At 65.5% G+C, this 57,671-nt stretch carries 57 protein-coding genes (1 of these 57 running past the window's edge); 41 read left to right on the forward strand and 16 right to left on the reverse strand.

The window, feature by feature from the left end; translation table 11 throughout:
• The 5 genes from OEX18_09910 to OEX18_09930 form a co-directional block, all read right to left on the reverse strand.
• A partial coding sequence (locus OEX18_09910; protein ID MDH4337572.1) for an undecaprenyl-diphosphate phosphatase occupies positions 1-645 on the reverse strand: 645 nt, incomplete at its 3' end.
• A 3-nt stretch (positions 646-648) separates the two neighbouring features.
• On the reverse strand, positions 649-1,131 hold the full coding sequence (locus OEX18_09915) for a biotin/lipoyl-binding protein (protein MDH4337573.1): 483 nt from the start codon (positions 1,129-1,131) through the stop codon (positions 649-651).
• Positions 1,128-2,675 (reverse strand): acetyl-CoA carboxylase biotin carboxylase subunit, encoded by a 1,548-nt coding sequence (locus tag OEX18_09920; protein MDH4337574.1) that lies wholly within the window; start codon positions 2,673-2,675, stop codon positions 1,128-1,130. Before OEX18_09920 ends, OEX18_09915 begins: the two co-directional genes overlap by 4 nt.
• 6 nt (positions 2,676-2,681) lie before the next feature.
• On the reverse strand, positions 2,682-3,473 hold the full coding sequence (locus OEX18_09925; GenBank protein ID MDH4337575.1) for an enoyl-CoA hydratase/isomerase family protein: 792 nt from the start codon (positions 3,471-3,473) through the stop codon (positions 2,682-2,684).
• 9 nt (positions 3,474-3,482) lie between these two features.
• On the reverse strand, positions 3,483-5,069 hold the full coding sequence (locus tag OEX18_09930; GenBank protein ID MDH4337576.1) for a methylcrotonoyl-CoA carboxylase: 1,587 nt from the start codon (positions 5,067-5,069) through the stop codon (positions 3,483-3,485).
• Between the two features lie 116 nt (positions 5,070-5,185).
• On the opposite strand from OEX18_09930, the gene OEX18_09935 reads away from it, so the two are divergent.
• Positions 5,186-5,818, forward strand: coding sequence for an SDR family oxidoreductase (locus OEX18_09935; protein MDH4337577.1), 633 nt, complete (start codon positions 5,186-5,188; stop codon positions 5,816-5,818).
• Between the two features lie 10 nt (positions 5,819-5,828).
• Here the strand turns inward: OEX18_09935 and OEX18_09940 are convergent, their stop codons facing one another.
• Together OEX18_09940 and OEX18_09945 are read right to left on the reverse strand one after the other, a co-directional pair.
• On the reverse strand, positions 5,829-6,731 hold the full coding sequence (locus OEX18_09940) for a hypothetical protein (GenBank protein MDH4337578.1): 903 nt from the start codon (positions 6,729-6,731) through the stop codon (positions 5,829-5,831).
• Positions 6,728-7,108: a TfoX/Sxy family protein gene (locus OEX18_09945; GenBank protein MDH4337579.1), complete on the reverse strand. Its 381-nt coding sequence runs from the start codon at positions 7,106-7,108 to the stop codon at positions 6,728-6,730. The genes OEX18_09940 and OEX18_09945 overlap by 4 nt, the downstream gene beginning before the upstream one ends.
• Before the next feature lie 107 nt (positions 7,109-7,215).
• Here OEX18_09945 and OEX18_09950 point away from each other — a divergent pair, with 107 nt between their 5' ends.
• From OEX18_09950 to OEX18_09995, 10 genes are all read left to right on the forward strand, one after another.
• Positions 7,216-8,097 (forward strand): VOC family protein, encoded by an 882-nt coding sequence (locus OEX18_09950; GenBank protein ID MDH4337580.1) that lies wholly within the window; start codon positions 7,216-7,218, stop codon positions 8,095-8,097.
• Between the two features lie 265 nt (positions 8,098-8,362).
• Positions 8,363-9,190, forward strand: a complete 828-nt coding sequence (locus tag OEX18_09955; protein MDH4337581.1) for a hypothetical protein — start codon at positions 8,363-8,365, stop codon at positions 9,188-9,190.
• Positions 9,191-9,377: 187 nt separating this feature from the next.
• Positions 9,378-10,847: a Fe-S cluster assembly protein SufB gene (gene sufB / locus OEX18_09960; GenBank protein ID MDH4337582.1), complete on the forward strand. Its 1,470-nt coding sequence runs from the start codon at positions 9,378-9,380 to the stop codon at positions 10,845-10,847.
• Positions 10,848-10,849: 2 nt separating this feature from the next.
• Positions 10,850-11,590, forward strand: a complete 741-nt coding sequence (gene sufC / locus OEX18_09965; GenBank protein MDH4337583.1) for a Fe-S cluster assembly ATPase SufC — start codon at positions 10,850-10,852, stop codon at positions 11,588-11,590.
• Positions 11,590-12,903 carry a Fe-S cluster assembly protein SufD gene (sufD, locus tag OEX18_09970; GenBank protein MDH4337584.1) on the forward strand — a complete coding sequence of 438 codons (1,314 nt, stop codon included), beginning with the start codon at positions 11,590-11,592 and terminating at the stop codon, positions 12,901-12,903. Before sufC ends, sufD begins: the two co-directional genes overlap by 1 nt.
• A 50-nt stretch (positions 12,904-12,953) precedes the next feature.
• Positions 12,954-14,168: a cysteine desulfurase gene (locus tag OEX18_09975; GenBank protein ID MDH4337585.1), complete on the forward strand. Its 1,215-nt coding sequence runs from the start codon at positions 12,954-12,956 to the stop codon at positions 14,166-14,168.
• A gap of 16 nt (positions 14,169-14,184) precedes the next feature.
• A complete protein-coding gene (locus tag OEX18_09980; protein MDH4337586.1) occupies positions 14,185-14,640 on the forward strand; it encodes an SUF system NifU family Fe-S cluster assembly protein in 456 nt (151 codons plus the stop codon).
• 5 nt (positions 14,641-14,645) lie between these two features.
• Positions 14,646-14,951 carry a DUF59 domain-containing protein gene (locus tag OEX18_09985; GenBank protein ID MDH4337587.1) on the forward strand — a complete coding sequence of 102 codons (306 nt, stop codon included), beginning with the start codon at positions 14,646-14,648 and terminating at the stop codon, positions 14,949-14,951.
• 18 nt (positions 14,952-14,969) lie between these two features.
• Positions 14,970-15,386 carry a BrxA/BrxB family bacilliredoxin gene (locus tag OEX18_09990; GenBank protein ID MDH4337588.1) on the forward strand — a complete coding sequence of 139 codons (417 nt, stop codon included), beginning with the start codon at positions 14,970-14,972 and terminating at the stop codon, positions 15,384-15,386.
• A gap of 19 nt (positions 15,387-15,405) precedes the next feature.
• Positions 15,406-15,936 (forward strand): hypothetical protein, encoded by a 531-nt coding sequence (locus OEX18_09995; protein MDH4337589.1) that lies wholly within the window; start codon positions 15,406-15,408, stop codon positions 15,934-15,936.
• A 10-nt stretch (positions 15,937-15,946) separates the two neighbouring features.
• Here OEX18_09995 and OEX18_10000 read toward each other — a convergent pair whose 3' ends face one another.
• Together OEX18_10000 and OEX18_10005 are read right to left on the reverse strand one after the other, a co-directional pair.
• Positions 15,947-16,981: an LOG family protein gene (locus OEX18_10000; protein MDH4337590.1), complete on the reverse strand. Its 1,035-nt coding sequence runs from the start codon at positions 16,979-16,981 to the stop codon at positions 15,947-15,949.
• Position 16,982: 1 nt separating this feature from the next.
• A complete protein-coding gene (locus OEX18_10005) occupies positions 16,983-17,645 on the reverse strand; it encodes an HAD family phosphatase (GenBank protein MDH4337591.1) in 663 nt (220 codons plus the stop codon).
• 77 nt (positions 17,646-17,722) lie between these two features.
• Between OEX18_10005 and OEX18_10010 the strand changes: the two genes are divergently transcribed.
• Positions 17,723-18,289 carry a sigma-70 family RNA polymerase sigma factor gene (locus tag OEX18_10010; GenBank protein MDH4337592.1) on the forward strand — a complete coding sequence of 189 codons (567 nt, stop codon included), beginning with the start codon at positions 17,723-17,725 and terminating at the stop codon, positions 18,287-18,289.
• 7 nt (positions 18,290-18,296) lie between these two features.
• Positions 18,297-18,542: a zf-HC2 domain-containing protein gene (locus OEX18_10015; GenBank protein MDH4337593.1), complete on the forward strand. Its 246-nt coding sequence runs from the start codon at positions 18,297-18,299 to the stop codon at positions 18,540-18,542.
• A 4-nt stretch (positions 18,543-18,546) separates the two neighbouring features.
• Here OEX18_10015 and asnB read toward each other — a convergent pair whose 3' ends face one another.
• Positions 18,547-20,430, reverse strand: a complete 1,884-nt coding sequence (asnB, locus tag OEX18_10020; GenBank protein MDH4337594.1) for an asparagine synthase (glutamine-hydrolyzing) — start codon at positions 20,428-20,430, stop codon at positions 18,547-18,549.
• A gap of 102 nt (positions 20,431-20,532) precedes the next feature.
• Between asnB and OEX18_10025 the strand changes: the two genes are divergently transcribed.
• Both OEX18_10025 and OEX18_10030 read left to right on the forward strand, forming a co-directional pair.
• On the forward strand, positions 20,533-21,045 hold the full coding sequence (locus tag OEX18_10025; protein ID MDH4337595.1) for a rhodanese-like domain-containing protein: 513 nt from the start codon (positions 20,533-20,535) through the stop codon (positions 21,043-21,045).
• The gene (locus tag OEX18_10030; protein MDH4337596.1) at positions 21,042-21,518 is read left to right on the forward strand and encodes a DoxX family membrane protein; all 477 of its coding nucleotides are present in this window, start codon (positions 21,042-21,044) and stop codon (positions 21,516-21,518) included. Before OEX18_10025 ends, OEX18_10030 begins: the two co-directional genes overlap by 4 nt.
• 9 nt (positions 21,519-21,527) lie before the next feature.
• Here the strand turns inward: OEX18_10030 and OEX18_10035 are convergent, their stop codons facing one another.
• From OEX18_10035 to OEX18_10055, 5 genes are all read right to left on the reverse strand, one after another.
• Complete coding sequence (locus OEX18_10035) at positions 21,528-22,997, reverse strand: oligosaccharide flippase family protein (GenBank protein ID MDH4337597.1); 1,470 nt, start codon at positions 22,995-22,997, stop codon at positions 21,528-21,530.
• Between the two features lie 130 nt (positions 22,998-23,127).
• The gene (locus tag OEX18_10040; GenBank protein ID MDH4337598.1) at positions 23,128-24,000 is read right to left on the reverse strand and encodes a PTS sugar transporter subunit IIA; all 873 of its coding nucleotides are present in this window, start codon (positions 23,998-24,000) and stop codon (positions 23,128-23,130) included.
• 99 nt (positions 24,001-24,099) lie between these two features.
• Complete coding sequence (locus OEX18_10045) at positions 24,100-25,338, reverse strand: M20 family metallo-hydrolase (GenBank protein ID MDH4337599.1); 1,239 nt, start codon at positions 25,336-25,338, stop codon at positions 24,100-24,102.
• Between the two features lie 173 nt (positions 25,339-25,511).
• Positions 25,512-26,033, reverse strand: coding sequence for a hypothetical protein (locus OEX18_10050; protein MDH4337600.1), 522 nt, complete (start codon positions 26,031-26,033; stop codon positions 25,512-25,514).
• Entirely contained in the window at positions 26,023-26,754 is a 732-nt protein-coding gene (locus tag OEX18_10055; protein MDH4337601.1) for a PIG-L family deacetylase, read from the reverse strand. The genes OEX18_10050 and OEX18_10055 overlap by 11 nt, the downstream gene beginning before the upstream one ends.
• A gap of 93 nt (positions 26,755-26,847) precedes the next feature.
• On the opposite strand from OEX18_10055, the gene OEX18_10060 reads away from it, so the two are divergent.
• From OEX18_10060 to OEX18_10185, 26 genes are all read left to right on the forward strand, one after another.
• On the forward strand, positions 26,848-29,031 hold the full coding sequence (locus tag OEX18_10060) for an NAD(P)-binding domain-containing protein (protein ID MDH4337602.1): 2,184 nt from the start codon (positions 26,848-26,850) through the stop codon (positions 29,029-29,031).
• Between the two features lie 56 nt (positions 29,032-29,087).
• On the forward strand, positions 29,088-29,591 hold the full coding sequence (locus OEX18_10065) for a ferritin (protein ID MDH4337603.1): 504 nt from the start codon (positions 29,088-29,090) through the stop codon (positions 29,589-29,591).
• Between the two features lie 20 nt (positions 29,592-29,611).
• Positions 29,612-30,493, forward strand: coding sequence for a sulfotransferase (locus OEX18_10070; protein MDH4337604.1), 882 nt, complete (start codon positions 29,612-29,614; stop codon positions 30,491-30,493).
• 527 nt (positions 30,494-31,020) lie between these two features.
• Positions 31,021-31,770 carry a hypothetical protein gene (locus OEX18_10075; protein MDH4337605.1) on the forward strand — a complete coding sequence of 250 codons (750 nt, stop codon included), beginning with the start codon at positions 31,021-31,023 and terminating at the stop codon, positions 31,768-31,770.
• 300 nt (positions 31,771-32,070) lie between these two features.
• Positions 32,071-33,555 (forward strand): anthranilate synthase component I, encoded by a 1,485-nt coding sequence (gene trpE / locus OEX18_10080; GenBank protein MDH4337606.1) that lies wholly within the window; start codon positions 32,071-32,073, stop codon positions 33,553-33,555.
• 9 nt (positions 33,556-33,564) lie between these two features.
• Entirely contained in the window at positions 33,565-34,158 is a 594-nt protein-coding gene (locus OEX18_10085) for an aminodeoxychorismate/anthranilate synthase component II (protein MDH4337607.1), read from the forward strand.
• On the forward strand, positions 34,155-35,192 hold the full coding sequence (gene trpD / locus OEX18_10090) for an anthranilate phosphoribosyltransferase (protein ID MDH4337608.1): 1,038 nt from the start codon (positions 34,155-34,157) through the stop codon (positions 35,190-35,192). The genes OEX18_10085 and trpD overlap by 4 nt, the downstream gene beginning before the upstream one ends.
• The gene (locus tag OEX18_10095) at positions 35,189-35,986 is read left to right on the forward strand and encodes an indole-3-glycerol phosphate synthase TrpC (protein ID MDH4337609.1); all 798 of its coding nucleotides are present in this window, start codon (positions 35,189-35,191) and stop codon (positions 35,984-35,986) included. Before trpD ends, OEX18_10095 begins: the two co-directional genes overlap by 4 nt.
• Positions 35,983-36,600: a phosphoribosylanthranilate isomerase gene (locus OEX18_10100; protein MDH4337610.1), complete on the forward strand. Its 618-nt coding sequence runs from the start codon at positions 35,983-35,985 to the stop codon at positions 36,598-36,600. The genes OEX18_10095 and OEX18_10100 overlap by 4 nt, the downstream gene beginning before the upstream one ends.
• Positions 36,597-37,766 (forward strand): tryptophan synthase subunit beta, encoded by a 1,170-nt coding sequence (gene trpB / locus OEX18_10105; protein MDH4337611.1) that lies wholly within the window; start codon positions 36,597-36,599, stop codon positions 37,764-37,766. Before OEX18_10100 ends, trpB begins: the two co-directional genes overlap by 4 nt.
• A complete protein-coding gene (gene trpA, locus OEX18_10110; GenBank protein ID MDH4337612.1) occupies positions 37,763-38,560 on the forward strand; it encodes a tryptophan synthase subunit alpha in 798 nt (265 codons plus the stop codon). The genes trpB and trpA overlap by 4 nt, the downstream gene beginning before the upstream one ends.
• Before the next feature lie 73 nt (positions 38,561-38,633).
• Complete coding sequence (gene aroF / locus OEX18_10115; protein ID MDH4337613.1) at positions 38,634-39,659, forward strand: 3-deoxy-7-phosphoheptulonate synthase; 1,026 nt, start codon at positions 38,634-38,636, stop codon at positions 39,657-39,659.
• A gap of 40 nt (positions 39,660-39,699) precedes the next feature.
• Complete coding sequence (gene aroA / locus OEX18_10120; protein MDH4337614.1) at positions 39,700-40,977, forward strand: 3-phosphoshikimate 1-carboxyvinyltransferase; 1,278 nt, start codon at positions 39,700-39,702, stop codon at positions 40,975-40,977.
• A gap of 16 nt (positions 40,978-40,993) precedes the next feature.
• The gene (gene aroE, locus OEX18_10125) at positions 40,994-41,899 is read left to right on the forward strand and encodes a shikimate dehydrogenase (GenBank protein ID MDH4337615.1); all 906 of its coding nucleotides are present in this window, start codon (positions 40,994-40,996) and stop codon (positions 41,897-41,899) included.
• The gene (gene aroC, locus OEX18_10130) at positions 41,899-43,041 is read left to right on the forward strand and encodes a chorismate synthase (protein MDH4337616.1); all 1,143 of its coding nucleotides are present in this window, start codon (positions 41,899-41,901) and stop codon (positions 43,039-43,041) included. The genes aroE and aroC overlap by 1 nt, the downstream gene beginning before the upstream one ends.
• On the forward strand, positions 43,038-44,696 hold the full coding sequence (gene aroB / locus OEX18_10135) for a 3-dehydroquinate synthase (protein MDH4337617.1): 1,659 nt from the start codon (positions 43,038-43,040) through the stop codon (positions 44,694-44,696). Before aroC ends, aroB begins: the two co-directional genes overlap by 4 nt.
• A 21-nt stretch (positions 44,697-44,717) precedes the next feature.
• The gene (aroQ, locus tag OEX18_10140) at positions 44,718-45,215 is read left to right on the forward strand and encodes a type II 3-dehydroquinate dehydratase (protein ID MDH4337618.1); all 498 of its coding nucleotides are present in this window, start codon (positions 44,718-44,720) and stop codon (positions 45,213-45,215) included.
• A gap of 165 nt (positions 45,216-45,380) precedes the next feature.
• Positions 45,381-45,872, forward strand: a complete 492-nt coding sequence (locus tag OEX18_10145; GenBank protein MDH4337619.1) for an Rrf2 family transcriptional regulator — start codon at positions 45,381-45,383, stop codon at positions 45,870-45,872.
• A complete protein-coding gene (locus OEX18_10150) occupies positions 45,869-46,414 on the forward strand; it encodes a c-type cytochrome (protein ID MDH4337620.1) in 546 nt (181 codons plus the stop codon). Before OEX18_10145 ends, OEX18_10150 begins: the two co-directional genes overlap by 4 nt.
• 73 nt (positions 46,415-46,487) lie before the next feature.
• Positions 46,488-48,443 carry a Sec-dependent nitrous-oxide reductase gene (gene nosZ, locus OEX18_10155; GenBank protein MDH4337621.1) on the forward strand — a complete coding sequence of 652 codons (1,956 nt, stop codon included), beginning with the start codon at positions 46,488-46,490 and terminating at the stop codon, positions 48,441-48,443.
• Positions 48,444-48,519: 76 nt separating this feature from the next.
• Positions 48,520-49,614, forward strand: a complete 1,095-nt coding sequence (locus OEX18_10160; protein MDH4337622.1) for a nitrous oxide reductase accessory protein NosL — start codon at positions 48,520-48,522, stop codon at positions 49,612-49,614.
• A 22-nt stretch (positions 49,615-49,636) separates the two neighbouring features.
• Entirely contained in the window at positions 49,637-50,935 is a 1,299-nt protein-coding gene (locus tag OEX18_10165) for a nitrous oxide reductase family maturation protein NosD (protein MDH4337623.1), read from the forward strand.
• Positions 50,932-51,663 carry an ABC transporter ATP-binding protein gene (locus OEX18_10170; GenBank protein ID MDH4337624.1) on the forward strand — a complete coding sequence of 244 codons (732 nt, stop codon included), beginning with the start codon at positions 50,932-50,934 and terminating at the stop codon, positions 51,661-51,663. Before OEX18_10165 ends, OEX18_10170 begins: the two co-directional genes overlap by 4 nt.
• Positions 51,647-52,438 carry an ABC transporter permease gene (locus tag OEX18_10175; protein ID MDH4337625.1) on the forward strand — a complete coding sequence of 264 codons (792 nt, stop codon included), beginning with the start codon at positions 51,647-51,649 and terminating at the stop codon, positions 52,436-52,438. Before OEX18_10170 ends, OEX18_10175 begins: the two co-directional genes overlap by 17 nt.
• 247 nt (positions 52,439-52,685) lie before the next feature.
• Positions 52,686-54,092, forward strand: a complete 1,407-nt coding sequence (locus tag OEX18_10180; GenBank protein ID MDH4337626.1) for a lysine 2,3-aminomutase — start codon at positions 52,686-52,688, stop codon at positions 54,090-54,092.
• Between the two features lie 3 nt (positions 54,093-54,095).
• Entirely contained in the window at positions 54,096-55,436 is a 1,341-nt protein-coding gene (locus tag OEX18_10185) for an aminotransferase class I/II-fold pyridoxal phosphate-dependent enzyme (protein MDH4337627.1), read from the forward strand.
• Between the two features lie 3 nt (positions 55,437-55,439).
• Here OEX18_10185 and OEX18_10190 read toward each other — a convergent pair whose 3' ends face one another.
• Positions 55,440-57,671, reverse strand: partial view of a sigma 54-interacting transcriptional regulator gene (locus OEX18_10190; protein MDH4337628.1) — the 3' portion only. It continues 804 nt past the right edge of the window; 2,232 of the gene's 3,036 nt are visible here — the last part of the coding sequence; the start codon falls outside the window, past its right edge — the gene reads right to left on this strand; its stop codon occupies positions 55,440-55,442.

Genomic DNA, 57,671 nt, shown 5'->3' on the forward strand with positions numbered 1-57,671 from the left:
CGGCTGTCCAATGAGGTCGAGGCCCTTCTTGAGCGCAGCGCCCAGCATGAGCGGCGAGGCCATCAGGAATGAAAAGCGCGCGGCCTGGTCGCGGCGCAACCCGAACATCATCCCCACCGCAATGGTGATGCCGGAGCGCGACACGCCGGGAATGAGCGCCAGTGTCTGCGCGGTGCCAATACCCACCGCCTGCCAGAAGGTGAGGTTCTGCATCTCGCCCACGTGGCTGAATCGCTTTTCCACCCACAGGAACAGGAACGCGCCCGCAAGGAGCGTCACCACGATCACGCCCGGGTGACGGAAGTACAACTCGATGCCGGCCTCGAAGAAGTAACCCACCAGGCCGGCCGGCACGCACGCCGCAATCACGTACCACGCCATTCGCGACGCGGGATCGTTGCGATCTCCCTTTGGCGAGAGGCTGGAGAGGAAGCCGCGCGCCAGTGCGCGCAGGTCGCCCCAGAAGTAGACCACGATGGCCATCAGCGTGCCCAGGTGCACGGCCACGTCGAAGGTGAGGCCGTCGACCACGTCGAAGTCCAGCGCGGCGCGGGCCAGAATGAGGTGCGCCGATGAGGAAATGGGGAGGAATTCGGTGGCGGCCTGGATGAGGCCGAGGATGATGGCCAGCAACACGACCGGCATGGATTACTTCGCCCCGATCTCGACGAGCACCTGGCCGTACGCCACCTGCTCGCCGCTCTTGCAGTGGACCTTCTTGACCGTTCCCGTGGCCGGCGAGAGCAGTTCGTTGTGCATCTTCATGGATTCCAGCACCACCAGCGGGTCGCCCGCCTTCACCGTGTCGCCTGTCTTCACGTTGACCGCCACAATCGAACCCGGCATGGGCGCTTCCAGGCGCCCCTCGCCGGCCGCACCCACCGGACGGTCGGTGTCGACCTCGTCGCGCGTGTGCGCGTAGGTGCGCCCGCCGATGGAGATGTCGAGTCCGTTGCGCCCCTGCGACACGTGCGCCACGTGCGACGCCTGGTCGATGAGGAACGCAATTGTGCCCGCCACCAGGCTCACGTCGCTGACGATATGACGGCGGTCGTCGATAGTCACCACGAATCCGTCCGCGGTGCGCACAATTCCCACGTCCTTGCGAACACCGTCCAGCGCGATCTTCATTTCGCGCCCCCGATCTCCCACTTGCCCACGCGCTCCCACGGCGACGGCCCCGCGTCCGGCGCTCCCACGCCCCCGCGCGGCGCGCGGCCGATGTTGAGCGTCTCGCTGAGCGCGGCGGCCACGAAGGCCTCGTCGGGGATGTCACTGCCCGGGTCCATGAGCACCTCGCGGCCGTAGTCGTCCATGAACAGCGTGTTCACGTCGCCGGCGATGAACGCCGGGTGCACGAGGATGCGCTTGTGCAGGTCGATGCCGGTCTGCACGCCGTGCACCACGTACTCGTCGAGCGCGCGCAGCATGCGCAACCGCGCCATCTCGCGGTCCTCGCCGTAGGCGATGAGCTTGGAGAGGATGGGGTCGTAGTACGGTGTGACTTCCCAGCCCTCGTAAACGCCGGAGTCGTTGCGAATGCCGGGGCCGGAGGGTTCGTACAGGTACGAGATCACGCCGCACGAGGGCATGAAGTTCCGGGTCTCGTCCTCGGCGTAAATACGGCACTCGATGGCGTGGCCGCGCTGCGCGAGGTCCTTCTGCTTGAACGCGAGTCGTTCGCCGCCCGCAATGCGCAGCTGCCACTGCACGAGGTCGATGCCGGTGGTGACCTCGGTGATGGGGTGTTCCACCTGGATGCGCGTGTTCATCTCCAGAAAGAAGAAGTTTCCCGCCGCATCCAGCATGAACTCGATGGTGCCCGCGTTCACGTAGCCCACCGCCTTCGCCGCCGCCACCGCCGCTTCGCCCATGCGCGCGCGCAGTTCCGGGGTGAGCGCGGGCGAGGGCGTTTCTTCCAGCACCTTCTGGTGGCGGCGCTGGATGGAACACTCGCGCTCGAACAGGTGCACAATGTTATTGTGCGCGTCGGCCAGCACCTGGAACTCGATGTGCCGCGGGTGTTCGATCTTCTGCTCGATGTAGACGGTGTCGTCGCCGAAGGCGGACTTCGCCTCGCCGATGGCGGCGCGCGCCGCGGCCTCCACCTGCTTGCGGTCGGTCACCAGGCGCAGCCCCTTGCCGCCACCACCCGCCGACGCCTTGATGAAAATGGGACCGGTGATCTTCTTTGCGGCCGCCGCAATCCACGCGGGGTCGTTGCTGCCGGTGTCCGTGCCGGGCACGATGGGCACGCCGGCCGCCTTCATGATGGCGCGCGACTCGATCTTCGAGCCCATGGCGCGGATGGCGGCCGACGGCGGACCGATGAAGGTGAGACCCTCCTTCTCCACGCGCTCGGCGAAGGCGACGCTCTCGGCCAGAAAACCGTAGCCGGGGTGGATGGCGTCCGCGCCGGTGGCGCGCGCGGCGGCAATCACCGCGTCGGCGTTGAGATAGGATTCCTTCGGCGACGCCTGGCCGATGCACACCGCCTCGCCCGCCTGCTGCACATGCAGGCTGTGGCGGTCCACGTCGGAGAACACGGCCACGGTGGGGATGCCCAGCTCGCGGCACGCGCGGATGATGCGCACGGCAATCTCGCCGCGGTTGGCGATGAGCACCTTCTTGATCGCCCGTTCGGGTGGTGGGGATTTTGTGCGACGGCCGGCCACTGTGTATCAGCCCTCGGTATCCCAGTCCGGCTTGCGCTTTTCAAAGAAGGCCGCAAAGCCCTCGCGGCCCTCGTCGGAGCCGCGCAACGACGCGATGGTGCGCGCGGTGTATTCCTGCACGTCCTCGATGGACGACCACGCCACGCGGTTGATGAGCTTCTTGGTGGCGGCAATACCTTTGGGGCCCGCGTGCAGGAAGCGCTTCACCCACACGTCGACCTCGGCGTCGAGCAGCTCGCGCTCCACCACCTCGTTCACCAGGCCGATCTCCCGCGCGCGGTTGGCGTCGAAGGTGCGGCCCGTCAAAAAGTAGTCGTGCGCATAGCGCTCGCCGATCTTGCGCAGCACGTAGGGCGAGATGGCCGACGGCGCGATGCCCAACAGGATCTCGCGCAACGCGAACTTGGCGTCCGGCACCGACACCGCCACGTCGCACGCGCTCACCAGGCCCACGCCGCCGCCGATGCACGCGCCGTTGATGCGCGCGATGGTGGGCTTGGGCAGCCGGTACAGCGATTCCAGCATGCGCGCAAAGATGAGCGCGTCTTCCACGTTCTCCTCGAAACCGTATCCGGCCACCTTCTTCATCCAGTTCAGGTCCGCGCCGGCCGAAAACACGTTGCCGTCGCCGGTGAGCACCATGACGCGGATGGAGTCGTCATGCGCGATGGCCTCCAGCGCGCCGGACATCTCTTTGATGAGAACGTCGTCGAAGGCGTTCTTCACCTCGGGGCGGCTGAGCACCACGTGGGCCACCGGGCCGTCGCGCTTGATCTGAAAGGTCGTGTAGTGGGTCATTGCGTGCTCCTACATGCGGAAGACGCCGAAGCGATGCTCCGGAATGGGTGCGTTGAGCGAGAGGCTCAACCCCAGTGCGATGGCGGCGCGCGTGTCGACGGGGTCCAGGATGCCGTCGTCCCACAGGCGCGCGGTGGAATAGTATGCGTTTCCCTCGCGTTCGTACTTGTCGAGGATGTCTTTCTTGAAGGCGGCTTCTTCGGCGGCACCCGTGCCGATGTCCTTCACCGTCCACAGCACCTCCGCGGCCTGCTGCCCGCCCATCACCGAAATCTTGGACGACGGCCACATCCACAACAGCCGCGGCGCGTAGCCACGCCCGCACATGGCGTAGTTGCCGGCGCCGTACGAGCCGCCGATGATGACGGTGAATTTGGGCACCTGGGCCGCCGCCACCGCGTGCACCATCTTGGCGCCGTCGCGGGCAATGCCGCCGTGCTCGAACTCCTTGCCCACCATGAAGCCGGTGATGTTCTGCAGGAACAGGAGCGGCACCTTGCGCGTGGCGCACATCTGCACGAAGTGCGCGCCCTTGCGCGCGCTCTCCGCAAACAGAATGCCGTTGTTGGCCACGATGCCCACCGGGTAGCCCATGATGCGCGCGAAGCCGGTGATCAGCGTGGTGCCGTAGCGCGCCTTGAACTCGTGGAAGCGGCTGCCGTCCACCAGGCGCGCGATCACCTCGCGCGAGTCGAACTGCCTGGAGAGGTCCTTGGGGATGATGCCGTAGAGTTCCGCCGGGTCGTAGTGCGGCTCCTCGGGTTCGTGCATCTCGAGTGCCGTCTTCTCACCGCGCCCCAGTCCCTCCACGATGTTGCGCAGAATCTGGATGGCGTGCTCGTCGTTGTCGGCAAAGTGGTCCGACACGCCCGAGATGCGCGTGTGCACATCCGCACCGCCCAGTTCCTCCGCGGTCACGTCGGCACCCGTGGCCGCCTTCACCAGCGGCGGTCCGCCGATGAAGATGGTGCCCTGCTCGCGCACGATCACGTTCTCGTCGCTCATGGCCGGCACGTATGCGCCACCGGCGGTGCACGAGCCCATCACCGCGCAGATCTGCGGAATGCCCGCGGCACTCATGACGGCCTGGTTGTAGAAGATGCGGCCAAAGTGGTCCTTGTCCGGGAACACGCCGTCCTGCAACGGCAGGAACACGCCGCCCGAGTCCACCAGGTAGATGCACGGCAGACGGTTCTCGATGGCGATCTGCTGCGCGCGCACGTGCTTCAAGACCGTCATGGGAAAGTAGGTGCCGCCCTTGACGGTGGCATCGTTGGCCACCACCACCACCTCGCGGCCGTGCACCACGCCCGCACCCGTGATCACGCCCGCGCTGGGCGCCTGGTCGTCGTACATGCCGTTGGCGGCGAGTGCGGAGAACTCCAGGAAAGGCGTGTCGTGGTCGAGCAGCATGGCGATGCGCTCGCGCGCGGTGAGCTTGCCGCGCGCCTTGTGCTTCTCCACCGATCGCGGGGAGCCGCCGCGCTTGACCGCATCGAGCTTCTCGCGAAAACGCGCCGCCGCTTCCTTCTGGAACGCGGCGTTCTCCTTGAAGGCGGCGGATGCCGTCTGGACTCTGGATTCGATTCGGTACAAGGACAAGCCCCTGTTGCAATTGAGGTTGGTGCCGGGCTCCGGCGGAATGGCAAGAATAGACGAAAACGGTTCCGATTATAAGCGCAAAGTGGGGGTGCCGGGGGTACACTGTCCCCATGCGCATTCTCATTGTTGGAGCGAACGGCGGCACCGGCCGCGAACTGGTCAAGCAGGCGCTGGAACGCGGCCACCACGTGACCGCGCTGGCGCGTAGTCCGGCAAAGGTCAAGCTCACCCACGATCACCTGACGGTTGCAAAGGGCGACGTGATGGACCCCGCGTCGCTCGCCGCCGCGGTGCGCGGCCAGGACGCCGTGGTGTGCGCGCTGGGCCACAAGCGCTGGCTGGGACCGTCGAAGATCCTCTCGCAGGGAACGCGCAACCTGGTGGACGCCATGAACGCGGCGGGTGTCAAGCGGCTGGTGGTGGAGACCGCACTCGGGGTGGGCGACAGCACGGGGCGTCTGGGAGTCTACTACACGCTCTTTACGATTCCGTTCATCCTGCCCTTCTACTGGTACGACAAGGGGCGCCAGGAACGCGTGGTGCGAGAGAGCGGCCTCGACTGGGTGATCGTGCGCCCGGGACAACTGACCAACGGAAGGAAGCGCGGCGTGTACCAGCACGGCCCGCGCGTGGGCAACTACCTGTGGAGTGTCAGCATCTCCCGCGCCGACACCGCCGACTTCATGCTGAACCAGCTAAGCGAGACGCCATATCTGCGCACGGCAGTGGGCGCGTGCTACTAGCGCACACCCCCTACTTCGGAACCGGGAGTCCCAACTCCTGCAGGTATTTCTCGTCGCCTTCGGCGTGGAGCTTCCAGTACTCCAATCGCGCCGAACCCGTCAGTTCGCCCGACACGTCGGGCGGCAACGACCACTTGATGATCTTGTGCGGGTAGGCGCTCTCGATGTAGAACGTGCCCGCGCGGCCGTCGGCAACCTTCACGTCGTAGCGCATCACCTCGAATGAACCCGCGGGAACCTTGACGGTCTCGCTGGCCGCGGCGCGGGCGATGGTGGCCTGGGTCCACGCCAGCGGCTGGTGCGAGAGGCGCGCGTAGAACACGCCCGGCAGATACGGCACCGCGCGCGTCTCACCCGCCGCCATGAAGTCGTTGCGCAGCCCGCGCAGCGCGATGAACAGCTCGTCCTCGGTGATGCCACCGGCCGGGCGGCCCAGCGACAGCGGCCCCGATTCCCCCTCAAAGTAGCTCGCGTAGGTGCCGCGGATGTCCTTCTTGTTGAAGATCATCTCGGAGTACACCTGTCCGCACCACTCCTGGCTCGAAAACGAGATCTTCACCGGCTCCATGGTTTGTGCGCGCACGAACACCGACACCATGGTGTTGTAGTCGTAGATGCCGGTCTGGAAGTCGCGCACCAGGTTGAGCTTGAGCGCGGTGAAGGTTTCTGCCGGGTTGGCGCTGGCGTCGTTCACCTTGACGCGCTTCGATTCGCTGAAGGGCTCGGTGACGAAGATCATCACCGCGGTGGCGTCGGCGCGGTTCTCGCCGTAGCGCGAGATCACGAGCTTGTAGCCGTCCAGTTCCGCCTTGCCGTCGTACCAGTGGTGATCGAACTGCGCCCAGCTCTGCGCGGACGCGGGTGTTGTTGCCGTGAGCAGGAGTGCCGCGGCGACCAGTGTTTTCGTGGTCATGTCTTCCTCTTTGGTTTGGTGGTCTTGTTGCGCGGCTTCCCGGGCTTCTTCGTCCCCTTGCGCTTTTGTACTGCAACCGCTTCCTCCGCCCATTTCTGCAGCGCGATGTCGTCCTCCAGCACGTCCACGGGAACCGGGTAGTAGGTGCGCAGGAACTTGCCGGGCGCGTATTCGAACGGCTTCATGCCGAGCGCCTCGTAGCGCGGGCGCGTCTGTTCGTCGGTGATGAAGTAGAGGATGCCGTCGTCGATGATGGCAAAGAAGTTCTCGCCGTGGTACAGGCCGATGGCGCCAAACATCCGCCGCGAGGTGAGGCCGCGCAGCCCGGAGAGCTGGTCGGTCACGAACTCGAGGAAATCGTTGTCCTTCGCCGCCATGCGGTGAATCTAGCGCGCGGGGCGCGTTTCGGCAACAGGCTGCGCAAGGCGGGTCCGGCGTGCTATGCTGCCCACCAGCCAATTCCCAACGCCCCAGGAGGCAACCGATGAAGAGAAACAACCCGGCGCGCCCGCGCGCCGTTGCAGCTCTGGCTCTCTTGCTGACCGCACTCGTCGCCTTCGCGCTGTCGTGCGGCAGCACCCATCCGCTGCCGCCCATTGCGGCCGGCGAGGGTATGCAGCACATCCCCGGCAAGATCGTGTGGCATGCGCTGCTCACCGACGACGTCGCCGGCGCCGAGAAGTTCTATGGCAAGTTGTGCGGCTGGACGTTCCAGGCCATGGACGAAAACTCGCCGTACACCACCATCCGCCTTGGCACGCGTGACGTTGGAACCATCGTGGAGGTGAAGGACACCAAGGGCATGCGCATCACGCAGTGGCTGAGCTTCATGTCCGTTGACGATGTGGATCGCGCCGCGCAGATGTGCAGGGAAACCGGTTCCGTGCTGCGCGGTCCGCTGGACCTGCCCGGCTTTGGACGCGTTGCGCTGGTGCGGGACGCCGTGGGCGCGCCGCTGGTGCTGGTCCGCTCCGAGAGCGGCGACCCCGCGGACGGTGTCGAGCCGGTGGTCGGGACCTGGCTCTGGAACGACTACGTGACCACCGACACCGAGGCGGGGGTTCGTTTCTACAACGAGCTGGCTGGCTACGAAGCCGGCGCGGCCGACGCCGACAGCCCGGGTGGCTACTGGCTGCTGAGCGCCTCGGGACGCGCGCGCGCGGGGATGTTCGCGGCACCCGATAGCGTGGGACCGCACTGGCTCCCCTACCTGCGCGTCGCCGACACGCAGAGCGCCACGAAACTCTCGGAAGAACTGGGCGCCACCGTGCTGATGGCCCCCAACGCCGACATTCGCAATGGAAGCAGCGCGATCATTCAAGATCCGAACGGCGCCGTGCTGGTTCTGCAACAGTATCCGTTCTGAAGGGAGAACATCCGATGCGTATACAACATCTCTTTCTGATTGTTCTCCTGCTTGGATTCCTGGGGCTGTCTGGCTGCACGGGCGACGTTTCGGTGGGAGTCGCCGTCGGCAGTCCGTACGGATACGGCCCCTACGGGCCCGGATACAGACCTTACGGGCCAGGGTACGGCCCCGGACATTACGGTCCCTACGGCACCGTCCGCGTGGGAACCGGCCCCATCATCTGGTAACGAGGGTTTCGAGCCGCAAATAGGGAGGATTATCCGTGCCGCACACCTTCACACGAATCGTTCTGGCGATCTCCGCGCTGGTTCTGTTTGCCGGCTGTGGAAACAAGCAGGAGCAGCAGTCGCAGCAGGATCAGGGCGAAACCGACGCGCTGGTCGCGGAAGCCGTCGAGTTCAAGGGACCGCCCATCATTCAGGACATGATTGCCGCGCACGGCGGCATGGACGCCTGGAAGAACGCCCCCACCTTTTCCTTTACCGACCAGTGGGGCGACAACCCGCCCACCACATTCGTGGTGGAACAGGGGCGGCGCCGCGCCTACTTTGACATCGCCGGCACCGATGTCGCGGTGGCCTGGGACGGCGAGAAGGCGTGGAGCATGAACTGGCCCACGCAGACGCCGGTGCGCTTTCTGGCGCTGCTCAACTACTACTTCATCAACATTCCGTGGCTCACCCAGGACCCCGGCGTGGTGCTGGGCGAACCCGGCGCCGGAACACTCCCCAACGACCCCACGCAGTACGTGACCGTCATGATGACGTTCCAGCCCGGAACCGGCGACACGCCGGACGACTACTACCGGCTCTACATCGATCCGCAGTCAAAGATGCTGCACGCGGTGGACTACATCGTGACGTACCGGGCGCTGCTCGACGAGGGCGAGAAATCCACCCCCGAGCACTGCCTGATCTATGACGAGATGACCACGGTGGATGGCTTGAAGGTGCCGGCGCACTTCACCATCTATGAAGCGGGCAATGTGTATGCGGCGTGCACGCTGTCCAATTATTCGCTCTCGACACCGTTCGACGAGGCGCGCATGACCATGCCCGAGGGCGCCGTCATCGACACCTCGACGCCCTGACGGTCCGGGCGGGCAAAATGCCGCTGGCGCCGGGGTGGTGAATCGTATATACTATTAATTGACAACCGGTTACATGAAAACCTCCCACGGGTTGATTCCCGGGGAGGTTTTCGCTACTCTGTAAATAGCACTAAATCAGTGCGATTACCGAATATCGACACCGGCGCCGCCGCGCCGGGGAGGAATCATGGCAGGAAAAGCACAGCCCATCGGCGAGCCCGTCGATCCCATCCAGGAGCGAATCGACAAAGACTACGAGTGGGGCTTCGTCACCGACATCGAAGAGGACAAGATCCCCAAGGGCCTCGACGAGGACGTGGTGCGGGTGATTTCCGCGCGCAAGGGTGAGCCCGAGTGGCTGCTCGACTGGCGCCTGCGCGCGTTTCGCGCGTGGCAGAAGATGGAAGAGCCCAGGTGGCCCAACGTCCATTACCCGAAGATCGACTTCCAGGACATTCACTACTACTCCGCACCCAAGCCCAGGGGCGACGGCCCCAAGAGCATGGACGAGGTGGACCCCGAAATCAGACGCACCTTCGACAAGCTGGGTATTCCCCTGGTGGAACAGATGCGCCTGTCCGGTGTCGCCGTGGACGCGGTGTTCGACTCCGTCTCCGTGGCCACCACCTTCAAGGACAAGCTCGCCTCGCTGGGCATCGTCTTCTGCTCGTTCTCCGAGGCGGTCAAGAACCACCCCGAGCTGGTGAAGAAGGCGCTCGGCACCGTGGTTCCCTACAACGACAACTTCTACGCGGCGCTGAACTCGGCGGTGTTCAGCGACGGCTCGTTTGTGTACGTGCCCGAAGGCGTGCGCTGCCCCATGGAGCTCTCCACCTACTTCCGCATCAACGCGCGCGAAACCGGACAGTTTGAGCGCACCCTGATCGTGGCCGAGAAGGGCGCCTACGTGAGCTACCTGGAAGGCTGCACCGCACCCATCCGCGACGAGAACCAGTTGCACGCGGCGGTGGTGGAGATCGTGGCCGAGGAGAATGCCTCGGTGAAGTACTCCACCGTGCAGAACTGGTACCCGGGCGACAAGAACGGCAAGGGCGGTATCTACAACTTTGTCACCAAGCGCGGCGAGTGCCGCGGCGCGCGCTCGAAGATTTCGTGGACGCAGGTGGAAACGGGTTCGGCCATCACCTGGAAGTACCCGAGCTGCGTGCTCACCGGCGACGACTCGGTGGGCGAGTTCTACTCGGTCGCACTCACCAACAACTACCAGCAGGCCGATACCGGCACCAAGATGATCCACCGCGGCAAGAACACCAAGAGCACCATCGTGTCCAAGGGCATCTCCGCCGGGCGCGGGCAGAACAGCTACCGCGGTCTGGTGAAGATCGAGAAGAACGCCAGCAACGCGCGCAACTTCACCCAGTGCGACTCCATGCTGATCGGCGACAAGTGCGGCGCGCACACCTTCCCGTATATCGAGGTGGGCAACACGTCCTCGCACGCCGAACACGAGGCCACCACCTCCAAGATCGGCGAGGACCAGCTCTTCTACTGCCGCGCGCGGGGCATTTCCAACGAGGACGCGGTGAACATGATCGTCAACGGCTTCTGCCGCGAGGTGTTCGCGGAGCTGCCAATGGAATTCGCGGTGGAGGCACAGCGCCTCCTCGCGGTGAGCCTGGAAGGGTCGGTAGGTTAACCATGCTGGAAATCAAGAATCTGCACGCACGGATCGAAGACAAGGAAATCCTCAAGGGCGTGAACCTCACCGTCAAGGCCGGTGAAGTGCACGCCATCATGGGCCCCAACGGCTCCGGCAAGAGCACGCTGGCGCAGGTGCTGGCGGGCCGCGACACCTATGAGGTCACCGAGGGCGAGATCATCATCAACGGCGAGAACGTGATGGAGCTCGCCCCCGAGGAGCGCGCCGCGAAAGGGTTGTTCCTCGCCTTCCAGTACCCCGTGGAGATCCCCGGCGTGCGCAACAACTACTTCCTCAAGACCGCGCTCAACGCGGTGCGCAAGGCGCGCGGCGAGAAGGAACTCGACGCCATGGACTTCCTGAAGATCGTCAAGGAGCGCATGAAGGTGCTCAAGATCGACGAGAGCTTCATGAACCGCTCCGTCAACGAGGGCTTCTCCGGTGGCGAGAAGAAGCGCAACGAGATCCTGCAGATGGCGATTCTCGACCCGAAGATCTGCGTGATGGACGAGACCGACTCCGGCCTCGACATCGACGCGCTGCGCGTGGTGGCCAACGGTGTGAACGCGCTGCGCGGGCCCGAGCGCGCCATGGTGGTCATCACCCACTACCAGCGCCTGCTCAACTACATCGTGCCGGACATCGTGCACGTCTTCATGGACGGCAAGATCATCAAGACCGGCGACAAGAGCCTCGCGCTCGAGCTCGAAAACGAGGGCTATGCCGAGGTGACGGGCTGATGCCGGGCGTCGCCACCTACGAGAAGCTGTTTTCCGAGCTGGAACCGGGCCTGCGCAAGGCCGGTCCCGACTGGATGAACGACCTGCGCCGCTCCGGCTTCGACCGCTTCCGCAGCGCGGGGTTCCCGTCGCTGCGCGACGAGGAATGGCGCTTCACGCGCACACGACCGATCGCCGAGGTGGACTTTGCGCCGGCGGGCGCGGGCCGCACGCCCGCCGACGCTTCCATCCTCGCGCGAACTTTTGACGATTCGGACTGCCTGCGCGTGGTGCTGGTGAACGGCCGCGTGACCGGCGGTATCCCGGCCAGACTCCCCAGGGGCGTACGCATCTCGAGCCTGGCCGATGCGGCGCGCGAGCACCCCGAAAGCGTGCGCACGCTGCTCAACAGCGGGGTCAAGATCGACGACCAGCGCTTTGCCGCGCTCAACACCGCCTTCCTGGCCGACGGGCTCTACGTGGAACTGGCCGACGGCGTGGTGCTGGACCGGCCCATCCACGTGGTCCACGTGGCCGAGGCCGGCAACGCGCCCGTCATGCTGCACCCGCGCCTGCTGGTGCGCGTGGGCAGGAACGCCGGCGGCGAGATGATCGAGAGCTACGTGGGCGAGGGCCAGTACTTCACCAACGTGGTCACCGAGATCGTGTGCGGCGAGAACGCATCCTTCCACCACCTGAAGGTGCAGAAGGAGAGCCCGCGCGCGTTCCACGTGGCCCTGCAGCACGCCACCCTGGCGGCCAGCGCGCGCTACGCCACCCTGGCCGTCCAGATGGGCGGCGCGCTGGTGCGCAACGACTCGCACTGCATCCTCGACGGCGAGGGTATCGACGCCCGCCTCGACGGACTCTACCTGGCGGGCGGGCGCCAGCACGTGGACAACCACACCTTCATTCGCCACGCCAAACCGCACTGCCACAGCTTTGAGCTCTACAAGGGAATACTGGACGGGCACGCGCGCGGGGTGTTCAATGGCCGCATCTACGTGGACCCGGACGCCCAGAAGACCGACGCCAAGCAGGAGAACAACTGCATGTTGCTTTCCGATGACGCGCGCATCAACTCCAACCCGCAGCTCGAGATCTTCGCGGACGACGTCAAGTGCACCCACGGCGCCGCCATCGGCAAGACCGATGAGGACGCCATGTTCTACCTGCGCTCGCGCGGCATCCCCGCCAACGAAGCCCGGGACATCATGGTGTACGCGTTCGCGAGCGAGCTGTTTGAGCGCATCGACGTGGAGCCGCTCAAGGTGCGGCTGGAAACGGAGCTCTTCGAGTGGCTGAACCGCTCGCGGGAGGCACGCTCCGCGTGATGCCGGTGGAGGTGGGAAACTTGAAAACGCAACATGACGCCTTAACAGTCATCGACGCCGCGCGCGTGCGCGAGGACTTCCCCATCCTGCACCGCGAGATCAAGGGCAAGCCGCTGGTCTACCTGGACAACGCCGCCACCGCGCAGAAGCCGCGCCAGGTCATCGATGCCATTTCCGGCTACTACGAAAAGCACAACGCCAACGTGCACCGCGGCGTGCACGCGCTGAGCGTGGAGGCCACCGAACTCTACGAAGGCGCGCGCGAGAAAGCGCGCGCGTTCATCAACGCCGCCGAGACCAGCGAGATCGTCTTTGTGCGCGGCACCACCGAGGCCATCAACCTGGTGGCGTCGTCGTTTGGCGGCTCCAATGTGAAGAACGGCGACGAGGTGCTCATCACCGCCATGGAGCACCACTCCAACATCGTCCCCTGGCAGATGCTGTGCCAGCGCACCGGCGCCACCCTCAGGGTGCTGCCCATGAACCGCGACGGGGACCTGCTGATGGAGGAACTCCCGCGCATGTTGAACGAGCGCACGCGCATCGTGGCCGTCACCCACGTGTCCAACTCGCTCGGCACCGTCAACCCGGTGGCCGAGATCATCGCCATGGCGCATGAGCGCGGCATTCCCGTGCTGGTGGACGGCGCACAGGCGGTGCCGCACTTCCAAGTGGACGTGCGCGCCCTGGACGCCGACTTCTACGTATTCTCCGGCCACAAGATGGTCGGCCCCACCGGCGCCGGCGTGCTCTACGCCCGCAAGTCGATCCTGGAGGGCATGCCCCCCTGGCAGGGCGGCGGCGACATGATCGCGTCGGTCACCTTCGAGAAGACAACCTACAACGTGCTGCCCCACCGCTTCGAGGCGGGCACCCCGGACATCGCCGCCGTCGCCGGACTGGGAGCGGCCATCGACTACCTGTGCGCGACCGGAATGGATGCCATCGCGCGCTACGAGGACGGTCTGGTGCGCCAGGCGGTGGATGCGCTGTCGTCCGCGCTCGGCGTCACCCTCATCGGCACCCCCGGACAGCGCGCCGGGGTGGTTTCCTTCACGCTGGACAAAATCCACCCGCACGACGTGGGCATGATCCTGGACAGCGAGGGCGTCGCCATCCGCGCCGGTCACCACTGCACGCAGCCGGTGATGGACTTCTACGGCGTTCCCGCCACCAACCGGGCGTCGTTTGCGTTCTACAACACGCGCGCGGACATCGACCGGCTCATCGCCGGGCTGGACAAGGTGCGGGCGCTGTTTGCATGATGAAACGGATTGAACCATGAGCGACATGCGCGAGCTCTACCAGGAGGTCATCCTGGACCATCACAAGCACCCGCGGAACTTCGGCCGCCTGGACGGCGCCAACCGTCACGCGGAGGGCTTCAACCCGCTGTGCGGCGACCGCGTGACCGTGTACGTGCTGGTGGAGAACGACGTGGTGCGCGAAATCGCGTTCGACGGCAGCGGCTGCGCCATCTGTGTCGCATCTGCATCCGTCATGACCGACGAACTCAAGGGGCGCACGCTGGCCGAGATCGAGAAGCTCTACGGCACCTTCCACGACGTGGTCATGTCGTCCACGGACACCGCCGTCGACATGGACGCGCTGGGCAAACTGGCCGTCTTTGCGGGGGTGCGCGAGTTTCCGGTGCGCGTCAAGTGCGCCACCCTGCCGTGGCACACCCTGCGCGCGGCCCTCAAGAACCCGGACGGCGCGCCCGTTACCACGGAGTAGGCAGGATGAGCCAGGAACTGCGCGAAAAAATCGTGGCCGCCCTGAAGACGTGCTATGACCCCGAGATCCCCATCGACATATGGGAGCTGGGGCTGATCTACGACATCGCCATTGCGGAGTCCAACGACGTCACCCTCACCATGACGCTCACGACGCCGCACTGCCCCGCCGCGGAGATACTCCCCGCGGACGTGGAGCAGAAGGTATCCGCGGTCGAGGGAGTCGCCTCGGTCAAGGTAGACATCACATGGGAACCAGCGTGGACGCCGCAAATGATGTCGGAAGCGGCACGCCTGGAACTGAATCTCTAAGCAGGAGGAAGAAGAGCAATGCTGTATCCGCCAGAAATCACCGAACCCTGTCGCCAGGACCTCACCCAGGCGGGCATCGTGGAACTCAGAACACCCCAGGACGTGGACCTGGTACTCAAGGACCAGAAGGGCACCGCGCTGGTCGTGGTGAACAGCGTGTGTGGCTGCGCCGCGGGCATGGCGCGCCCCGGTGTGAAGCTGGCGCTGCAGCACGACAAGCGCCCCGACAAGCTCACCAGCGTCTTTGCGGGCGTCGACTCCGCCGCCACCGAGCAGGCGCGCAAGTACATCATCGGCTACGCGCCTTCATCGCCGTCGATCGCGCTGTTCAAGGACGGCAACCCGGTGTTCGTCATGGAACGCTGGCAGATCGAGGGCCGCAGCCCGCAGGAGATCGCGTTCCAGCTGGTCGAAGCGTTCGACGAGTTCTGTTAGACTCAACCGAGGTAGTAGAATGACCCAGAAGTTCTTCCCAGACTTTCCCGACAACGCCAAGCTGTGGGCGTATCCCCTGTCGCGTCCGCTCGCGGCCGGCGAGAAGGCGCGCGTGACCGAGCGCCTCGACCTGTTCCTGCGCGGGTGGAACTCGCACGACGTGCCGGTGCGCGGGGCCTATCATATTTTTGAGGACCGCTTCATCCTGGTGACCGGCTTCGTGGAAGATGGCGTGTCCGGCTGCTCGATCGACTCGCTGATGCGCGTGATGAAGACGATGCGCGAAGAGGACGGTATCGACGGCTTCGACCGCTCGCAGGTGTTCTTTCGCGACGCGGACGGCGTGCTGCGCGGGGTGACCCGCGAGGAGTTCAAGGCACTGGTGTCGGCCGACCAGGTGGACAACGACACGGTTGTGTTCGACAGCACCATCTCGACACTCGCCGATCTGCGTGGCGGTCGCTTCGAAACCACCTTCGGCAAGGCCTGGCACGCGCGTGCCTTCGCGCGGGAAATGGAAAACCGGGCCAGCCTGAAACGAACCCGCTAGACCCGGCCCGCTACGCGCCCAGCTCGTTGATCCGCCACACCATCTCGATCAGGCGGGACTGGTTGTGGCGGTTGAACGCAAACACGATGCGCGGCATGTCCAGCAACTCCGGCTCGTTGGTCTCCTCCGCCAGCGCACGCGTCTTCTCGATGGTTCCCTTCGTCACCAGGTCCGCAAACTCCGTGGCCAGTGTGCGCACCGCACCGTCGGTGAGTTCCTTCTGCAGGCGCACCACCAGCCTGTCGCGCACCTGCCGGGTGGAGTGGTACACCGAGTAGAAGCGCCGGATGTAGTCCACGCCGTCCTGGGCGGAGTGTATGATCTTGTAGAGGATCAGATCCCTGGGCGAGATCAGCTTGCGCTCCAGCAGCTCCTCGCGGATGAAGCGGTCGAAACTCTCCCAGTACGTTTCCCCCGGCAGTTCCATGAGCAGAAACGGCATGGGCGGCGCCTTGCCGGTCTGGATGAGGGTGAGCGTCTCGAAGCCCTCGTCGTGCGTTCCGAACCCTCCCGGAAACAGCGCCACCGCGCTCGCCTCCATCAGGAAGAAGATCTTGCGCGTGAAGAAGTACTTGAAGGTGATCAGCTTGGGGTCGTCGCCGATGATGGTGTTGGCGGCCTGCTCGAACGGAAGCAGGATGTTCACGCCGAACGACGCGTCCGCCCCCGCCCCCTGGTTGCCCGCCTTCATGATGCCATCGGCGGCGCCGGTGATCACCATGAAGCCGCTCTTTGCCAGCAGCGACGCAAACTCCACCGCCATCTGGTAGTACGGATCGCTCTCGGGCGTGCGCGCGGATCCGAAGATCGACACCTTGCGCCGGTCGCGGTAGGGCTTGAACACGCGCGCCGCGTAGCGGAACTCCGCCATGGCGCGGCTCAATACCTTGAGGTCCAGCACCTCCAGCTCGTCGCGGCGGCACTTGAGCGCGTGCACGATGAGTTCGCGCACCAGCCGCGTGGAGAGGTCGGGGTCGGGGTCCGTGTAGAGGGCGCGGATCTCGTCGAGAACGCGCTCGGGGGTGTCGAATTCTTTCTTTGCCATATCAACCGATCAGTTCGAGGAGTCGTGACAGGTTCGGCTCACGAATCACGTGGTTCGCGAGGCGCGCCAGGTCCCTGGAACGCGGGTTGAACGCTACCACGCAACCCGCCACGCCCACCATGGGAACATCGTTGGCGCCGTCGCCCACGAAGGCGGCACGATCCAGCGCCACTTCGTGCCGGGCGGACAGCTCGCGCAACGCCACCGGCTTGCCCTCCAAGTCGAAGGGTGTGGCCTGCCAGCCGGTGAGCACGCCGTGTTCGTCAAAATCCAACCGGTTGGAATACACGTCGTCGAACGGGTGCTCCGGGAACAACGTGTCGATGACGATGTCCAGCGTTCCGGAGATGATGGCCAGGCGCACTCCGCGGCGCTTGAGCTCCCACAGGGTCTCGTGGGCGCCGTCGAAACGCTCGAACTCCCGCACCGAATCCACGATTTCGGCGCGCGTGGCGCCCGCGTCGATCCACCCCTGCACGTCCAGTTCCACCCACTGCGGGTAGGTGATCTTGCGTTCGCGGTACCAGCGGTGCCGTTCCTCGTTGACGGTGTCGTCGCCGGTGAAGCGGCGATTGAGGACTTCCCAGATAACTTTGCCGGTTGGATGTCGAACGAGGGTCCCGTCTACGTCGAAGCAGACCAGGTCATAGGGTCGGCGGGTCATAGTCCTATTGTAATGGATTGGCGCACGGCCGTACAATGGGCTCCGTCGCGGGGGTGAATGTCGCCGTGGCCGCACACATGGCACTTGAACACGAAAAGCAGGCCATCGATCCCAAAAACTGGGTCGATGAACACGGCGACGCGCTGTTTCGCTTTGCGATTCTGCGCGTGCGCAACGAGGAACTGGCCGCGGACCTCGTGCAGGACACATTTCTGTCCGCCCTGAAGGCCAGGGACGGTTTTCGGGGCGGGTCCACCCTGAGAACCTGGCTGACCGGAATCCTCAAGCACAAGATCATCGACCACTACCGGAAGAACAAGGTGGAGATTGTCGAGACCGACCTGGCCGGGGACACCCCGATGGCCATCCTGCAGCACGCGCCGGCCCTGTCCCCCCGCTGGGACGAGGCGCCCTCGAGCCTGGTGGAGAGCCGCGAGTTCTGGACGGTGCTGTCCGGCTGCCTCTCCAAGCTCCCCGAGGCCCAACGGCGCGCCTTCACCCTGCGCGAATTCGACGGCCTCGACAGCGACGAAATTCGTAAGGTGCTGGAGGTGACCCCGACGAACCTGTGGGTTATATTGCACCGGGCCCGCGCGGGCCTGCGCCGGTGTCTGGAAACCAACTGGTTTGGCAACGAGGGATGATGCAACCGTGAAGAGCAGCTGTACCGAAACCGCCCGGCTCCTGTCCGAGTCCCGCGACCGCCGCCTGTCGCTACGCGAGCGGATCCACCTGCGTTTTCACGTGACGATGTGCCGGATGTGCCACGTCTACGCGCGCCAGCTCTCCGCGCTGTCCCGCATCTGCAACGCGGCGTCGGAGCACGCGCCCGACTGCTGTCCGGGCAAGCTGCCCGAGGACCGCAAGGCCCGCATTCGCGAGGCCATGAAAGACTGAGCGGTCAGTTCCCCGCGCCCGAGCCGTCCACCCACTCCCGGTACCACAGCTCCAGGATCATCAGCCGCCAGATCATGGCGGAATTGTCGCGCTTGCCCGCGCGGTGCTCGTCCATGATGCGGTTGAGGTACTCCTGCCGGAAGGTTCCGCGCGCGAGCGCGCGCTCTCCCCGCACCAGATCGTCGCTGCGGGCAGCCCATTCCTTGCGGAGCCAGAACGCCACCGGCACCGCGAAACCCATCTTGGGCCGGTGCACCAGTTCGGCCGGCATGAGGCGCTCCGCCACCTTCTTGAGAATGTACTTGGTGGTCATGCCCTTCATGCGCAGCCCGACGGGAATGGTGGCCGCGAACTCCGCGAGGACGTGATCAAGCAGCGGCGCACGCGCTTCCAGCGATACCATCATGCTGGCGCGGTCCACCTTGGTCAGGATGTCGCCGGGCAGATAGGTGTGCGTATCCAGGTACTGCCGCCGCGAGAGCGGGTCGGCGTCGCGTACCGACGCGAGAAACGGCGCCGCCACGCGCGCCGGGTCCTCGATGCCGCGCAGGAAGTCCGCCTCGAACACCTCGTGCAGCGTGCGCGAGATTCCGCCCGACATGTGGCGTACGTACTGGTCGTCCGCGCCGCCCATCAGGTTGCGCAGACGGTCGATGCCGCGCGCCCCGGCCGGCATGGCGCCGGTGACGGGGCCGAGAATAGCGTCGCGCAGAACGGCGGGAACGCGGTTGGCGGCGCGCACCTCGGGCGCGTCCAGGTAGCGCAGGTAGCCCGCGAACAACTCGTCGCCGCCGTCACCGGACAGCGCCACCGTCACGTGGCGGCGCGCCAGCCGCGAGACGTAGTAGGTGGGAATCATGGACGAGTCCGAGAAAGGCTCGTCGAACTGCCTCACCAGGGCAAGCACGTCCCGTTCCGCATCGGGCCGCACGACTTCCTCGTGGTGCTCGGTCCCGAAGTGTTCCGCCACGCGACGGGCGTACGGCAACTCGTTGTACTGCGCCTCATCGAAGCCGATGGAAAAAGTCTTCACGCGTCCCGGCGTGTGCCGGGCCATCAGCGCCACCACCACCGACGAGTCTGTGCCACCGCTGAGGAACGCCCCCAGCGGCACGTCGCTCATCAGGCGCATGCGCACCGCGTCGTCGAGCAGGTCGAGCACACGGTCCACCACCTGCACCTCGTCCTGCTCCCCGGCGGTGGAATAGTCCACATCCCAGTACTTCTGCACGCGCACCTCGCCACCCTCGTACACCAGGTAGTGGGCGGGGGGCAGCTTGGCGATGCCCCGGTAGATTGACAGCGGGTCGGGTACGTAGCCCCAGGCGGCGTAGTCCGCGAGCGCCTGCGCATCCACGCGGCGCTCCACACCGGGAAGGGTGAGCAGCGCCTTCACTTCCGAGGCGAACGCCAGCCGGCCCGCGGGGCCCGAGGGATGCGTGTAGTAGAGCGGCTTCTTGCCCAGCCGGTCGCGCGCCAGGAACAGGCGTTGTCGCGTCGTGTCCCAGATGGCGATGCCGAACATCCCCCGCAGGTGCGTGACGCACGCGTCGCCATACTCCTCGTACGCGTGGAGGATGCTTTCGGTGTCGGTGCGCGTGGTGTAACGGTGCCCGCGCTTCTCCAGTTCGGCACGCACGTCGCGGTGGTTGTAGATTTCGCCGTTGTAGACGATCACCTTCGAGCGGTCTTCGTTGAAGATGGGCTGGTGCCCCCCGGCGACGTCGATGATCGACAGGCGCCGCATGCCCAACCCCACCCCGCCATCCAGGTGGTAGCCGGCGTCGTCGGGTCCCCGGTGGCGGATGGCGTCGCACATGGCCCGCAGCTCCCCCTCGGAGACGCGTACGCCCGCTCTGGCATTGACGATTCCGGCGATTCCGCACATTTCTATGCCGTTTCGGGAACCCGCCTGTGGCGGGCGGGGTTAGATAGCGCTAGATTCACTCCATGCCATGGTCTACCATGGCTGGGGAACGGGATCTTCGTCATGAAAACCTTCTTCAATGAAATCCTCGGCGGCATCGGCATCATGTTCGTCGCCACCCTCGTCGGCGTCACCGTAAACGCGATGCGGCCGGGCGGCATTCCGCTCATCCAGAAGGGCGCGCCGGTTGCCACCGTGCAACACGGGACCGAGCCGGACACGACCGCCACCGAGAACCTGGGGTCCGTGTCGCTGGCCGAGATGAAGCGCCTCTGGGACGAGGGCGCCGCGTACATCATCGACGCGCGCGACCCCTACGAGTACGCCGAGGGGCACATCCCCGGCGCCATCAACATCCCCTACGACCGCCTGCCCGAGTACCTCGACATGCTGAGCAGCGAGGTGCCCATGGACGGCGACGTGGTCGTGTACTGCCGCGGCCCCGAGTGCGATTTCTCCGACCAGCTCGCCACCGAGCTCAAGATACTCGGCTACCAGAACGTCCGCGTGTTCACGGGCGGCTGGGAGCAGTGGACCGCGGCCGGCTACCCGGTGGAAGGGATGGTGCCCAAGTGAAGCGCATCCTCACCGGACGGGAATTGAACCTCGTGCTGCGCCTGTTCATCGGCGGCATGTTCGTTTACGCCGCCTGGGACAAGGTCCTGCACCCGTACGGGTTCGCGGTGTCCGTGCGCGCCTACAAGATCATCCCGTTCGCACTGTCCAACTTCGCCGCGCTGGCCATGTCGTGGAGCGAGCTGATCGCCGGCCTCATGCTGATCCTCGGCGTCCTGCCCCGCAAGGCGGCTGGCGCCATCTTCATCCTGCTCGCGGTGTTCGTCGTGGCCATCGCCACCACGGTGGTGCGCGGGATGGTCATCGACTGCGGCTGCTTCGGGTCCGAGGGCGGCGCCTCCACGTCGTGGCTGCTCATCCTGCGCAACATCGGGCTGTTGATCGGCACCGCGCTGGTCATGCTGTACAACGACGGCTTCCTCTCCCTGTTCCCGGGCGGCGCCAACCGCCGGCCGGAACCCGAACGCTACTAGCCCGCCTGCTCACGCCCCGCGCGTGGGGCTCCTCCCCAGCAGCGATCGGACGTCGTCGATGGTGACGATCCGGGTCGCGGCGCACACTCCGGCGTACAGCACCGTATACCCCGCGCACGCCAGCAGCAGCTCGTGAAACTGCGTCACCGCCACATACCGATACGCGAACCATAGCACGACACCCGGAGCCAGCGCCGCCGCAAAGCGCGCCGCGATGGCGGCCAGCGGAAGCACATGAAAGATGGAGGTCTGCATGAGCCGCGCCGAATACCAGTGGTGCACCAGGGTGAGCAGGCTCATCGTCGCCACCGCGGCCAGGGGCGGCCCCAGGCGTCCGATACTCTGGAACAGAAGGATGCCGAGCGCCAGGTTTACCGCGAGGCCGATGGCCGAGGTCACCAGGATGAAACGCGTGCGCTTGTACACCTGCAACACCGTCGACTCGAAGCCGGAGCGCAGGAACAGCAGCAGGTAGATCATGAACACCGGGGTGGCGGCCGCGTACTCGTTTGTGAAGAGGATGGTCACAAATGGCCGCGCGGTGATCTCCAGGAAGACGAACACGGGCAGGATCAGCACCAGGGTCTTCAGCAGCGACCGCTGCCACAGCCCCAGTACCCCGGCGTGGTCGCCCACCTTCTCGTAGTTGACCATGGTGGGAAAGGTGACGTTGCTGATCGAGGCCTGGATGATGTTCAACAGCGGCACCTGGAATGCCCCCACCATGTACACCGCAAACGCCTCGCGTCCCAGGAAGCGGGTGATGATGAACTTGTCCGTCTGGATCAGCAGGGTGATGGTGATGGCGGCCAGGCCCACCGGCAGCGCAAACGAGAACTGCTCGCGCATCGACGACAGGGAAATGTGCCGCAGGGTGAAGCGGAACACCGTCTGGATATACCCCATCACGAACGCGAAGCGCAGCAGCGCCAGCAATGTAACGCCCCAGATAATGATGCTCACGTCGCGCGTGTAGAACGAAACCGCCATCACCACCAGCGCCTGTACGCCCCAGATGACCGCGTGGTAGGCCGACTGGGCCACCACCTTTCGCTCGGCGATGAACAGCACTTCCATGAACTCGGTGGTCACCTTCACGAAGGTGAACAGGCACAGCGGCCACATGAACAACCGCACCATCGACCCCATCCCCTCGCCCAGTGCGGCCCCCATGACGACGTAGACGAGGATGCCCAGGAAGGCCATGGCGGACAGCGCCACCACGGTCTGGCTGACAAGGGCGGAGGCCTCCTGGCGGGACTCGGCGCGCGGAATGAAGTACAGCAGGCTGCGCGGAAAGGCGAGCACCAGCATGGGTACGAGCGTTTCCACCAGCAGCCAGAACTGGCGGTAGTACCCGTAGTCCTCCACGCTCAGCATGCGCGTGTTGACCAGCGGAACGAAGAACATCGCCACGTAGGCGATGATTCGACCGGCGGTTAGAATGCCGACCTGATGGGTGAGGGATTTCTGTGACAACGAAGGAGCCTCGAAAACGCAGAGCCGGCCGGCGATGGCCGCCGGCCGGACTCCAAGCATATCACTCCCCGCAGACCCGCCGCAATCGGAAAGGTGGCGTGGCCAAAGGAGTTATGTCACCCGTTGCCCCCTAGATCACGCCGATGCGCGTGTCCCAGGTGACGATGGTGCGGTGCATCTCGCGACCGGTCTTCGCCTTGGCGAGCACCTGCAGAAACTCGGGCGTCGAGCACAACCGTGCGATGCGCGCCAGGATGGGAAGGTGGTGCTCGGTGTTGCCCTCGCGGCCCACCAGGAAGAATACCGTCTTCACACGATCCGCGTCCGTGGGACCGTAGGGAATGGCCCGCTGCAGCAGGAACGCGCCCACCATCGGTTTGTCCAGTCCCGGCAGGAAGGCGTGCGGAATGCCCACGCCACCGCCCACGCTGGTCGGCGCCTGGCGCTCGCGCGTTTCCAGCCGCTCCAGCAGCAGTTCGGAGTCGATGTTCTTGTTCTTCTTGGCCACTGCCTTGACGAAGCGCTGGAACAGGCGTTCCTTGTTCTGCACCGCGACCGCCGCCACGCACAAGGCCGGGTCGATGTACTCATCGATGGAGTGAACGAACCCGGTCTTCTTCTTCACCGTTGCAGCCACCGGCTTCAACACACCGGCACGCCGCTTCTTGTCGGATACGATTTCACGAAGCTGATTGAAGTCCTGCCCCGCCATCCCGCTGCGCATGGCCGTAACCATGAACTCCGCCGCTTCCGGCGTCTCCGCCAGGAAGGTCATGAGGTCCGGGTGTACCTGCTTGGCCGTGCCCAGCAGATAGCCCTCCGACACGCCCAGCATCTCCGCCACCTGCACGATGCGCGCGCGGGGGATCTTGTGCTGGCGTCCGGCTTCGATCTGGCTCAGGAACGCCGGCGACACGCCCAGCTGCCGCGCCATCTCGCGCAAACTGATGCCCTTGGCCTGACGGAGGAGGCGAATGGTGGGTCCGAATGCTATTCCCTGCATGATGTGTATGCCCCTTTCTGGACGTCTGCGGGCCGCCCGCAAACAGATACGAATGTAAACTAAACGATAATGTGTGTCAAACGGAACCGGGTTCCGGCCTCACGAATCCTGCAAGGCCACGTGCGCGAACACCTTGGCGTCGTCAAGGATATGGGGGATCTTGGCGTACTCGTTGGGACGGTGCGCCTGCTCCTCCAGGGTGGACCACACCACGCACGGGAACCCCGCTTCGCGCAAATACTTGGCCACGGTGCCGCCGCCGATACCGATGGTCTTGGGCTTGCGCTTGCGCAACTCCTTCATGGCCCGCGCGATGGCGACCGCGACGGGCGCATCGGCCGGCGTCGGGGGCGCGGCAACTTCCTTCTGCACGATGGAGAACTCCATCTTTACGCGGTACTTCTTCTCCGTCTCCCGCGCCAGCCGCTTCATCTCCTTGAGCACGTCGTCCACCTTGTACACCGGCAGGATGCGGCAGTCGAAGTACAGGACGTCCTCGCCGGGGATGGTGTTGATGTTGGGGACGTTGGCCTCGCGCTTGGTGGGCTCGAAGGTCGAAATGGGCGGCGCGAACAGCGGGTCGCGCTTGCGGAACTTCGTGTACAGCGTCTGCATCCGCACCGTGAAGTAGCTGGCCGCCTTGTGCGCGTTGATGCCGGTTTCGGGCGTGGAACCATGCGTCTGTTTGCCGACGGTCCGCACCTTCACCCACAGGATGCTCTTCTCCGCCACCTCGATCTCGGTGCCCAGCGGGTTGCCCGAGTCGGGGACGATGATCAGGTCTTCCCTGTTGAACACGTCGCGGTGGTGTTTGAGCAGGTAGGAAAGCCCCCACGAGCTCGCCGTCTCCTCGTCCGCCACCAGCGCCACCGAAATGGTGCGTTCCGGCATGACGCCGGCCTCGATGAATGCCTTGAGCGTCATCACCGCGGAGGTCAACCCCGCCTGGTTGTCTTCTACCCCGCGGCCAATGATCTTGTCCCCATCCACCTTCAGCGTCCACGGGTCGCTCTTCCACAGGCCCATGTCTCCGGGCGGCACCACGTCGGTGTGCGCGATGATCATCACGCGGGGCGCGGTCGTGCGGCCCGGCAGTTCGACCAGCAGGTTGGGACGGATTCCGCTGGGCACACGCTTGTCGGGCGCATCGATCTGGCGCACGCTCATGCCGAGCTTCTCGAGATACGCGGTGAGATACTTCGCCTTGTCGATCTCGCCCACACCGCCGCTGGTGGGGTCGAGCGCGGGGCGCTTGCACATCTCGGTTTCGAGGTCGATGACGTCTTGACGATAGCCGTCGATCTTCTTGATGACGGCGGAGAGGGCGTTCTTGTCCATAGGTCGCTCCAGAGGGTCCAGGTCGACTCGACTCAATTCAGCAATGATTGATGGGTGGACGGTCGGTTCGCTTGGACACGAATCGGGGTTCGGGGAAGTCTACCCGCCGGCGCGGGCTGCACGCGACGGCAATTAAGCGGAGAATATCGCCGCGGGGGCCGGGAGTCAACCGTTTACCACAGGGAAAAGAACCCGGCGCCGTACACGATTTCCCCGCCGTTGTAGCCGGCAATCAGCGCGCCGGCCGCGGCCAGCGCGAGGACGATTCGAAACAAGAACAGTTCCCAGATCTGTCCGCTGCGGCGCACGCCGTCGGCGAGCGCCGCGGCGAGAAACGCAAGCACCGGGGTGGCAATGCCCGCAATGCGGTGCACGGCGAAGGCGGAGGCAACGTCGGGCGCGATGGTGATGGAATCCGCGCGCGCAAACCCGGACAGGGCTGCCGCGATTCCCAGCCACGCCCCCGCGTGAACCATGATGCGCGAGGCGGCCGAAAAACGCGAATCGCGCCGCGCCACGAAGACCATTTCCGCCGCAAAGGCCGTCACGATGAGGGCCAGCGGGAAGTGCACCAGCGCCGGGTGCAGGCGACCCATCAGGTCGATGCCCCCGGAGACGGGTGGCGCGGTGGCGGCCACCGCGAGCGCCGGCGAGAGACCCGCCACACCGGCCAGGACGAAGGTGCTACGGACCATCGGCGATTCCCTCGAACAGGTTGCCCACCGGCGCCGCGGGGCGCGGGAGCCGGGTGCGGCGCAGCCCGAAGTGCTCGGGCGTCGATACCACGCGGTAGTCGAACTTCTCCTGCAGACTCTCGAAGAAAGCGAGCTGGGTTTCGTGGCAGCGGATGGCCGCTACCTTGCGGTCCATGGCGGGCGCGGCCACCGGCACGACGGCGGCGACCTCCTCGTTCTCCATGGGCACCAGGTTGGGGCGTTGGTAGAGCGCCGCCTTGACGCGCGGGAGCCCGAATTCGTAGTAGAGACCGGGCCCGGCGTCCCCGGCGCGGGCGAAGGCCTGGTCGAGGAAGCCGGCCACGGCGATGTGGTCGGGATGGCCGGAAACGCCCAGGTGGTGAAAGGTCAGCACCACCTGCGGGCGCAACCGGCGGATGTCGTTCAGAATCTCTTCCACCGCCCAGTCTGCGTCCACGCTGGCGACACCACGGTCGGGCGCACCCAGAACGCGGTGCCCGGAAACACCCAGTGCATCGCACGCCCCCGCCAGCTCCAGCCGGCGTCGCCGCGCGAGCTCGGCCGGGTCCAGCGATTTGGACACCCCGATGGTGCCCGCCTCCCCGGCGGTGAAGGTGGTGATGAAGACCTCGGCGCCGTCCAGGGCCAGCCCGGCGATGGTGCCGCCGGGGCCGTAGCACTCGTCGTCGGGATGCGCGAAAACACACAGCAGGCGTTTCATGATCGGGCGTCAACGTACCCGCGCCGGGCGCCGGGAGTCAACCGTTGCCTATGCCCGTTGCGTATCGGATACTGACGGCGCACCCGGGACCCCATGAACATCCTCCACCGCTACACCCACTGGCTTCATTCCCGCTGGCCGGCAGGCCGCGTGGAACGGATGCCGGTCTCCAACCCGGACGGATCCACCAACATCCCCGGGCTGTACGTCGCGGGCGACCTGCGCGGCATCCCGCTGCTGAAGTTCGCGGCGGATAGCGGGGCGCGCGTCATCCAGACCCTCGCGGCGGATCCTGCTTTCAAGGCGTCGCGCGGAAGCGGCGGCGAGGTGGCCGATGTCGCCATCATCGGCGGCGGCGTGGCCGGTGCGGCGGCCGCGCTGGAGGCAAAGAAACTCGGGCTCTCCACGCGCTGGTTCGAATCCAGCGAACCGTTCTCAACCATTGTCAATTTTCCGCGCCGCAAACCCATCTTTACTTACCCGAAGGCCATGACGCCAGCGGGCGAGTTGAAGATCAGCGAGAACATAAAGGAAGCGCTTGTCGACGAACTGAACGCGCAGATCGACAACGCCGGGCTCGCGCCCGAAATCGCCAATGTCGAACGCGTGCGCCGGCAGGGGGACGCCTTCGAGATATCGCTGGCGGCGGCGGGCAAGGCGCGCGCGCGGCGCGTGGTGTGCGCGCTGGGCCAGAGCGGCGACTTCCGCACCCTCGGCGTTCCGGGCGAGCACCTCGACAAGGTCTACAACCGGCTGCACGACCCTGCGGACTTTGCGGGCCGCAACGTGCTGGTGGTGGGCGGTGGTGACAGCGCAGTGGAAGCCGCGCTCGCCCTCTCCGAGGCCGGCGCCTCGGTGACGCTGTGCTACCGCAAGGACACCTTCAGCCGTCCCAAGGCCGACAACCTCGCGCGCCTGCAAGACGCGCGCGGCTCCATGCGCGTCGTCATGTCCGCGCGTGTCACCGAAATCCAGCAGGACACGGTGCAGATTCAGACCCGGGACGGCACACAGCGCATTGACAACGACGTCGTCTTCACCATGGTGGGCCGCGAGGCGCCGCTGGATTTCTTTCGCCGCGCGGGCGTGAAGATACGCGGCGACTGGACGTGGCGCACCACCCTCGCCTTCGCCGGCTTCGTGGCCTTCTGCGTGGCGCTCTACAACTGGAAGTCGGGCGGCGCGCTGGGCAACCTGTTCTACCAGCGGCACTGGTGGCCGGTGACCATCGCCGACGCGGTGGGCGATCCCAACTCGCTCATTGGCGTCATTCGTATTTCGGCGTCCGGTCCGTCGTTCTGGTACACGCTGGCGTACTCGCTGATCGTGGTGATCTTCGGCTTCAAACGTATCCGGCGGCGGCGCACGCCCTACGTCACCGTACAGACCAGCGTGCTCATGGCCATCCAGGTGCTGCCGCTGTTCATTCTTCCCGAAATTCTGCTGCCGTGGCTGGGCAAGAACGGCCTGCTGCCGGGCGGGTTGCTCGACGCGCTCTTCCCCGCCGCCAACTACGGCAACGGTCGTGAGTACTGGCGCGCGTACGGGCTCATCCTGGCCTGGCCGCTCAACGTGTACAACGTATTCACCGCCCAGCCGCTGGGCTGGTGGCTCGGGATTTCCTTCGTGCAGACCTTCGTGCTCATCCCCGCCGCCATCTGGTTCTGGGGCAAAGGCGCGTACTGCGGTTGGGTGTGTTCGTGCGGCGCGCTGGCGGAAACGCTGGGCGACACGCAGCGCGAGAAGATGGTGCACGGCGCAAGATGGAACCGCGCCAACATGTTCGGCCAGGCGGTGCTGGCGGCGGCGTTCGTGCTGCTGGCGGTGCGCGTCTACGGCTGGATGGCGCCCGGCTCGTGGGCGGACCAGTCGTTTCACGTGGCGCTGGATCGTTACAAGTGGATCGTGGACGTGTTTCTGGCCGGTGTTGTCGGCTACGGTTTCTACTTCTGGTTCAGCGGGCGGGTGTGGTGCCGCTTCATGTGCCCGCTGGCGGCGCTGATGCACGTCTACGCCCGCTTCAGCCGCTTCCGCATTTCCGCCGACAAGAAGAAGTGCATCTCCTGCAACGTGTGCACGTCGGTGTGCCACCAGGGCATCGACGTCATGAACTTCGCCAACAAGGGGCTGCCCATGCAGGACCCGGAATGCGTGCGCTGTTCCGCGTGCGTGCAGAGCTGCCCCACCGGCGTTCTCACCTTCACGCGCCTGGCCCGCGACGGCCGCGAAATACCCGACCGGCTCGCCGCCAGCCCGGTGCGGATGCGCGAGGGTTAGCATTGGACCGTTTGCGCCAATTTTCGTATCTTCAGGGTTCGAAAGGAGACCGGTAAATGATCAGCAAGAAGATGGAAACTGCAATCAATCAGCAGATCAATCTCGAGATCTTTTCCGCGCACATGTACCTGCAGATGTCGGCGTATTTCTCTAGCCGCAATCTCAATGGATTCGCGCACTGGTTCCGCCTCCAGTACCAGGAGGAACTGGTCCACGCCGGCAAACTCTTCGACCACGTGCTCATGCGCGACGGCAACGTCAAGCTGACCGCGGTCGCCGCGCCCACGCAGACCTGGAAATCCACGCTCGCCGCGTGCGAGGCCGCCTACAACGCCGAGGTCAAGAACACCAAGCAGATCAACGCGCTCATGGACGCCGCCACCAAGGAGAACGACCACGCCACGCGCGTCATCCTGCAGTGGTTCGTGGAGGAGCAGGTCGAAGAAGAGTCGAGTGCCATGAACCTGGTGGAGCAGGTGAAGCTGACCGAGAACGCCGCGGGTGCGATTCTGATCCTGGACCGCGAACTCGGCGGCCGCACTCCGGACGCCGGGGAGTAATTCTCGACACGATCGAGCCCATGATCGATCGTCCGATTTTCATTCTCGGAAACATCCGCTCCGGAACGACGATCCTGTACAACCTGGTCGCCGCCCACCCGGAGCTGTGCTGGTTCACATACCGGTCCGACGCGAAGCCGTCCTCGAACGCGGGGGCGGCTTCGTTGCGTCTGCTGGGTGCGCCGTTGCTCGGCGCGTTGCAGCGGCGCGCAATCATCGCCAACCGGCCCAACCGCGTCACCATGCATATCTTTCCCTGGCCGGCGGAGGGCGATCGCATCTACCACGAATATTGCGGCTTCGGAACGCAGGCGGACGGGCTGGAGACAAAACTGACAACGGAAATGGAAGCGCGGTTGTGCGCGGTAATCGAAGCGCACCTGCGCGCCTCCGGGAAGAAGCGCTTTCTCTCCAAGCAGACCGCCAACAACCGCCGCCTCGACATCTTGCAGCGCATGTTTCCCGACGCCGTCTACGTCCACCTCATCCGCGATGGTCGCGCGGTGGCAAGCTCCATGTTACGCGAACCGTGGTGGCCGGACACACACGTGTGGTGGCTGGGCAGGAAGGCGTCGCAGTGGACGCCCGAGTTCCGGGATGCCGCGGAACTGGCCGCGGTGTACTGGCAGCGCACGGTGGAGACGGTGCGCGAATTCGGGGCGCGGGCGGGCAACTGCTACCTCGAGGTTCGCTACGAGCAACTCACCCGCAACCCGCGCGCGGTGGTCGAACAAATCATGGCGCACGCCAGGCTCGCGCCCGTGCCCGCCTACCTGCGCAGCCTGCCCGCATCGCTTCCGGGCTCCGACAGCAAGTGGCGGAGCAACCTCAACCAACAGCAGCAGGCGCACGTCAGCGAGGCCATCGGCGGGTTCCTGCGCGAATTGGGCTATCCGGCCTGATTGAAGGGTGTTTGCCGGCGTCCCCGGCCGGTGGTAGAATAACTGCTCAATCACCGCCACGCAGTTGGGTGCCGCAAAAGGGGAAGCATATGGTGCGCTTCAACCATCTTCGGGGTTCTTCCGGTTTGCTCCGCCGTTCGATATCTTGCCGCGGTCTTATTGACCTCCGTATCCGCCGCCCACGCCGACGACTCGTTCTGGGATGACCGCTTTGACGCCCTCGGACTCGACGGCTCCGTGCAGGCCATTACCGCCGACGGAGCCAACGTCTACGTCGGTGGAACGTTCCGCTACGCCGGCACTCTGCTGGTGAATCGGATTGCACGCTGGGACGGAACCCAGGAGGCTCCAACTGGTTGGCGTGTTGGGATGGAAGCAGCTGGACGGAGGTCGCTTCCCTTGCGGGTGGCCGCGCCATCGCGCTCGCGGTGTCGGGCTCCAACCTATACGTCGGCGGCGCGTTTTCCTCGGTTAACGCTGTTGCCGCCGCCTGCGTTGCCCACTGGAATGGCAGTTCCTGGTCACCATTGGGAGGCGGCGTTGGTGCCGCGTGCGCATCGACTGTAAACGGGCTGCTGCTGAGCGGGAGCGATGTCTACGCCGCGGGCAGCTTCTTCAGCGAGAACGGAACGTCCAACTACCTCAATCAAGTGGGCATGTACGCAGGCGGGTGGACACCGCTGGGCGCGGGAATGTGGCATTCCTCCGAGTATCCCTGTGACGACGCAGTTGCGTTTGCGGTGGAACAGTTCGACGGCATGCAGGTTTTTGGCGGTTACTGGGACACCGCCGGCGGACAGGCGATTCCCTATCTCGCATTCTGGGATGGCATGACGTGGTCGTCCCTGGGGAGCGGCGTCGACAACCAGGTGGTGGCGCTGGAAGCCCATGACGGCAAGCTGTACGTGGGCGGCAATTTTCTTCACGCCGGCGGAAAGTCGTCGAAATGCTTCGGCATCTACGATCCAAACTCGTCGACGGGAGTGGGTACCCCCGTCGCATCCCGTGAACTCCGGCTGAGTCCCAACCCGTTCAATCCGGCCACGAACATCGCCTTTGCCACCGAAGCCCCGGGTCATGTGAGACTGGACGTCGTCGATGCGCGCGGGATCGTCGTGCGCACGTTGGTAAACCAGATTCTGCCGGGCGGGGCTCATAGCGCGCGCTGGGATGGAGAATCAGATCATGGCGTTCCCGCTGCCAGCGGCGTTTACATGTTCCGGCTGACCGTCGAACGCGGGGCAAGCCTGGCTCAAAAAGGGACGCTCCTGAAATAGGTTGAGGGGGCATTGGCCCCCTCCGAAACAGCCCCCTTGACAGCACCCCGTCGCGTGGCGTACTATTTCTGCGTCGAAAGAAACCGGAAGGCACATGGTCCATAACGCGCTGAATAACGTCCTCTGTTCGTACCGCATGTGGTGGTACGACCGCGCCATAGGGTAGCGGGCGGACGTTTATTCTCGCCAGGACCACAGGTCCTTCACGGAAATAGACCCGGAATTCAAGCGGACCCGCTATCCAGTTGGATGGCGGGTTTTTTTGTTTTCTGGGGTTCGTTGCTGGAAAGGTGAAACGCGATGCTCAAGCCAACCCGGGATGAATTCGACGCTGCGGCTCGTCGGGGCCGCATCGTCCCGTTGCGGCAACGCGTGCCGGCCGATCTGGAAACTCCCGTTTCCGCGTTCCTGAAGCTCACGAGGATGCCCGGCGGCGAGCGCGCCCGGTTCCTCCTCGAGAGCGTCGAACGCGGGATCCAGGTCGGCCGGTACTCCTTTATCGGCGTCTCCCCCTCCGCGACCCTGCGCCTCGACGGCGACACCGTGACCATCGACCGCGACGGCGCCCTCGATCGATTCCCCCTCGGCGGGCGCGATCCACTTTCCTTCGTGCGCGACGAGATCGCGCGCGTGCCGGTTCTGGACGACTCTGGCATTCCCGGCCCCTTCGCGGGCGCGGTCGGCTACCTCTCCTACGAGGTGGCGCGCCACATGGAGAAGCTCCCCACCGCCGCGCAACCGGGCCTGGGACTCCCCGACTACTACTTCATGATTCCGCGCACCCTGGTAATCTTCGACCACGTGCGCAGCGAAATGGAAATCGTAGCGCTGCCGCCCGAGGGACTCGGAGACGGCGCCTACGACGCGGCGCGCGGCGCCATCGAAGCCATTCTGGCCGCACTGGGCGGGCCGCTGCCGCACCGCAACGGCCACCACCGCGACACCGCGCACGCCACGCCGGAATCCAACATGACGCGCGAACAGTTCGAGGCGCACGTGCGCGCCAGCAAGGAACACATCCTGGCCGGCGACGCCTTTCAGATTGTGGTTTCGCAGCGCCTCTCGGCGCCCACCAGCACCGAGCCGTTTCAGATTTATCGCGCGCTGCGCATCACCAACCCATCGCCGTACATGTTCTATTTCGACGCCGGCGACTTCCAGCTGGTGGGCTCGTCGCCCGAGGTGCTGGTGAAACTGGAAAAGCGCCGCGCCACGCTTTCTCCCATTGCCGGCACGCGCCCGCGCGGACACACCGCCGCCGAGGACCTGGCGCTGGAAGCAGAACTGCTGCACGACGAGAAGGAACGCGCCGAGCACGTGATGCTGGTGGACCTGGGGCGCAACGACCTCGGGCGCGTGTGCGATACCGGTTCGGTGCGCACGGAGTCGCTCATGCACGTGGAGAAGTATTCGCACGTCATGCACATCGTCTCCACCGTGACCGGCAAGCTGCGCGAGGGACTGGACGGCTTCGACCTGTTGCGCGCGTGCTTCCCGGCGGGCACCGTGTCGGGTGCACCCAAGATACGCGCCATGGAAATCATCGCCACGCTGGAGAGCGACCGCCGCGGGCCCTACGCGGGCGCGCTGGGCTACTTCGGCCACCAGGGCGACATGGACATGTGCATCACCATCCGCACCATCGTCATGACGGGAAACCGCTATCACGTGCAGGCGGGCGCGGGCATCGTGGCCGACTCCGACCCCGCGCGCGAATATGAAGAGACGCTCAGCAAGGCACAGGCGCTGGTCAACGCGGTGGCGGTGGCCGAGAACGGCCTGTAAGGAACTTCCATGCACCTGCTCATCGACAACTACGACTCGTTCACCTTCAACATCGCGCAGGCGCTGGGCGCGCTGGGCGAAGACGTGCAGGTGGTGCGCAACGACGCCATCGACGTGGCGCGCGCCGCGGAACTCTCCCCTGCCACGCTCATCGTGTCGCCAGGCCCGGGCCGCCCGGAGAACGCGGGCGCGAGCAAGGCGCTCATTGCATACTTCGCAGAAAAAATCCCGGTGCTGGGCGTGTGCCTCGGCCACCAGTGCATCGTCGAAGTGTTCGGCGGCAGCGTGGTGCGCGCGCAGCACCTCATGCACGGCAAGGTATCCCGCGTCTACCACGACGGCCGCACCATTTATGACGGGCTCTCCAATCCCTTCAGCGCCACCCGTTACCACTCCCTTATCGCCGAAGAGCGGAGTCTTCCAGACCTCCTCGAGATTTCCGCTTACACGTCGGAGGGTGAGGTCATGGGTGTGCGTCTGAAGGGGAGGCCCGTCGAGGGCGTGCAGTTCCACCCCGAATCCATTCTGACCCCCGAGGGCGTCAAGCTGTTCTCGAACTTCGTGGAGGGGGCGCGCTCGCGGCGCCCGGTGGGATCGGCATGATTCGCGACACCATCGAGACCCTGTTGCGCCGCCAGGATCTCACGCGGGAGGCGGCCGCGCGCCTCATGGGCGCCATCGTCTCCGGAGAGCTGACGGACGCGCAAATCGCCGGCGTTGCGATTGCGCTGCGCGCCAAGGGGGAGACGGTGGACGAGATTGCCGGCTTCGTAACCGCGCTGCGCGGGCGCGCGCTGCGCGTGACACCCGCGCGCAACACACTGGTGGACACGTGCGGTACCGGCGGCGACGGCACCCACACCTTCAACATCTCCACCGCCGCGGCGTTCGTGGCCGCGGGTGCGGGCGTGCACATCGCCAAGCACGGCAACCGCGCCCTTTCCTCCCGCTGTGGCAGCACGGATGTCCTGGAGGCGCTCGGCATCCACGAAGTGCCGGCCGGGCGCGTGGCCGAGCTGATCGACCGCACCGGCATCGGCTTCATGTTTGCACCCGCACACCACCCGGCGCTGCGCCACGCCGCCACCGCGCGCCGCGAACTGGGCGTGCGCACCGTGTTCAACCTGCTCGGCCCGATGGCCAACCCCGCCTTCGTGAAGCGGCAGCTGGTGGGGGTGTTCGACCCGGTGCACACCGAGACGGTGGCGCGCGTGCTCGCGTCGCTCGGTTCGGAGCACGTGTACGTCGTGCACGGTTCCGATGGCAGCGACGAGGTGACCATCGCGGGTGAAACCCGCGTCACCTCCCTCCACGACGGACACGTGGAGACGTGGACCTTCACCCCCGAGTCGGTGGGGATCCCGCGCGCGAGCACGCGCGCGCTCACCGGCGGCACGCCGGAAGAAAACGCCGGCATCATACTCGCCATTCTGGACGGCGCAATGGGGGCGCGCCGTGACGCGGTCGTCCTGAACGCCGCCTTCGTCATCTGCGCCGGTGGTCGCGCGCAGACCATCGAAGAAGGCGTTCAGGCGGCCGCCGAGTCCATCGACAGCGGGCGGGCACGCGCGGTCGTCGAGCTGCTGCGCGCGGTCACCGCCGGCATGGCCACGGCGGCGCGGGAGGCCCGGGCATGAGCTTCCTGGACCGTGTCGTCGCCGAGAAGCGCGCCGGCGTCGCGGAGCGCCGCGCGTTGCTGCCGTTCGAAGTACTCGCCGCGCGGCTCACCAAACGCGACCTGCGCGACTTCCATGGCGCGGTCGCGCGTTCGGGGGCCATCATCGCCGAGCTCAAGGCGCGCACGCCCACCATCGCGTCGTTCGTTCACTCCGGCGACCTGCTCGCGCTGGCCGGCGTGTACCACACCAACGGCGCGTCCGCCATCAGCATCGTCACCGACCCGTCGCGCTTCGGCACGTCGCTAGACGACATCGCCCGTGTGCGCGATGCGGTGCCACTGCCCGTGATCGCCAAGGACTTCATCGTGGACGGCTACCAGCTCCTTGAGGCGCGCGCGGCCGGAGCCGACGCCGTCCTGCTCATCGTGCGCCTGCTCGACCTGCCCGAGTTGCGCTCGCTGTACGACCTCGCACGCGACCTCGGCCTGGACGTGCTGGTGGAGGCCCACGACGAGACCGAGGTGCTCGCGGCCATCGCCACCGGCGCGCGTATCATAGGCGTGAACAACCGCAACCTCGACACCATGGCCGTTTCCCTCGACACCACACGGCGCCTCGCGCCCCTCGTCCCCGACGACATCGTGCTGGTGGCGGAGAGCGGCATTCGTTCGCGCGCGGATATCGACGTACTCACCGCATCCGGTGCGCGGGCCTTCCTGGTGGGTGGGAGCCTGCTCGACGCACCCGACGCCGGTGCTGCGCTGCGCGCATTCACCGGCAGCACCTCACCCGAGCCCGAGGCGCTGCGATGAGCAGGCCGCGCGTGAAGATCTGCGGCCTGACCCGTCCCGAGGACGCCGCGCTCGCGGTGTCCCTGGGCGCGGACTTCGCGGGCGTCATCTTTGCCGACAGCCCGCGGCGCATCGACACGGCGCGCGCGGCGCTCATTCGCGCCGCGGTTCCGTCCGCGCTGCTGGTGGGTGTGTTCAGGGACCCCAGCCTGGACGAGGTGGCGGAAGCGGTTCGCGCCGCCGACCTCGACCTCTTGCAGTTTCACGGCCAAGAAACACCCGCCTTCTGCGATGAGGCACTGGCAACCACCGGGCGGCCCATCATCAAGGTATTCAATTCCAGCCGGGTGCCCGAAGTTGCGCAGCTTGCCGCGTACACCACCACGTCGTACTTCCTGTTCGACACCAGCAAGGACGACTCCGTGCCACCGCAGGCGCGGCTGCACGACGTGGATGCCGTGCGGCGCATGGGCTTCCGCGTGTTCCTGGCCGGCGGTCTCACCCCGGAGAGCGTACGCGCGGCGGTTGCAACCGCCCATCCCTTCGCCGTGGACGTGTGCCGCGGCGTGGAGAGCGCGCCCGGCATCAAGGATGCCGCCGCGCTGGAGCGATTCATGAGCGAGGTGCGCGCATGACCGGCACCCGCTTTGGCGCCTACGGCGGACAGTTCGTGCCGGAAACGGTGATGCCGTGCCTGCTCGAGCTGGAGGCGGCGTACCGCGACGCGCGCGCCGACGCCGCCTTCGTAGCCGAACTCGACCATCTCCTCGCGCACTACGTCGGCCGCCCCACACCGCTCTACCGTGCGGACCGCTTTGCCGAGACGCTCGCCGAGGGCGTGCGCGTGTACCTGAAACGCGAAGACCTCAACCACACCGGCGCACACAAGATCAACAACTGCGTGGGACAGGCGCTGCTCGCGCGCCGCATGGGCAAGACACGCCTGGTGGCGGAAACCGGCGCCGGGCAGCACGGCGTGGCGACGGCCACGGTGGCGGCGCGCTTCGGCATGCGCTGTACGGTGTACATGGGCGAGGTCGACATGGCGCGCCAGCACCCCAACGTGGTGCGCATGGAGATGCTGGGCGCAACCGTGGTGCCGGTGACCACCGGCTCGCGCACGCTCAAGGACGCCACCAGCGAAACCATCCGCGACTGGGTGACGAACGTGCACGACACGCACTACATCATCGGGTCCGTGGTGGGACCACACCCCTACCCGGCCATCGTGCGCGACCTGCAGAGTGTGATCGGCCGCGAGACCCGCGCGCAGATTCTCGAGATGGAAGGCCGCCTCCCCACCGACATCGTGGCGTGCGTGGGCGGCGGCTCCAACGCCATGGGTATTTTTCACGCCTTTCTCGACGACGACGTGCGCCTCTTCGGCGTCGAGGGCGGCGGCTCGCACGAGGGCCATTCGGCGACGCTCGCCGAGGGACGCCCCGGCGTGTTGCACGGCGCGTTCAGCTATCTTCTGCAGGACGAAGACGGCCAGGTCCGTCCCGCGCATTCCATATCCGCCGGCCTCGATTATCCCGGGGTCGGCCCCGAACACAGCGCGCTCAAGGACGCGGGTCGCGTCGTCTACGAGCGTGCATCCGACGGCGAGGCGCTCGACGCGTTCGAAACTCTCGCGCGGTGCGAAGGAATCCTCCCGGCGCTCGAATCAGCCCACGCAGTGGCGTTCGTGCGCCGTCATTTCGCCCGGGCGAATCGCGTTGGAGGCCTCGTCGTCGTCAATCTTTCCGGCCGTGGCGACAAGGACGTCGACGCCATCGCCGCACAGCGGGCGCGACCGTGAAAGCGCTCTCGCAAACCACCGGCGCACTGCGCACGGACGGGCGCAAGGCGCTGGTGGCGTTTCTGACCGCCGGCTATCCCGACGAGGCAACCTTCGCGGCCACGGTTCGCGCCGCGGTCGCGGCGGGCGCCGACGTCATCGAAGTCGGTATTCCGTTTTCCGATCCCATCGCCGACGGCCCGGTCATCCAGGCCTCGTCCGCCGCGGCCCTCGCGCGCGGCATGACACTGCGCCGCGCGCTCTCGCTGTGCGCCGAGCTGGGCGCCGACGTCCCCCTCGTGGTGATGACCTACGTGAATCCCGTGCTGGCCATGGGCGTGGAGGCATTCGCCGACGCCGCCGCCCGCGCGGGCGTCTCGGGCGTGATTCTGCCCGACGTTTCCTTCGAAGAATCTCCGGCCTTTCGTGCCCCGCTGCGCGCCGCCGGTCTTGCCTGCATCAACCTGATCGCCCCGACCTCCAGCGACGAACGTGTCCGCGACATTGCGTCCGTTGCGGAGGGTTTCGTGTACCTGGTCTCGTTGACCGGTGTAACCGGAGCCCGCGATGCGGCCGCGGCCGATCTCGCAGCGCTCGCAGGACGCGTCCGCGCCGCATCCGCCGCCCCGGTGTACGTGGGGTTCGGCATCAAGACGCCGGAGCAGGCGCGCGGCGCCGCCCGCCACGCCGACGGCGTCATCATCGGCAGCCGGCTGCTGGAACTGGCCGCCGACGGCACCGCGGACGGGGCTCCCGGCCGCGTGGGCGACTTTCTGGCCACGGTACGCGGCGTGCTCGACCGGGAAGGCCGATAATGGTAATATGCCGGTCTGCGGGGACCCGCGATGGCCGCCCCCCGCGTCAGCAACATCTCAGGAGACCCATTCCATGATCGTCGTTATGAAGTCGGACGCGTCGATGTCCGACATTTCGAGCGTCATCAAGACCCTCGAGTCGATGGGATACCGGCCCCACCCCACGCGTGGCGCCGAACGCACCATCATCGGCATCGCCAACGCGCGCGACGGGGCGGACTTCAGCCTGCTCGCCAGCGCGGTGGGTGTGGAGCAGGTGATTCCCATCACCAAGGCCTACAAGATGGTGAGCCGCGAGTTCAAACCCGAGAACACCGTGGTCACCGTGAACGGCGTGTCGGTGGGCGGCAAGGAGTTCGTCGTGATGGCGGGTCCCTGCGCGGTGGAAGGGCGCGAGCAGGTGATGTCGGCGGCGCGCGCGGTGCGCGCCAGCGGCGCGTCCATCCTGCGCGGCGGCGCCTTCAAGCCCCGCACGTCACCCTACAGCTTCCAGGGACTCGGCGAAGAGGGACTGCAGATCCTGCTCGCGGCCAAACGCGAGACGGGGCTGCCCATCGTCACCGAAGTCATCACCCCCGACCTGGTTCCGCTGGTGAGCGAGTACGCCGACATCCTGCAGATCGGCGCGCGCAACATGCAGAACTACGCGCTGCTCGAGGCGGTGGGCAAGGTGCGCAAGCCGGTGTTGCTCAAGCGCGGCATGATGTCCACGGTCGAGGAACTGCTCATGGCCGCCGAGTACGTGCTCTCCAACGGCAACCAGCAGGTGATCCTGTGCGAGCGCGGCATCCGGACCTTCGAGAACGCCACCCGCAACACGCTGGACATCTCCGCGGTGCCCGTCATCAAGCGCAACTCCCATTTGCCCATCATCGTGGATCCGAGCCACGCCGCCGGTCACACCGAGTTCGTGGCACCGCTGGCGCTGGCCGCGGTGGCGGCGGGCGCCGACGGCATCATCGTCGAGGTGCACCCCTGCCCGGAGACGGCGTGGTGCGACGGCGTGCAGAGCCTGACCCCGGAGATGTTCGAGGAGATGATGAAGGGAGTTCGCGCCATCGCCGCCGTTACGGGCCGACCGCTGCACGAACCCCAGTGACCATCGCCCGTCGCGCCATCGCGAACACGCACCCCCGGCCATGAAGCGTACCGTCCACCAAGCCGCACGCCTCGAGGGCATTCTCAAGGTTCCCGGTGACAAATCTATTTCGCACCGCGCACTCATCCTGGGCGCCGCGGCCCGCGGCCGCCAGGTGATCGACGGCCTCTCCGACTCCCGCGACGTTCTCACCACCGTGCAGGCCCTGCGCGCAATGGGCTGTTTCGTGGAATCGATGCCCGACGGGCGCACCATCGTACTCCCCAGTTCGCTGCACGCGGAGTTCGACATCGACGCCGGCAACTCGGGGACGACGGCGCGCCTGCTGGCGGGCTTCGGGGCCGCGCGCGCGTCGCGCTGCCGCATCGACGGCGACGCGTCGCTGCGGCGCCGCCCCATGGGGCGCATCGCCGAGCCGCTGGCGCGCATGGGGGCCAGCGTGGTGCTGGCCGACGGCGGCACCCTGCCGGCAACCATCGATGGCGGTTCCCTGCGCGGCATCGAGTACACGCTTCCGGTGGCGAGTGCGCAGGTGAAGTCGGCGATTCTGATCGCCGGTCTCTTCGCCGAGGGGGAGACCACCGTCATCGAACCGGTCGCCACCCGCGACCACACCGAGATCATGCTCGCCGCCATGGGGGTGGACGTTGCGCGCGAGGGCAACCGCATCAGCCTCCATGGCGGGTCGCGCGTGGAGGGAACCCACGTCACCATTCCGGGGGATATTTCATCCGCGGCGTTCTTCATGGTGGCCGCCGCCATCCGTCCCGGCTCCCAATTGCACCTGCCCTTCACCGGCATCAACCCGCGGCGCACGGGTATACTGACGGTCCTGCGCGCGATGGGCGCGGATATCACGCTGGAGGTCACCCACGACGGGTGCGAGGCGGCGTGCGACCTCACCGTGAGCGCCGGTGATCTGCACGGAATTGAAATCGACGACCCCGCCGCGGTGGCATCTATTATTGACGAGATTCCGGTGCTGGCCGTGGCCGCCACCCAGGCGGAGGGCACCACCACCATACGCGGTGCGGGCGAGTTGCGGCACAAGGAGTCCGACCGCATTGAGGCCATCGTGAGCAACTTGCGCGCGATGGGCGCGCGCATCGAGGCGGAGGCGGATGACATCGTCATCGAGGGACCCACGCCGCTGCGCGGCGCGGCGGTGCGTTCCTTTCAGGATCATCGCATGGCGATGGCCATGACCATCGCGGGGCTCGCGGCGGACGGGACCACCGAGATCGACGACGTCGACGCGGTGGAGATATCCTACCCGGGCTTCTACAACGATCTGCGGTCGCTGGTGCGGCCGGCATAAGAACGGGAGTTGCAGCGTGGCTTCTGCGGGAAAGACGCTTCTCTTCGGCCTGATCGGCGACCCGGCGGCGCACAGCCTCTCGCCGTTCATCATGAACCGCGCCTTCGACTCGCTGGGGCTGGACGCGATGTACGTGGCGTTCGGCGTCAAGCCGGAGCGGCTGCAGGCGTCGGTGGCGGGGCTGGGGACGATGGGCATCGCCGGGCTCAACGTCACCTATCCTTATAAGGAGGAGATCCTCTACCATATCGACGCCATTTCATCAGAGGCCGAGATCATCAACGCGGTCAACACCGTGCTCTTCTTCGACGACGAAATCCAGGGTTTCAATACCGACGCCCCCGGCACCGCCATTGCGCTGGAGACCTTCACCGACGCGCCCGTCGAGGGTGCGCGCGCATTCATCTACGGCATGGGTGGTTCGGCGCGCGCCGCGGCCTACGGCCTGCTGGAACGCGGCGCCGAGCGGGTGACGTTTGCGGTGCGGTCCGCCGAGAAAGGACCCATGGTGCTGGAACGGTTCGAGTTTGCCTTTCCGGAACAGGACGTCGACGTGGTGCGCATGGGTGGGGTGGACGACATCGTGCCGCGGCGCGATGCGTTCATGGGGGCCGACATCGTCATCAACGCCACCCCGGTGGGGATGGAGGGGATGGCGTCGGGCGATCTCATCGACAACCCCGCGTGGATTTCCCCCGAGCAGACCTTCTTCGACTTCGTCTATCATCCGCGCCAGACCCCGTTCCTGGAAACCGCGCGCCGCGCCGGCGCACGAACGCTGGGCGGCATCGCGCTGCTGGTGGCGCAGGCGTCGGAGAGCTTTCGCATCTGGACCGACCATGGTTTCGACGTGAAGGAAATGGTGGAAGCGGTGGAGGAGTTCTCGCGCGCGGAGCCACCCACCGGACGGGGGCTGCACTGATGCCCATTCGATTTCTCACCGCGGGCGACTCACACGGGGAAGCGCTCCTCGCCATCGTCGAGGGGCTGCCGGCGGGCGTGCGTCTGGACGCACGCGTGATCCAGAACGAGCTGGCGCGGCGGCGCAAGGCATACGGGCGCAGCAGCCGCCAGAAGATCGAGCGCGACGCGGTGACGTTGCTGGGCGGCGTGTGGAAGGGAAAGACCACCGGTGCTCCCATCGGCATCCATCTTCCCAACCTCGCGCGCACGGTCAAGGGCAGGACGGGCGGCGCGCTGGGAACCGTGCCGCGCCCCGGGCACGCCGACTTCGCGGGCATGATGAAGTACGGCTTCGACGAGATCCCCCCCGTGTCGGAGCGCGCCAGCGCGCGCAGCACGGTGGCGCGTGTGGCGGTGGGCGCCATTGCGGGCGCGGTGCTGCGCGAGCTCGGCATCGAGACGGCCGGCCACGTGCTCTCCATCGGCAGCGTCGAGGCGCCGCGAAGTACACGAACCGCCGCGGAGATTCGCCGCCGCGCGGGGCGTTCGCCGGTCTACTGCGCGGACGCCGCCACCGGGCGGCGCATGGTGGCGGAGATCCAGCGCGCCAAGGCGGAGGGCAATTCGCTGGGCGGGAGCGTGGAAGTCATCGCCACCGGTCTGTTCCCCGGCATTGGCAGCTACGCGGAGTGGGACCGCAAGCTCGACGGCCGCCTCGCTGGCGCGCTCATGAGCATCCACAGCGTGAAGGCGGTGGAGATCGGCGACGGTCTCGACACGCACCGCGCACGCGGCGTGGACGCGCAGGATGCCATGCGCGTGCACCGGGGCCGCGTGGAGCGTGCCGGCAATCACGCGGGCGGCATCGAGGGCGGCATGAGCAACGGCGAGAACATCGTGGCGCGGCTCTACGCCAAGCCCATCCCCACCGCGGCGCGCCGTGCGCAGACATTCGATATGGCCACGCTCGACGCGTGCGAGAGTCCGTACGTCCGCTCCGACATCTGCGTCATACCGGTGCTCGCCGTCATCGCCGAAGCGGTGGCGGCCTGGGAGATCCTGGGTGCCGTACTCGACAAGCTCGGCGGCGACACCATTGCCGACACGCTCGCGGCGCGCGACCGCGTGCTGGCCACCCACGCGAAGAGGCTCAAGCGATGACGAAGCCATCCCAACCATCCGGTCGGCCCGTGGTGGTGCTGTGCGGCTTCATGGGCACCGGCAAGACGGCGGTGGGACGAATTCTCGCCGCGTCACTGGGGGTTCCCTTTCTGGACACCGACGACATGGTGGAATCAGAAACGGGGATGAGCGTCGCCGAGATCTTCTCGCGCGACGGCGAGGCGCGTTTCCGCGAACTGGAGTCTGAAGCGTGCGCGTCCATCAACACGCGCGGTGGCGCGGTGGTGGCCACCGGCGGCGGTATCCTGTTGCGCGAGGAGAACGCGCGGCGGCTTGCCAGCCTGGGGCAGATGGTTCTGCTGCGCGCGTCGGTGGACGCCATCGTCGCGCGAACCGAGGGCAGCACGCGCCCCCTGCTGCCCACCGACACCCGCGGCGCGACACTGCGCGAGCGCGTCGCGCAGCTCATCGAGGAACGCGGGCCCGTCTACGGGCGCGTGGCCTGGCAGATCGACACCACCGAACGCTCACCGGCCGAGGTGGCCTTTGAGATCGGCGAACGCCTCCACCATCCCCATCGCCTTCTCCACCTGCGCGCCGACGTGCGCCCCGTTCCCGGTCACGCACTGAGGCCCGGCGAGGGGCGCCTGTGCCGCATCGTGGTGGGCCGTGGCGTTATCGATACGATCGGCGGCTGGATCGGCGAGCTGGGCGTCACCGGCACCGCCTACGTGCTCGCATCGCGGCGCGTGGCCGGTTTTCACGGCCAGCGAACCCGCGCGGCACTGGACAAGGCGGCCGTGCGCAACCGCTTCATCGAGGTGGACGACAGCGAGGAGGCCAAGACCCTCGACCAGACCGAGCGGCTGCTCTACGAGCTGGTCGACGCGGGCGCCACACGCGACGGCGTGGTGGTGGCGCTGGGCGGCGGCGTCACCGGGGACGTGGCGGGTTTCGCCGCGGCCACCTTCATGCGCGGCATGCCGCTGGTGCAGGTGCCCACCACGCTGCTCGCGCAGGTGGACTCCAGCATCGGCGGCAAGGTGGGTGTCAACCACCCCCGCGCCAAGAACCTGATCGGTGCGGTGCACCAGCCGTTGCTGGTAATGGCGGACATCGACACCATCGGCACGCTTCCCCCGCGCCAGGTGGCGAGCGGCATGGCGGAGGTGATCAAGACCGCCATCATCGGCTCGCCTGCATTGTTCGACACGCTCACCCGCACGCTCACCACACAGGAAGCCATGCAGCAGCCCGAGCTGCTGGAGACGTGCGTGGCGGAATGCGCGGCGGTGAAGGTGGCCATCGTGGAGAACGACCCGTATGAGCACGGACCGCGTCGCGTGCTCAACCTGGGCCACACGCTCGGCCACGCCGTCGAGGCGGTGGCCGGTTTTGGAAGCGTGCTGCACGGTGAGGCGGTGGCACTGGGAATCCTGGCGGCCATTCGCGTGTCCATGCGCCGCGGCGCTGCCACCCGCGACTTCCTGGCCGGCACACGCGCCATGTTCAAGGCCTGCGGTCTTCCCCTCGCGATGCCGGACATGGACCGCGACGCGCTCATCGCCGCCATGGGACTGGACAAGAAGCGGCGCGCCGGCAGCCTCACGTTTGTGCTGCCGGTGGCACCGGGCGACGTGCGCTTTGTGAGCGATGTGACCCCCGACGAGATACTCGCCGCAACCACGGACTGACCACCGGAAAGGAATCCAACAATGAAGATCCTCGTCATTCACGGACCCAACCTGAACCTGCTCGGCTCACGCGAGCCCGCCATCTACGGCACCGACACGCTGGCGCAGATTGATTCCATGCTCGTGCGCCACGGACGCGAAAAAGGCGCCGAGGTGGATTCGTTCCAGTCCAATCACGAGGGCGACATCATCGACCGCATCCAGGCCGCCGTGGGCACCTACGCCGCCATCGTCATCAACCCCGGCGCCTACGCGCACACCAGCCTGGCCATCGCCGATGCCATTCGCTCCATCAACACGCCGGTGATCGAAGTTCACCTCACCAACATCCACGCGCGCGGTGCCCTGCGCGAACAGTCGGTTACCGCGGCGGTGAGCCGCGGCATCGTCAGTGGTTTCGGCGCGGACAGCTACGTGCTGGGCCTCGACGCGGCCATCCGCCTGGGCGCATCGGGTCGCCGCAAGGCGTCCTCACCGCGGACCCGCAAGACCACCCGGACCCGTCGCAAGCGGTCCTGAGACCCCGATTCCGGCCGATACCTGCTGGCTTTTCGTCTTTTTATTCATTTGTAATTAAAACAGTTAGTTGGATTCGTGTGCCTTGTGAAACATTCCACTTGTCAATATATTGAGACATAAGTATCCTGATATGCGTATTAGCAAGCCGGACCAGGAGGTTCGAAAATGTTAAGCCGTTCATGTGTGCATGCCATCCGAGCCGTCGTCGTTCTCGCCAGCCTGCCCCCGGGTGCCTACTGCGGCACGTCCGCCGTCGCGGACACCACGGGTGCACCGCGCAACTACCTCGGCAAGCTTCTGCTTCAACTCTCACGGCGCGGTCTCGTCGAGTCCCAGAAAGGACTCGGCGGTGGTTTTCGCCTGGCCAAGAGTCCCGATAAAATTTCTCTCCACGACGTGGTAGAGTCCATCGAGGACGTCGCCCGCTGGAACGATTGCGCGTTCGGCGGGAGGGACTGCAACGGCGATTCTCCCTGCCCACTCCACGAGCGGTGGGGCGCGGTGAGAACCGCGTATCTGTCCCTGTTGAGGAACACGTCGGTCGCCGAACTGGTGGTTTCCGACGCACTGGCGCAGTTGCCATCCATGGAGGACGCGCTGCCGCACCTGACCGACGAGGTTTCGACTCAACCCACAAGTTCGAGGAGGCCGCAGTGAGCAGGTATCTGCTGGTGACTATCGCGACGCTCGTACTGGGCGTCGCCGCATGCGAAAAAGCCAGAAACAACTCTTCGTGGTCGACGGAAGGCCCGGTCGCCGTGTCGGGCGAACTGGTGGCGGGGGCAAGCCCCAGCCGCGGCGTCGGCCCGGTTACCTCGGTAGACGTGGCGTCGCTCGACGTCTCGCGCGCCACGGAGGGCGCGGAGCTGTTCAAGACGCGCTGCTCCGCCTGTCACAAGATCGAAGAACGCTACATCGGCCCGGCGCTCAGCGGCATAACCAAACGCCGGCAGCCGGAGTGGATCCTCAACATGATCCTCAAGCCGGAACTGATGTTGAAGCAGGATCCCGTGGCCATGGAACTGCTGGCGACCTACCTGACACCGATGGCCAATCAGAACATGACCTTGCGCGAGGCGGAGTCGATCCTGGTCTACTTCCGGGAACACGACAAGGATCTTCCGGACGACGCGTCAGGAGAGCCGGCCGCCGAAGCGCCCACCGAGGAGACCCGGAAGGGTCCTCCTGGAACCTATTGATTCTTGTTTGGTTCGCGGCCGCTGCGGGCGGATCGCGTTGACGGCAGTGTGACGCTCTGAAGGAGGTTCGGAAATGAAAGTGGACTTGCGCATGCGCAAATGGTCGGTGCTCGTGGGAGTCGTGGCAGTTGTGGCCGCACTCAGCGTGTACTGCGCGCAGAAACCAACCAGTACGGTCATGGGTTCCGGCGCCGACAAGGTCTATGTCGCACCTGGCACCTATGACGATTTCTACGCATTCATGTCGGGCGGGTTCAGCGGCCAGGTGGGTGTGTATGGCCTGCCCTCGGGACGCCTGCTGCGCGTGGTTCCCGTGTTCTCCCAGAACGCGGAGAACGCATGGGGCTACAGCGAAGAAACCAAGCCCATGCTGAACACCTCCTACGGGTTCATCCCCTGGGACGACGCGCACCACCCCAAGCTCTCCCAGACCAATGGTATCGCGGACGGGCGCTGGCTCTTCATCAACGGCAACAACACGCCGCGCATTGCGCGCCTCGACCTGAGCACCTTCGAGACCGATGAGATCATCGAAATCCCGAATGCCGGCGGCAACCACGCATCTCCGTTCATTACCATGAACACCGAGTATGCGGTGTCGTCCACACGCTTCAGCCTTCCCATCCCGCAGAAGGATGTGGCCATTTCGACCTACGCGGAGAACTTCAAGGGCACCATCTCGTTCGTCAAGGTTGCGCCGGACGGCAGGATGAGCATCGCCTTCCAGATCCTCGTTCCCGGCTACAACTACGACCTCGCGCACGCCGGCAAGGGTCCGTCGCACGGATGGTCGTTCTTCACCACCTACAACACCGAACAGGCCAACACGCTGCTCGAGGTCAACGCCTCCCAGTACGACAAGGACTACATTGCCGCGGTCAACTGGAAGAAGGCGGAAGAGTACGTGGCGCAGGGCAAGGCCAAGGATTGGCCCACCAAGTATTACCACAACTATATGAACCATGAGACGCAGACGACCGTGAGCGAAGTCATCAACACGGTGAAGGTTCTGAGCCCGGCCGACTGCCCGGGGCTGGTCTACTACCTCCCGACACCCAAGTCCCCGCACGGCGTGGATGTTGACCCCACCGGCGAGTACATCGCGGCCGGCGGCAAGCTCGCCACGGTGATCCCGGTGCACTCCTTCACCAAGATGCTCAAGGCCATCGAGGACAAGGCCTTCGTGGGCGAGGTGGACGGCATTCCGGTGCTGGACTACAACGCGGTCATGGCTGGCGAGGTGCAGAACCCAGGTCTGGGACCGCTGCACACCGAATTCGACGGTAAGGGGTTTGCCTACACCTCGTCGTTTATCTCCTCTGAGATCGTCAAGTGGAACGTCGGCACGTGGGAAGTCGTGGATCGCATCCCGGTTTACTACTCCATCGGCCACCTGATGGTCCCCGGCGGCGACACCATGAAGCCATGGGGCAAGTATGTGGTCGCGCTCAACAAGGTGACCAAGGACCGCTATCTCCCCACCGGTCCGGAACTCACCCAGTCCGCGCAGCTCATTGATATCGAGAGCGGCAAAATGAACATGCTGCTCGACTTCCCCACGATCGGGGAACCGCACTACGCGCAGGCGATCCCGGCGGACATTGTGATGAAGAACTCCAAGAAGTACTTCGATCTGTCCGCCAACAAGCACCCGGCCGCCATCAAGAGCGAGGCCGAGGCGCGCCTGGAGCGCAAGGGCAGCGACGTGCACGTATACATGTCGACCATCCGCACCCACTTCATGCCCGACAACATCGAGGGCGTCAAGGTGGGCGACACGGTATACTTCCACGTGACCAACCTCGAGCAGGACTGGGACGTTCCGCACGGGTTCGCCATCATCGGCAACCAGAACGCGGAACTGCTGGTCATGCCGGGCCAGACGCGCACCATCACCTGGAAGCCGGACCGCGAAGGGGTGTTCCCCTTCTACTGCACGGACTTCTGCTCGGCGCTCCACCAGGAGATGTCGGGCTACGTGCGGGTATCCCCGCGCGGCTCCAACGTTCAGCTGTCTTCCAACAAGTAGTTCAGGGCGCCATCTCCGCGCACCGGGAGGAGCCATCCTCCCGGTGCCGGAGGGGCGGCAACAGGAAGAGGACGAGATGAAACAGCGCAGCAGAATGTCCCGGCTATCCACGGTTGCCATGATTGCCACCGGGGTGCTGCTGCTGGGCGTGTTCATCGCGCCGCTGTGGGTGATCCATCTCAAGGCCCCCCAGTACCCGCAGGGCCTCGGCATACACATCTACATCAACAAGATCGACGGGGCCGCGCCACACGACCTCCAGAATATCAATGGTCTCAACCACTACATCGGCATGGCGGCCATCGAACCAGGAGAGATTCCGGAGCTGCGATTCATGCAGTATTTCGCCATCGGGCTCTCGGTTCTGGCTCTTGCTGTTGCGGTACTCCGCCGCCGCTGGTTCTTGCTGACGTGGGTAGTGGTGGCAATTGCACTTTCCGGCCTGGGCCTATATGATTTCTACAAGTGGGAGTACAACTACGGGCACAATCTCAATCCCGACGCCGCCATCAAGATAGAAGGGATGTCGTACCAGCCACCCATGTTCGGAACCAAACAGCTCCTCAACTTTCACACCACCGCGTGGCCGGGAGTCGGCGGCGCGCTGGCCATGGCCGGCGTGATGCTGGCCGTGCTGGCCGCGGGGTATGAGTTCCTGATCCGTTTTCGCCGCGAGCGGACTTCTGCGCGGGCGCGTTCCGGCGCGCATCCCCGGCAGGCCGCCATCATTTCCGCCGGTTTCTTTGCGCTTCTGGCCGCGGCCGGCTGCTCGCGCGAACCGAAGGCGATCGCGTTCAACACCGATGCCTGCGAGTACTGCGATATGACCATCAGCAACGACCGCTACGGCGCCGCCCTGGTGACCAGCAAGGGGCGCACTTACAAGTTCGACTCCATCGAGTGCATGGTGGAATCGCAAATGGAGGGGGAGGAGTTGGCCGGGGCCAGTGTGCACGCCCACTACGTGGTGACCTATGAGTTCAAGGGCGAGTTGCGCGAGGCGTCGACCGCCACCTACCTGGTCTCCGAAGGCATGCCCAGCCCGATGGGCGCCAATATCACCGCCTTCTCCAACCGCGAGGACGCGGAGCACGTACAGCACGTCAAGCCCGGCGAACTTCTGGACTGGGAGGCGGTTCAGGAGTACGCCCGGAACCGGCGCCGGGAATAGCGGCGCCGCTGGAAAGCACGTCATGGCCGCCGCCGCGATCATCCGACATACTCTGATTCCCCTCGCCGTGGCATCGGCGCTGGCCGGCGCCATCTCTCCCACGCGCGCCTCGACCGTCCGTGTCGGCCACGACGAACCCTGCACCAGCATCGCCTCCGCCCTCGCGCTCGCCGGGGCCGGCGATACCATTCTGGTGGCGCCGGGGCTGTACAACGAATTTGGTCTCATCATCGACAAGTCCATCGTGCTCGATGGCGGCGGGACCGCGGTGATCGATGCGGCCGGCCAGGGCGCCATCATCACCGTGACGGCTCCGGGCGTCACCATTCGCGGCTTCACCCTGCGCAATGTGGGCAGTTCCTTCACCGAGGACCGGGCCGCCATCCGCCTGCGCCAGGTCAAGCACGCGCGGGTGGAGAACAACCGGCTGGAGCGCGCCTTCTTCGGCATCTACGTGGAGCACTGCGACAGCGTGGTCATCCGCGCCAATACACTCGAGGGGCCGGAGACCCGCGAAACCGACAACGGCAACGGCATCCACCTCTGGTACACCAAGCACGCCCGCATCGAAGACAACCGGATTTCCGGGCACCGCGACGGCATCTACTTTGAGTTCGTGGAGAACAGCGTGGTGGCCCGCAACATGAGCACGCGCAATCAGCGCTACGGGCTCCACTTCATGTTCTCCCATCACGACGACTACTTCGACAATCACTTCGTGGCCAACGGCGCCGGTGTGGCGGTCATGTATACCAACGACGTGGTCATGCGCGGCAATACGTTCGAGGACAACTGGGGCACCAACGCGTATGGCCTGCTGCTGAAGGACATCAACCGCAGCACCATTGCGCACAACCAGTTCCGGGGCAACACGGTGGGTCTCTACGCGGAAGGGTCCGGCCATCTGCACGTGGAAGACAACGATTTCAATGCCAACGGATACGCCATCCGCATCATGGCCAATTCCATGGACAATGTTTTCACCGGCAATCGCTTCATGGACAACGCCTTCGACGTGGTCACCAACAGCCGCCAGAGCTTCAATACCTTCGACGGCAACTACTGGAGCGAGTATCGCGGCTACGACCTCGACAAGGACGGCGTGGGCGACGTGCCCCATCACCCCGTGCGGCTGTTCGCGCTGCTGGTGGAGAAGGCGCCGCCGGGTGTGGTTCTGCTGAAGAGCCTCTTCGTCTCCCTCATCGATACCGCCGAGCGCGTGATGCCGGTGTTCACACCCGAAACGCTGGTCGATTCGCGCCCGCTCATGTCGCCGGGCGCGCCCGTGCAGACCACGGCGGTGCGCCGGGACAGCCGATGATCCGGATTCAGCACCTGTTCAAGTCGTTCGACGAGCTGACCGTGCTGGATGACGTCTCTCTGGACATTCAGCCCGGCAGCGTGACCGCGGTTCTGGGGCCGAACGCATCCGGCAAGTCGACGCTCATCAAGTGCATCCTGGGCCTGGTCAACCCCGATCGGGGCCGCATCCTGGTGGACGACGAAGCCATCGCCGGGCGCTGGCACTACCGCGCCAGGGTCGGCTACATGCCGCAGATTGCGCGCTTCCCCGAGAACCTCACTGTGGACGAGCTGTTCTCCATGATCCGCGACCTGCGCGACGACGCCACCGATGTCGACATCGAACTGTTCGCACGCTTCGAGCTGGGGACCATCGCAAAGAAGCGCCTGGGCACGCTGTCCGGCGGGACGCGCCAGAAGATCGTGGCCGCGCTCGCGTTCCTGTTCAGCCCGCGTATTCTGATTCTCGACGAGCCCACCGTGGGCCTGGACCCGGTGGCTACCACCATACTCAAGGACAAGGTTCGCAAGGAGCAGGCAGCCGGCAGGACGATCCTGCTGTCATCGCACCTGGTCAACGAGGTGGAGGAACTGGCCGACCACATCGTCTACATCCTGGACGGACGGCCCTTCTTTGACGGCAGCATGTCCCAGATCAAGGAGGCGACGGCGGAGACACGGCTGGATCGCGCGCTGGTCCGGCTCATGGAGAAGGCGCGGGAGGAGAACCATGGGACACGCGGGTAAGATACTCAAGTACGAGCTGCACAACATGGCCCGCAGCAAGTGGCTGGCCGCGATTGCGGCCATGCTGTTCTTGATCACCGAGGTGTTGTTCCGCTTTGGCGGCGATCCCGGCAAGACCGTCATGAGTCTCATGAACGTCGTGCTCGTCGTGGTGCCGCTCCTGTGCCTGGTGCTCGGCACCATCTACTTCTACAACTCCCGGGAGTTCAATGAACTCCTGCTCGCGCAGCCCGTCAACCGCACCAGCATCTACCTGGGAAAGCTGGTTGGGTTCTCCGGGGCGCTGTGCCTTGCGTTCATCGTGGGGGTCGGGTTGCCCTTCCTGATCCATTCCTTCGGGCTCCGCGCCTACGCAGGCAAGATCGCCACCTTGATGGCTGTCGGGTGCAGCTTCGTGTTCATCTTCTCATCGCTCGCGTTCTATGCCGCCACCCGCTTCGAAGACCGCATCAAGGGTTTCGGCGCCGTGCTGGTTGCGTGGTTCGTGCTTGCGGTTGTGTGGGACGGCGTCATTCTGCTGTTCGTCCACGTGGCGCGCGACTACCCGTATGAACCCGGGCTGCTGGGGCTTGTCTTCCTCAATCCCATCGACCTGGGGCGCGTGCTGATACTCCTCAAGCTCGACATCTCCGCACTCATGGGCTACACCGGCGCCGTATTCAGAAACGCATTCGGCGCGCAGAGCGGAACCCTGCTCGCTGCGGTCGCCATGGTGACGTATGCAGCGGTCCCGGTGCTGCTCGGGCTGCGTACATTCCGCCGCCGGGACTTCTGATCACCGCCCCGGTTTGGGTTGCCCAACCCAGCCTGATTCACTATTATAGAGGTGCTCGGGGCTCGCCCGGGCGCCGGGGTTCAAGCCCACCATCATCAAGCATCTACTCGCCGGACCATTAGACTCAGCGCCAGCGTCACCGGTCCGGATCCACGGGTTCGCAGGCAGTTCCAGCGCCGCGTAAAGCACATGGCGCCCATTGATCACGCACCGCCGTTCGACGGCGAATAGGCGAAAGGAGACCCGGATGATTCGCAAGACCCGGATCGCCCCGCGGAAGTATCGGGCGTTCACTCAGCGCGATATCGACCGGATTCCACAGCTTCGCTTGCTCGACGCCGACCACCGCCTGCGCATGAAGGCGGTCGCCACCGTGCTTCCCTTCCGGGTGAACGAATACGTCCTGGACGAGTTGATCGACTGGACCCACGTGCCCGACGACCCCATGTTCCAGCTCACCTTCCCGCAGGAGGGCATGCTGGAAACCCCGGATCTCAACCGCATGGTCGATCTGCTCAAGGGCGGCGCTCCCGAAGAGAAGATCAAGAAGGCGGCGCGTGAGATTCAGATGAGCCTCAACCCGCATCCCGCGGGACAGATGGAGCTCAATGTTCCCCTGCTGCACGGCAAGCCCGTACCCGGATTGCAGCACAAGTACCGCGAGACGGTGCTGGCTTTTCCCAGCCAGGGACAGACCTGCCACGCGTACTGCACGTACTGCTTCCGCTGGGCGCAGTTTGTGGGCATAGACGACCTCAAGTTCGCCGCCCGTGAAGCAGAGGCGCTGGCCGCATACCTCAGGGATCACACCGAGGTGCAGAGTCTGCTCTTTACCGGCGGCGATCCCATGATCATGAAGACCGCCGTCATCCGGCGCTACGTGGAGCCGCTGCTGGATCCGGAGTTCGGCCACCTGGTGAGCCTCCGCTTTGGCACCAAGGCCACCGCGTACTGGCCGTACCGGTTCCTCACTGACCCCGACGCCGATGACCTGCTGAGGCTGTTCGAGGATATCGTCAAGGCCGGGCGGCACGTTGCCGTCATGGCGCACTACAGCCACCCGCGGGAGTTGGAGACCGCGGTGGCGCAGGCGGCCGTTCGGCGCATTCTCTCCACCGGCGCCGTGATCCGCTGCCAGGCACCGCTGATCAAGCGTGTCAACGACAACGCGGTGGCGTGGTCGGACATGTGGCGCATCCAGGTAGCCCTGGGGGCGGTTCCGTACTACATGTTCGTGGAGCGCGACACCGGCCCCAAGAACTACTTCGAAGTGCCCCTGGCCCGGGCCCTCGGCATCTTTACCGACGCTTACACGCGGGTGTCCGGCCTGGCCCGGACGGTTCGGGGGCCCTCCATGTCGGCAACCCCGGGCAAGGTGCTGGTGGACGGGGTGGCCACCGTGAACGGCGAGAAGGTGTTCGTGCTCAAGTTCCTGCAGGCCCGGGATCCCGCTTGGGTGAATCGGCCATTTTTTGCTAAGTTCGATCCAAAGGCCACGTGGCTGACCGATCTTGAACCTGCATTCGGAGAGTCCGAGTTCTTCTTTACGAAGACGATGAGCGAGATGAAGCGCCGCCACCGGCAACCCGCGTGGGGTGAAGCGACGGACGAAAGGCGCTCGCTGGTACTCTTCGGAAACGTGGAGTGGGAATAGTCGATGGCAATACCCAGACGCCGGCGCGGAGACCGAAACGGCGGCGCTCATGATACGCCCGAGTACGCGCCCGACATCAATCTCAACCTGAACGTGCGCGGCATGATGCCGTCGGCCACGCTTGCCATCCAGGAGCGTTGCGCGGAGTTGCGGGCCCAACACCGCGAGGTGTTCCGTCTGGGGCTGGGTCAGTCGCCCTTCCCCGTGCCACGCCCCGTCATCGAGGAACTCCAGGCCAACGCCCACCAGAAGGACTACCTCCCCGTGCGCGGTCTGCCCGCGCTGCGCGAGGCCGTTGCGGACTACTACCTCCGCTCGCAGGGCGTTCCGCGAACCCCGGATGACGTCATCATCGGCCCTGGTTCCAAGGAGCTGATGTTCATCCTCCAGCTCGTCTATTACGGCGACATCGTCATTCCCAGCCCCGCCTGGGTGTCCTATGCGCCGCAGGCACGCATCGTGGGCCGGCAGATTCAGTGGGTGCACACCTTGCGCGAGAACGGCTGGCGCCTCACACCGGCGGATCTGGAGAACGTGTGCCGCGACGACCCTGACAAGCCGCGCATCGTGGTGCTCAACTACCCCAGCAATCCCACCGGTTGCTCGTACACCGTGGAAGAACTTGAAGCGCTGGCCAGGGTGGCGCGCGAGTACCGCGTGGTCCTGCTGTCGGATGAGATCTACGGCGAGTTGGATTTCCAGGGAAGCCACGTGTCCATAGCACGTTTCTACCCGGAGGGAACCATCATCTCCAGCGGACTGTCCAAGTGGTGCGGCGCGGGGGGCTGGCGCCTGGGCACGTTTACCTTCCCCGAGAACATGGGCTGGTTGTTGGAGGCGATGGCCGCGGTGGCGAGCGAGACGTACACGTCCACCTCCACACCCATTCAGTGCGCCGCCGTGCGGGCATTCCGCGGCGGCACGCGCCTGGAGGAATACCTGTGGATCTCGCGGCGCATCCTCGGCGCGCTGGGTACGTGGTCAACCACCATGCTGCGGGATGCCGGCGCGCTCCTGCAGAATCCCACCGGCGCCTTCTACCTGTTTCCGGATTTCGCGCCGCTCACCGACAAGCTCGCCGCACGGGGTATCCGTACCAGCCGGGCGCTATGCGAGAAGCTGCTCGACGAAACCGGCGTGGCCATGCTCCCGGGAAGCGAGTTCGGCCGGCCGGCCACGGAACTCACGGCGCGGATTGCCTACGTGGACTTTGACGGGGCCAAGGCCCACACCGCGCTGGCGACCGTGCCCAAGGACACGCCGGTCACAGAGGAGTTCCTGCGCACGCACTGCGACCGCACGGTGCGGGCCATTGAACTGCTGTGTGATTGGCTGAAGGGGTAGGGGCTACTTCGTCGCGACGTTGAGTCGCTTGAGTTTGGCGAGAAGCGTTGTCCGCGGAACGCCTACTGAGTCGGCTGTTCGCATGCGGTTCCAGTCGTTCTTATCGAGTGCGTTCAGGATCAAACGGCGCTCATACTGCTCCACACTGCGGTCCAGGAGACCATCCCCGCGGTTCTTGCTCTTCAGGTACTCTTTGATGTTATCTGAGAGCATCGCAAACTTCACCAGATCGCCGCGCCCGATCAGCGACACCACGCGCAGGATCTCGTTGTAGAGCTCCCTCACGTTTCCGGGCCAGTCGTACAGCTCCAGCCCCTCCATGGCCTTGACGTCGATTTCGATGTAGCGGTCGGCGATGCCATTCAATGCCGCGCAGTCGCGCAGGAAGTGGCGCACGAGGAGTTGAATGTCGCGCGTGCGCAGGCGCAGCGGTGGAATGGTGAGACGGATGGGGCTGACGCGGTAGAAGAGATCGCGCCGGAACGTCCCGCGCTCGACCTCCTTCTTCAGGTCTCGATTGGTCGCCGAGATAACGCGCACGTCCGCCTGCCGGACCGCGGATTCACCGAGTCGCCGGAACTCTCCGTTCTCGAGCAGGCGCAACAGTTTCACCTGGAGTTCCTCGCTCATCTCGCCGATTTCGTCGAGGAACAGCGTGCCACCGCGGGCGGTTTCGATGAGACCCACGCGGTCGCCGTTTGCGCCCGTGAACGAGCCCTTCACATGGCCAAACAGCTCGCTCTCGACCAGGTGGACGGACAATCCCCCCGCGTTGACCGCAACAAACGCCCCATCCTTACGATGGCTTGCACCATGGATGGCGCGGGCGAAGAGTTCCTTGCCGACGCCGGTCTCCCCTTCCAGAAGGATGGGAGCGACCGACGTGGCGGCCCGTTCGGCCATGCGGATCACCTTGATCATGTCTGGATCGATGGTCTGGATGTCCTTGAAGGACCCGCGCGGGTGACGGACACGGATGGTCGCCTCGTCGTTCTCGCCAACGGGCTTTCCGCTCCGCTCCTCTTCGTCCTCGATGAGCCGCGCCAGCGCTTCCGCACTGGCGCCGAGGAGTTCCAGTTGGCGGGGCGTGACGGTGACGAGCTCTTCGAACCGTGTGCACAAAATGTAGCTGGTCGGGTCGCGCCGGTCGGTCTCTTCATGGCGACAGGGGACGGCCACGAGCGTCTTTCCCTTCGGGGTCTGCAGAACCTTGGGCTCGCCGGTGACTCCCAGCAAGGTGTTCTTGCGGGGACCGCGGTCCATCTGCCGGACGATCTCCTTGGCCTCGTTGGCGGCGATGTTGTAGGTGAGCGGCACCCGGTAGCCGCCGCCACAGCGGCCGATCACAAACAGGCTCTCGGCCCCGACGCTCTGGGCCACCTGGTACGCCAGGTCAGGCTTGAGGTCCTCGAACGGGAAGCGCGCGTCCTCGTAGACGCGACAGATCGTTTTGAGGACTTCGGCCGAGCGAACGCTGGCGCGCGTCATCGCGACCTGCAACTCGCCAGCCGCTCGCTTCAGTTCCGCCTCTACGCGATCGCGGTCGATACCCTCCAAGTTGTCGCGCAGCGCCGTAGCCTCCACCAGCCACGTATTGGCCTCATCGAAGCGCTCCTGCGGCCCCAATGTATCAATGAGCGCGATCGCAATAAGCGCCTGGTAGTAGTCGAGCTCAAGCCGCTTCGCGAGTTGCCGAGCTTCCAGGAGGGCAAGCTCGGCCATTCCTGTCGCGCACGAAGCGACATCGCATTTCGCCTGCGCAATATAAGTTCTCATCAGCTCGTAGCAATCGTGGGTCACTCCCAGAAGGCGACTCGATGCCCGCAGGGCCGCTCTTGCCTTCTCGAAACTTCCGACAGTCGTGTACGCTTCGCCAAGGACCCTCTCAGTTGCGCCTAGTTCATGGCGATCGCAAAGTCTCTTGCAAAGTCGCACGTTCCCAAGTGCGATCTCAATCGCCGTTTCCGGCCTGCCCATTCGAACGAATAGGTCGGCCCTTCTACGGCTTATCTCGGTCACGACGTCACTTCCTGCCAAGGTGGGCTGACAGACCTTCTCCGCCTCGTCAAACTGTAGCAAGGCCAAGTCGTAATTGCCCTGCTCCATGTGGTACTCGCCCAAGTACTCACTTACAATCGCGCGCACCCGGCTAGGCAGCCTATCTACAACTTGACCACCAAGGATAGAGCTCAAACATTCCTCTACGCCAGCGAAGCGGCGTCTCAAAATCTGGAG

Source organism: Candidatus Krumholzibacteriia bacterium (assembly GCA_029865265.1).
In the GTDB taxonomy this organism is placed as follows: Bacteria; Krumholzibacteriota; Krumholzibacteriia; order WVZY01; family JAKEHA01; genus JAKEHA01.

Coding starts and splice junctions, on each gene's coding strand:
- OEX18_09915 (MDH4337573.1), bottom strand. CDS start 1,131: ATGAAGATCGCGCTGGACGGTGTTCGCAAGGACGTGGGAATTGTGCGC.
- OEX18_09925 (MDH4337575.1), bottom strand. CDS start 3,473: ATGACCCACTACACGACCTTTCAGATCAAGCGCGACGGCCCGGTGGCC.
- OEX18_09935 (MDH4337577.1), top strand. CDS start 5,186: ATGCGCATTCTCATTGTTGGAGCGAACGGCGGCACCGGCCGCGAACTG.
- OEX18_09940 (MDH4337578.1), bottom strand. CDS start 6,731: ATGACCACGAAAACACTGGTCGCCGCGGCACTCCTGCTCACGGCAACA.
- OEX18_09945 (MDH4337579.1), bottom strand. CDS start 7,108: ATGGCGGCGAAGGACAACGATTTCCTCGAGTTCGTGACCGACCAGCTC.
- OEX18_09950 (MDH4337580.1), top strand. CDS start 7,216: ATGAAGAGAAACAACCCGGCGCGCCCGCGCGCCGTTGCAGCTCTGGCT.
- sufB (MDH4337582.1), top strand. CDS start 9,378: ATGGCAGGAAAAGCACAGCCCATCGGCGAGCCCGTCGATCCCATCCAG.
- sufC (MDH4337583.1), top strand. CDS start 10,850: ATGCTGGAAATCAAGAATCTGCACGCACGGATCGAAGACAAGGAAATC.
- sufD (MDH4337584.1), top strand. CDS start 11,590: ATGCCGGGCGTCGCCACCTACGAGAAGCTGTTTTCCGAGCTGGAACCG.
- OEX18_09980 (MDH4337586.1), top strand. CDS start 14,185: ATGAGCGACATGCGCGAGCTCTACCAGGAGGTCATCCTGGACCATCAC.
- OEX18_09985 (MDH4337587.1), top strand. CDS start 14,646: ATGAGCCAGGAACTGCGCGAAAAAATCGTGGCCGCCCTGAAGACGTGC.
- OEX18_09990 (MDH4337588.1), top strand. CDS start 14,970: ATGCTGTATCCGCCAGAAATCACCGAACCCTGTCGCCAGGACCTCACC.
- OEX18_09995 (MDH4337589.1), top strand. CDS start 15,406: ATGACCCAGAAGTTCTTCCCAGACTTTCCCGACAACGCCAAGCTGTGG.
- OEX18_10000 (MDH4337590.1), bottom strand. CDS start 16,981: ATGGCAAAGAAAGAATTCGACACCCCCGAGCGCGTTCTCGACGAGATC.
- OEX18_10005 (MDH4337591.1), bottom strand. CDS start 17,645: ATGACCCGCCGACCCTATGACCTGGTCTGCTTCGACGTAGACGGGACC.
- OEX18_10010 (MDH4337592.1), top strand. CDS start 17,723: ATGGCACTTGAACACGAAAAGCAGGCCATCGATCCCAAAAACTGGGTC.
- asnB (MDH4337594.1), bottom strand. CDS start 20,430: ATGTGCGGAATCGCCGGAATCGTCAATGCCAGAGCGGGCGTACGCGTC.
- OEX18_10025 (MDH4337595.1), top strand. CDS start 20,533: ATGAAAACCTTCTTCAATGAAATCCTCGGCGGCATCGGCATCATGTTC.
- OEX18_10040 (MDH4337598.1), bottom strand. CDS start 24,000: ATGCAGGGAATAGCATTCGGACCCACCATTCGCCTCCTCCGTCAGGCC.
- OEX18_10045 (MDH4337599.1), bottom strand. CDS start 25,338: ATGGACAAGAACGCCCTCTCCGCCGTCATCAAGAAGATCGACGGCTAT.
- OEX18_10050 (MDH4337600.1), bottom strand. CDS start 26,033: ATGGTCCGTAGCACCTTCGTCCTGGCCGGTGTGGCGGGTCTCTCGCCG.
- OEX18_10055 (MDH4337601.1), bottom strand. CDS start 26,754: ATGAAACGCCTGCTGTGTGTTTTCGCGCATCCCGACGACGAGTGCTAC.
- OEX18_10060 (MDH4337602.1), top strand. CDS start 26,848: ATGAACATCCTCCACCGCTACACCCACTGGCTTCATTCCCGCTGGCCG.
- OEX18_10065 (MDH4337603.1), top strand. CDS start 29,088: ATGATCAGCAAGAAGATGGAAACTGCAATCAATCAGCAGATCAATCTC.
- OEX18_10070 (MDH4337604.1), top strand. CDS start 29,612: ATGATCGATCGTCCGATTTTCATTCTCGGAAACATCCGCTCCGGAACG.
- trpE (MDH4337606.1), top strand. CDS start 32,071: ATGCTCAAGCCAACCCGGGATGAATTCGACGCTGCGGCTCGTCGGGGC.
- OEX18_10085 (MDH4337607.1), top strand. CDS start 33,565: ATGCACCTGCTCATCGACAACTACGACTCGTTCACCTTCAACATCGCG.
- trpD (MDH4337608.1), top strand. CDS start 34,155: ATGATTCGCGACACCATCGAGACCCTGTTGCGCCGCCAGGATCTCACG.
- OEX18_10095 (MDH4337609.1), top strand. CDS start 35,189: ATGAGCTTCCTGGACCGTGTCGTCGCCGAGAAGCGCGCCGGCGTCGCG.
- OEX18_10100 (MDH4337610.1), top strand. CDS start 35,983: ATGAGCAGGCCGCGCGTGAAGATCTGCGGCCTGACCCGTCCCGAGGAC.
- trpB (MDH4337611.1), top strand. CDS start 36,597: ATGACCGGCACCCGCTTTGGCGCCTACGGCGGACAGTTCGTGCCGGAA.
- aroF (MDH4337613.1), top strand. CDS start 38,634: ATGATCGTCGTTATGAAGTCGGACGCGTCGATGTCCGACATTTCGAGC.
- aroA (MDH4337614.1), top strand. CDS start 39,700: ATGAAGCGTACCGTCCACCAAGCCGCACGCCTCGAGGGCATTCTCAAG.
- aroC (MDH4337616.1), top strand. CDS start 41,899: ATGCCCATTCGATTTCTCACCGCGGGCGACTCACACGGGGAAGCGCTC.
- aroB (MDH4337617.1), top strand. CDS start 43,038: ATGACGAAGCCATCCCAACCATCCGGTCGGCCCGTGGTGGTGCTGTGC.
- aroQ (MDH4337618.1), top strand. CDS start 44,718: ATGAAGATCCTCGTCATTCACGGACCCAACCTGAACCTGCTCGGCTCA.
- OEX18_10145 (MDH4337619.1), top strand. CDS start 45,381: ATGTTAAGCCGTTCATGTGTGCATGCCATCCGAGCCGTCGTCGTTCTC.
- nosZ (MDH4337621.1), top strand. CDS start 46,488: ATGAAAGTGGACTTGCGCATGCGCAAATGGTCGGTGCTCGTGGGAGTC.
- OEX18_10160 (MDH4337622.1), top strand. CDS start 48,520: ATGAAACAGCGCAGCAGAATGTCCCGGCTATCCACGGTTGCCATGATT.
- OEX18_10165 (MDH4337623.1), top strand. CDS start 49,637: ATGGCCGCCGCCGCGATCATCCGACATACTCTGATTCCCCTCGCCGTG.
- OEX18_10170 (MDH4337624.1), top strand. CDS start 50,932: ATGATCCGGATTCAGCACCTGTTCAAGTCGTTCGACGAGCTGACCGTG.
- OEX18_10175 (MDH4337625.1), top strand. CDS start 51,647: ATGGGACACGCGGGTAAGATACTCAAGTACGAGCTGCACAACATGGCC.
- OEX18_10180 (MDH4337626.1), top strand. CDS start 52,686: ATGATTCGCAAGACCCGGATCGCCCCGCGGAAGTATCGGGCGTTCACT.
- OEX18_10185 (MDH4337627.1), top strand. CDS start 54,096: ATGGCAATACCCAGACGCCGGCGCGGAGACCGAAACGGCGGCGCTCAT.